The following is a 50851-nucleotide window of genomic DNA, read 5'->3' on the forward strand; positions in this document are numbered from 1 at the left end:
CATAGCTGAAGTTCAGGGTATAGGTGTTGGCCACCGCATTGCCCCACTTGTCGACCACTGAGTAGTGGGTGGTCTGTGGGCTCTCGTACCCTGCGAGCTTGCCCGGGCCAATTTCGCTGCTTGGGGTGACGCGGTTGATGGCGATCCCCTTGGCGCGCGACTTGGCGTACTCCTTACTGATGAGCGCTTTCACCGGCACCTCAACAAAATCGGGATCCCCCAGATATTCACTGCGATCGGCATAGGCGCGTTTCATCACCTCGGCCATTAAATGCAAGGTATCGGCCGTATTATGGCCTAACTTGGCGATAGGATAAGGCTCAAGCATGTTGAGCATCTCGATAATATGTATGCCGCCGGATGAGGGGGGCGGCATGGAGATCACCTGGTAGCCGCGATACTCGCCCTGAACGGGTTGACGCTCGACCACACGATAGCCTTTAAGATCATCTAAGGTCATGATGCCGCCGGCCTGGGTGACGCTGGCGACTATCTTCTCGGCGGTCTCGCCCTCATAGAATCCCTTGCTGCCTTGGGCTTTGATCAGCTTGAGTGAGTGGGCCAGCGCCTTTTGGCTGAGGGTGTCGCCTATCTCGAAGTTGCTGCCATCTGGGCGATAGAAGATCGCCTTAGAGCTCGGCCACTGGGCGATGCGGCGTTTCAGCCCGGCAAGGGAGCTGGCGAGATCCGGTGTGACTGTGATGCCTTGCTCGGCAAGCTTAATGGCGGGCTCGATCACCTGGGCCATGGTCATGGTGCCATATTTCTTAAGGGCTAACTCCATTCCCATGACGGTGCCGGGTACGCCGACGGCCAGGCCATGTTCGCGGCTGAGCTTGGCGACCGCATCACCCTGCTCGTTCAGGAAGATATCCTTGTGGGCGCGTTTGGGGGCAACCTCGCGATAATCGATGGCGACCGTCTTATTCCCCTCGGCCAGATGCACCAGCATGAAACCGCCACCGCCTATGTTGCCGGCCCTTGGCAGGGTGACCGCCAGGGCAAAGCCGACGCCGACCGCCGCATCGACCGCATTACCGCCTTGCTTGAGAATATCGACCCCCACTTGAGTGGCTACGGCCTCCTGGCTGGCCACCATGCCGTGCTTGGCCCAGACAGGCTGAACTGTGGCGCTGTGGCTATAGATGGAGGATTCGGTGGCCTGGGCAAACTGACCTGCAACGAGCGGCAGGCTGAGACTGATGGCAAAGAGTAAGGTTTTTATTGGACGCACATGGATTCCCTAATGTTTAAAGTTATTAAGAGTGTTTAAAGTAATAAAAGTATTGCAATGAATACGCGCGTTAAGAGTAAGAAGAGTGATAAGAATATTAAGCGTGTTAAGCTACTGAGTCAGTTCTCTTGGTTTCAATGTGCCGATTATCACTGCTGAAATCAAGCCATCTTTTTAAGGAGCAGGTCTTGGCGGCATCATATTCGATTCAGTGTGTTAGTCAAATCGCCACCCTGGGGGCGCCACTGTGGGATGCCCTGATGGCGGGCGCGAACAGGCAGGATCAGAACGGACCGGCTAACCCCTTTTGTTGTTATGAGTATCTACATGCCCTCGAGCTAAGTGGCTGCGTGGGTGAGCAGACGGGTTGGCGACCCATGCATCTTGTGGTCAGCGAGGTCGGGCAAGCTGGGGAAAATAATCAGGGCGATGAGAGTCAGCTTGATCCCAGTAAGGTGCTCGCCGTGATGCCCCTCTATCTTAAGGGGCACTCCTATGGCGAGTATGTGTTCGATTGGGCCTGGGCCCAGGCCTATGAGCGTCATGGGCTCGAGTATTATCCTAAGCTGGTCAATGCCATCCCCTTTACCCCGGTAACGGGCATTCGCATCGGCATTAGAGGCGATCTGTCAGAGGCGCAAAAAGCGGGGCTTATCGGTAAAATCGGTGAGCATCTGGACTTGCTGGCCAAGGCCTGCTCGGCATCGAGCTGGCACAGCCTGTTTCTGTTAGAGCATGAGCGGCTGCCTTTGGTGAGTCAGGGGTATCTTGAGCGCCTCGGCACTCAATTTCACTGGTTTAATCAAGGTTATCAAAGCTTCGATGATTTTCTCTCGAGGCTTACCAGTCGCAGACGCAAATCAATCCTCAAGGAGCGCCGGGCCATCGTAAACGCTGGGCTGAAATTTCGTTTCATCGACGGAGCCGATATCACTGAAGATGAACTCACCCATTTTGTGCGCTGCTATCAGCGCACCTATTACAAGCGCTCCGGCCATCAAGGCTATTTAAACGCCGCCTTCTTCAGCGCTGTCGTGAAAAACATGGCCGATAACGTGCGCCTCTTAGTGGTAGAGCGCCCGCAAGCTAACAAGCTAGAATCTCGGGCAGGGAGTGAGGCAAGGAGTGGAGTCGGGAGCAAGGCTGAGAAGGAGGCAGAGAGCGCGCAAGAAAGCGAGCCTATCGCGGCGGCGCTCTATTTCGTCGGTGGTGATTGCCTCTATGGCCGTTACTGGGGCGCCCTCGAAGAGATAGAGGGGCTGCATTTCGAGACCTGTTACTATCAGGGGATAGATTATGCCATCGCGCAGGGGCTGAAGAAGTTTGATGCCGGCGCCCAGGGAGAGCACAAGGTGCTCAGGGGCTTTGTGCCTATCTCCACCCATTCGGTGCATGAGATCTTACACAGTGATTTTCGCCGCGCCATTGCCGATTTTATCGAGCAGGAAGCGCAGGCGGTGAAAATCTACATGAGTGAGCTTGAGGCCACCTTGCCCTTTAAGCGAGAGGGCGACTAACTAAGTAAGCAAAGTAAGCAAAGAAAGCAAAGTAAGCAAAGAAAGCTAAATTAACTTAAGTTAAGCCTAGCCCAACGCCAGCCAGAAGCCGACCCCTATCATCAGGGAACCCGCGATGCGATTGAGCCACTTGATGTTATCGCCCTTCGCCAAAAACAACTTGAGCGACTTGCCGCCGCTGGCGTAGGCCAGCATGCTGACAAACTCTGTCATCATGATGATCATCAGTAACAGGCTCAGCTGCGGCGCCACGGCGCGCTCGACATCGATGAAGGGGGGCAGCAGAGAGATCATAAAGGCCCAACCCTTGGGGTTAGCGATGGCGGTGACAAAGCCCTGTGAGATCAAGGCCTGATTGCTGATCTGTGTGCTCTGATTGTCCAGGCTAGCCATCTTGCCCTTGGCGCGCCACATCTGTATGCCGATATAGCCAAGATAGGCGCCGCCGACCCACTTGAGCACCTCGAAGATCTGCGGATAATTTAGCATCATGGCGGCGACTCCCATCACGGCGGCAACCGCCACCAGGGCCACCCCGGCCAGCTCACCTATCATCATCCACAGGGTGCGGCGCACCCCTATGCTCATGCCGAGGGTCATCGCCAGCGTCATGCACATCCCGGGTGTGATGGAGACGAAGAAGAAGGTGGGCAGAAAAACGGCAATAAGAATATGATCTGACATCTTGTGGTGCGATGAATGAGTGGCTAGGCAGGCTAGTGTAGTGATTTATCGCCTCGCTGCAAAGCAAAAAAAACCAGCCGATGAGGCTGGTTTTTAGTATCACACTGCTCTATATGAGCCAGTGTTTAGAGTACGCCGCGACGCACCTGGTCACGCTCAATAGATTCGAACAGCGCCTTGAAGTTACCTTCGCCGAAGCCCAGGTTGTTCTTACGCTGGATGATCTCGATGAAGATAGGACCAAACAGGTTCTTGGTGAAGATCTGTAGCAGATAGCCGTCCTCGTCACCGTCCACCAGGATCTGGTGATGCTTGATGCGCTCTCTGTCTTCGGTTACCTGTGGCAGCTTGTCGAAGATGGTGTCGTAGTATTCAGGGATGATATCCAGGGTCTGAATCGAGCTACCTTCCATCGCATCCAGTGAGGCTACGATGTCGCGGCTACGGAACGCTAGATGCTGCACGCCTGGGCCGTCATATTCTCTCAGATATTCGTCGATCTGGTTTCTGTCATCGCCTTTACCTTCGTTGATTGGGATACAGAAGCTGCCATCGGGAGAGCGAAGGGCATAAGAGATCAGAGCCGTCTGCGAACCCTTGATGTCGAAGTAGCGCACCTCGGTAAAGCCGAAGATATCTTTGTAGAAGTTTGACCAATGCTCCATGGTGCCTTTGTAGACGTTGTTGGTCAGGTGGTCGACTTCGATAAAGCCTTTCTCTTGTACGATTTCTGGGTTTTCAAGATCGACAAAGTCGGTGGCGTAGATGTTGTTGTCCGCGCCGAAGGTGTCGATAAAGTAGATCAGGCTATCGCCGATGCCGTAGATGGCCGGGTAGGGCAGGTCTTTTACCTCGTCACTTGCAGGCTTGGCGCCACGGGCAACCGCACCCTCGAAGGCGAATTTGGCATCTTCTACGCGCCAGCCCATAGAGCTGATGGCAGCGCCGTGCTTCTTGGCAAACTCGGCAGAGAAGCCGCTCTTCTCGTTGTTTAGCAGAAAGTTGATGTCGTTTTGTTTGTAGTAAACGATATCTTTTTGCTTATGCTTCTTTAGCTTAGAGAAACCAAAGTCGATGAAGACCTTGTGCATAAAGTCGAGATCTGGGGTGCAAAACTCGGTAAATTCGATGCCCAGTAATCCCAGTGGATTTTGTTCGCTTGCCATGTGAGTATCCTCGTTCAATTTGTTACAACCACAGTCACTCTTTGGTGACTTGTCTGGCTATTCATTGTGATTCGGTGTGTACCGAACGGTATTAGTCTTCTAACCAAGAGCGGTTGTAGTCTTTACTCATGCAACCTTGTACATGTTGGGTTAGCTGCAGTGGGGCGAAGGTGTCGACCATCACTGCGTATTCATAGGTCTCTTTCTTGCCAACCGAAGCCTCGGTGCGGCCTGGTTGTGGTCCGTGTGGTACCCCTTTCTGATGCAGCGTCATGTAGCCGGCCTCGATGCCGGTGCGGCTCATGAAGTCGCCGTCCACATAGTAGAGCACTTCGTCGCTGTCGATATTGTTGTGGTAGTAAGGCGCCGGGATAGACTGCGGATGGAAGTCGTACGGGCGCGGCACAAAGTTACAGATAACGAAGTTGTGGGCGGTAAACACCAGATGATCCGACGGCGGCAGGTGGATCTGACCCACTTTAGGGGCGTAATCCTGAATGTTGAAAGCCCAAGGATAGACACAGCCGTCCCAGCCCACGAGATCGAAGGGATGCCACTCAAGCTGTGTCAGCTGATACTTGTCACCAAATTTACAGACCAGAGGGAAGGCGCCTTTCTCGACCACGGCTTCTTGCAGGCTAGGAACGCGGATGTCGCGCTCACAGTAAGGAGCAGACTCCAAAAGTTGTCCGTACTCGTTTCTAAAATGCTTAGGCACTTCAACCATTGAGAAGGCTTCGATAACAAATAGGCGAACCTGGCTGTAATCGTCAAACTTAAGCTGATAGGTGGTGCCGCGCGGGATAACCAGGTAGTCCCACTTTTTCACCTCTAGCACACCATATTCGCTGTAGAGCTTGCCCTGGCCTTCGTGGACGAAGATCACCTCGTCGGCGTAGGCGTTGCGGTAAAACTCTTCGGTCGCCTCGGTGACCTTGGCGCTATACATGGCCACGTCGTTATTAAAGAAGATCTTGTTGCGCGCCGAGTAGAAGTTACCCTCGCGGTCGGCCTGCTTAGCGTCCAACTTATAGTTCTGAATCAAGGTGTCTTGCCAGGTTTGGCCGTGATTGACCTCGAACGGGCTCACCTCTAATGCCTTGGTTGGCATGTTGTGGTGATACTTGTTGGAGTAGATGTTGGAGAAGCCATGGGTGGAGAAGAGTTCTTCCCGATAGAGTTCACCGTTCTCTTTCTTGAAGGTGATGTGGCGTTTATGGGGGATCTCCCCCTGTCTTACATAAAATGGCATGGCTTCTTTCCTTGGGTGCTTTAGCGGGCACACTTATGTTTATGTGATCTAAATAACAATTTAGTTGCTGGCATGAACAAAAAAAAGAATAATAAATAGCTTAACTCAATCTAAATTTTAGATGGTTGTCATTTGTTTACGCCGAGGAAGTGAGATGAAGATCGATGTGGAAGCCTTTAGGGTGTTGTCGATTCTGGTTGAAGAGGGCAGTTTCTCCAAGGCTGCCGAGCGATTGCACAAGGCGCAGTCGGCGGTGAGCTATCAGGTAAAGAAGCTGGAACAGCACCTGGGTGTAAAGCTTTTTTGTCGGGATCAGTATCGCGCCGAATTAACCCCAGAGGGTAAGGTGATCCTCGCCGAAGGCAAACGCTTGCTGCAATACCTTGGCAACATTGAACATTTAGCCAGCCGTTTCAGCGAAGGCTGGGAGCCTAAACTCGAACTTGTGGTGGACGGTTCCCTGCCCATGGAGCCCATCATGCGGGCGCTGAAGCGGGTGTCTGAGCATAAGATCCCTACCAAGATCCAGCTCAACATGGAGTTTCTCGGCGGGGTACAACACAGGTTCGAGCGGGATAATGCCGATCTCATGTTGGTGAAAGACTATCGTACCGGGCCCAACTATCGGCCGCAGCCACTACCCGACATCAACAGCATACTGGTGGTGAGTCGCTCACACCCCTTAGCTAAGGCGAAGGAACTCAGCCTGTTTGAGTTGCTGCAGCATGTGGAGCTGACCATCGAAGATTCTTCCCCCGGCAAGATCCACAGCGATGAGCTGCAATTTGGCGGTGACAAGGTGTTTTACCTGTCAGGCTTTATCATGAAGAAGAATGCCCTGCTGATGGGACTGGGCTTTGGCTGGATGCCTGACTTTTTGATTCAAGAAGAGCTGGCCAGCGGTGAGTTACAGGAACTGGATTTTCTCGGTGGCAGTCGTTACAGCTTTACCCCTCAGTTGGTATCGACCATGGAGCGCCCCTTAGGGCGCGCCGGCCGGCTCTTTACCAGCTTGATCCTGGAGGAGTTTAACCTCTACCAAGCACAGGCCAGTCGTTAAAGCCGATATTTTTATATTTAAAAAGCGAGCCGTTGAGCTCGCTTTTTTAAAATGACCAGTATTAGGTGAAAGCTAGTTCTTAATAATAGCTAGTCGTTAATAATGTCTAGGATACGACGTGTCTTGTCGTGCAGTTTAATAAAGGTGCCATCGATATCTATGGTGATGTTGCCGTCACGGTCGATAGGCACATGGATCTTGCCGCGATCATAATAGTCATCAGACAGGTAATCGCCCTTGTGAAGTTTCTTCTGCCAGCCCGGTGGTAGCGGCTCGCCGCGGGCTACCTTCTTCTGCAGTCCTGGTGGCAGGCTCTTTTCGTTATGGGCCTTGGCACCGTGTTCATGCTTATCGTTTTTGGCCAGGGTTAGCGGCGAAAAACCGATAGACAGTCCCAGTAGGATAAGGCTAACGCCTGTAGTGTATTTCTTCATCTGAATTCTCCAGCGCAATCATTGCGTTCTCAGCTAGCATATGGTCTCGCTCTGTTAATGTCTAGCCAGTCAGGACCTTAGCCATGTTCAGCTTGTATTCAGCATCTTCTCATTAACCTGGAGTTAAGTCATTGATAAAGCGCCGGGCGCACCAGGCTATTAGCCTCCTAGATAAGCTGTGGTACGGAGTATGCAAATTCTCTAGGCAAGAGGCTTAGCGAATGTCTTCTTATAAGACTCAGCAAGCGTTCTATTCGATGTGAAGTCAGGTAAACGCCGAAAAAGTAAGGCGAAAGGCGTTAGGGCAATGGGGGCCGCTAAGGGCAACCTGCCCTTGGGACTAAGGAGTGCGATATGAAAAGTGTAATATCTTTGCAGATAGCAAATCTCTATTCTCAATATGCCACGCAGTTTGCCCGTGGCGATCAGGCCAGCAGTCAGCTGACGATGCAGGGCTTTGTCGAGCAGCTTGCTCAGCAGGGATTGTTACTCGATACCCTCAACTGGCAGGAGTGGTACCAAAATGCCCATCTGGTCGATAAGCCAGATTATATCCGCGAGGCGAGCTTCTATCAGTGCCGCTTGCTGTTAACCGCCATGAGCCGCTTGGAGCGCTTCAGCCGCGGCGTATTGGAAAATATGCGCAGGCAAGGGGTGTTGCTGGCGATTCTGGAGCGGCTCAACGTGCTTACCCACAAGAGCAGCGGGCCTGAGCTCTTAGTGCTAGCCTAACTCTTTGTGCTGGCTTAACTCTTTGTGCTGGCTTAACTTTTTGTTGGCTTGCCACTCTTTATTGGCATAAGACGCCTTAGCGCCCAAGCCAACATTGGTGGGAAATAAGCCCTATTGGAGCATATAAGCCGCGTATTAGCGGCTGTAACGCCAATCGCGCACCTTGGCGTCTAGCCAGGCGGCGCTGCGGGTCATCTGTTTCTGGCTCTTCTTTAGCCAGCCTCTGGCCCAGTGGTACTCCAGGCTTAATACTGCAAGTCCTATGGGCAGCAGTAACCAGGCCGGGCCTGGCAAGATAACCAGTGCCAACCCGAGTAGGCAAAGTGCGCCGCCGATGACGGTGATCAAGGTTTTTCTCAGCATAAATACCTCATTTGACCTTCTCTCCTATACTTGTATTGCATCATCTTGTTTATCCATGCCAGTGAAAATGTGTAACAAAAGGACATTCATGACGCGATGGAGTGTGGCAAAACAGTGACTTGGGGGTAGGGTGTTGATTAGACCAGGCGGCTTTAACTTAAGCATAAATAACGCTAATAGGCAGGCCTTGCTCTCTACGCCGCTATTGCCAGCACCGCTAATGCCAGTAAAGCTATGGCCAGGGGCGCTACGACGCTTCCATTTTCTGCTTGTTTCCATCTTCATCGTTACCTTGTTGTGTGTTGCTTCGGCCCCGAAGGCCGAGACCCTCAAGCTGTCCTCATTAAATTGGCCACCCTATTCGGGGCCAACTCTCAAGGAGGGCGGCGCCTGTGTGGTGGTGGCCAGAGCCGCACTTGCCGCCATGGGTCATGAGCTTCAGGTGGACTATTTCCCCTGGAGTCGCACAGTGCGAGTGGTGACCCGGGACGATTCTGGCTATCAGGGCTATTTCCCCGAATATCATCACCCAACCGATAAATTCATCTTCTCCGACTCCATGGGACAGAGTCCTCTGGGGATCTTGGAGCAGAGCCAGCACCCCATTACCTGGTCGAGGGTGCAGGATCTCAATGCCTACACCTTGGGCGTGGTCAGAGACTATGTAAATACCCAGGCGCTCGATGAGATGATTGCCATTGGTGCTCAGCCGGTAGAGCTTGTGAGCTCAGATGAACACAATATCCGCAAGGTGGCTACCGGCCGGGTGCAGGGCGCCGTCATGGATCTCTATGTCTATCAGTTTCTCATCGAGCAGCCACACTTGACCGAACTCAAGAGCAGGCTGCAATTTAACAAGCAGTTGCTGGAGTCGAAACAGCTCTATATCGCCTTTAGAAACACCCCTGAGGGGCGCAGGTGGAGAGAGATCTATAACGCCGGCCTGGCCCGTATCCAAGTCGAGCAGATCCTCAAAGATTACCTGCAAAGCCTCTAGTTCGCCGTCCCGTAGTAATCCTGATTCGCTTCTGCTGTCGACGTTCGCGAACTCCCCTCCAGCCCCTAAATCAAGCCTTTAAGGCTCTTAAGCCTTGGCCGTGATCGTTTGACCTATAGGGGTCAGACTCAGCAGCGCCAGTTTCAGATGCTGAATACCAAAAGGGATCCCTATGATGGTGATGAAACAGGCCAGCGCGTGGGTGATATGGCCGATGGCGAGCCAGATCCCAAATAGCAGGAACCAGACTATGTTACCTACCATGCCGAGCGGGCCAGTACCGATATCATCGACCCCTTGCAGCGCGCGGCGATTGACGTTTTGCTGACCAAAGGGCCAGAAGGCCATCTCACCGATAACGAAACAGGCGCGGCCGAAGGGGATACCTATGATGCTGATGAAGCAGAGCAGGCCCGCGAGCCACCAGGCCAGCCCCATCACGAAGCCGCCTAAAATAAACCATGCAATATTAAAGAGTAAGCGCAGTAGTGCCATGAAGAGCTCCTTGTTGTAGTGCTTTTATCGTTGTTAAGACATAGGCCTTAAATTGGATCTACCAAGGGATAAGCGAAAACCATGCCATATTATATCTGTATGTTTTTATTGATTATTGTGTTGGTATGATTCTGGGGTGTTGACATAATATGCCAAAAGTCGGTCAAATTACGCATTTGCCGTTAAAGGGTGTACACTCTGGCGCGTCATTTCATTCAGGCTCGATAATATGAAGCTTAGCCACACGCCCGTAGAGAGCGTCTACCTTGGGGAGCACCAGGTCTATGTGAAGCGCGACGATCTGCTGCATCCTGAGTTTTCCGGTAATAAGGCGCGCAAGTTCGCCTATTTTCTCGAGAACGACTTTCCCTCTGTGAGGCAACTGATTGGCTATGGCTCGCCTCAGGCCAACTCCCTCTATTCGCTTTCGGCCCTGGCTAAGCTCAAGGGGTGGCAGCTGGATTTCTACGTGGACCATCTCCCCGGTTATCTGACGGAGCACCCCTGCGGCAACTACCTCGCCGCGTTAGACAACGGCGCCAACATCATAGATCTCTCAAGAAAGACGGATCGAGATGGATTGGATAGCGAAGCTTATATAAGGCAAAGGGTGTTGACGGGCAGCGATGAGCAGCTGTTTGTGCCAGAAGGGGGGCGCTGCGCCTTTGCCGAGCCAGGCGTGGCCCAGCTTGCCGAGGAGATTGTTAGTTGGAAAAGTGCAGAGCATATTAGTGAGCTAGTGGTGTTTCTGCCATCGGGCACAGGCACCACCGCACTCTATCTGCAAAAACAGTTCTTAACCCTAGATCCCAGCATTAACGTCATGACCTGCGCCGTGGTGGGGGGCGATGATTATCTTAGGACGCAATTTTTAGAGCTTGAGCAGGATGCAGCGCTGCATCCCCAGATTGTCCCGTCAGCCAAGCGTTATCACTTTGGCAAGCTGTATCCTGAGTTTTATCAGATGTGGCATGAACTCAAGTCGACGGGAATAGCGTTTGAGCTACTCTACGATCCTCTTGGCTGGCTCTGCCTCAAGCATCTCTGGCAACAGGGGTTAGATGTGCCCGTGCTCTATCTACACCAAGGGGGCCTGCTGGGTAATCAATCTATGCTGCCAAGGTATAGGCGAAAATTCGGTGAGCTAGAGAGATAAATGTCATTTGGCCAGGTCGGTACCTGTGAAAGGGGTACAACCTGAGCCAAATGTTACCTGCTGAGTCGTTGACGAATGGGGTCAATCCTACTTGTTGCCTGGGCAACCTTCGATACGTGTGAGAGGAGGTGTATCGAATAGCGTGGGGGTTATTTGTTGCTTGAGAGCAACCATTTCATAAATTGCAGGGCGTCGGTGCGCTTAGCAAATGTTTGTTTGTTTTTTCCAAGACTATCGGTAAAAGCGATAGATGATTTGTTGACTGAAATTGAGTCCACCGGGAAGTTTACCGTGATCTCATGACCGTTAACTTTGTACGACATAGGCCATACTCCTTATTACTGTGACTGCCTTGTGGCAGTAAAAATTTAACAAATAATAGATCCTTAGCTGTTGCGAAAGATGAATTAAATCCTTCCTGAGACTACCCAGCCTAATTTAAATAATCAAGTGATCTGCCTCGAGAAAGCCGTTACTTGGGCCCTAAATGGGGGCTTTTCACCGGATTGGACACAGTAAATCATTAATAAATGACAATAGTGTGACGAGATAACTGCGAGTTGTTGAAGCGATGACTATGTAATGACTTAGAGTCTAGCGATGCAAAACTTGTAGGCAGAAAAACTAACAGCAGGGTACTGCAGAAGGTAGGCATTATAAGCTTGGATGCGAACTTGTCAATATTTAATCAATTCTGTCGCTTTTAGCTCGCCCATGGCGATGAAAAGGCCCATTCCTGCTTAGCTTTCTACTGTGCAATTTAGGAATAAATGCTAATATTTCTAGGCGCTTGTTAACAATTAAGGGGACTGGGATGCGCTTTGTTGTTTGGCAGTTTATGTTGGTGATGAGCTTGTTTGTCGGCAGCGCCTGGAGCGCGGCGCCAAATAGTCTGGTAGGAGCCTTAAGTGATGCTACCGCCGATAGCAGCCAGAGCCAATTTGTGCGCTCGGTTGAGCACTATGATTACAAGGATATCCTGCAGCGTGATACCCCTAGGGGCACGGTAGAAGGCTTTATGGCGGCGGCTTATGAGCAGGATTATGAGAAGGCGGCAGAATATCTGGATCTGCGCTACCTGCCCGAGGGGATGTCGGCAAAGAAAGGAGCCGAATATGCCAAGCAGCTGCAGCTGATCATAGAGCGTAATCTCTGGCTCGACCTGGGACAGCTTAACGATACTCCACTTGGGCAGGATAACGATCAGCTTCCCGCCTATCGGGATCTCTTTGGTCGGGTAGCGCTGCAAAGCGATCAGATAGCCCTCTATCTACAGCGGGTGCCCAGTGAAGGCGGCACTATTTGGAAAGTCTCTAATGCCACCGTGGCCAAGGTGCCTCAGCTCTATCAAAATCTGGGCTATGGGCCTGTGGCAGAATGGTTTGTTAATCATATCCCCGACGGACGCTGGTTTAATGTCAACCTGTGGGAATGGAGCCTGCTGCTGGCGTATCTGATCACCGCATTTCTGGTGATGGTGCCCATTACCTGGATCATCAAGCGCGTGATCTTGCTAACCCAATATGAGCTTAAAGAGGAGCTGGCCTATATCGTCGCCGGGCCACTGCGTTTGCTGGCGGCCGTGCTATTGGTCAGAGCCTGGGTGTCTCACAGCAGCATCTCACCGGCGGCAATTGAGATGATAGATACCGGCTTTCTGTTGGTGTCGGCCATCATCTGGTTTGGCTGGAGCGCCATGGGGATCTTCCAGCAGGGCCTGAAGAAACGCTGGAAAGAGCAGGGTAAAGATCAGGCCGCCTCCCTGCTCAGGCCGCTGACTAATTTCCTGCGGGTGATCTTCGTGATCATGGCGGTGCTGTTATGGCTAGAACACCTGGGCTTTAACGCCAGCGCCATCATCGCCGGTATGGGCATAGGGGGCATCGCCATCGCGCTCGCCTCCAAGCAGTCGATTGAGAACTTTATCGGCACAATTACCCTCTATTCGGCGGCGCCGATTAAGGTAGGCAACCTATGTAAATTTGGTAGTATCAGCGGCACGGTCGAGGAGATTGGCCTGCGCTGCACTCAGATCCGCACCCTGGACAGGACGCTTATTCATGTGCCCAACGCCAAGTTAGTGGAGATGGAGATCGAAAACATCTCCCAGCGCGAGAAGATCCGTTTCAAGGCGGATATTCGCCTCGATTATGCAGTGACCACCTCGGAGCAGCTCAAGGCGATTGTCGCCGAGATTAAAGCCATGCTCGAAGAGCATGAGCTGGTGCTCAAAGAGCCCCTCAGGGTCACCTTTAAGGGCTTCGGTCTCCATGGTCTACAGGTTAATGTGCTGGCCTATATCGGCACTAAGAGTTTTCCCACCTTCCAGTTGGCATCGGAAGAGTTACATTTAAAAATCATGGATATAGTGGTGAAGAATGGCTCTCGCATCGTGCCGGTGGCACCCGTTGCCCTGAATAATGGCTAAATGTTAAAGCTGTGATCTCTGGGTCTTGATGTTGGCTCGAAATCCGGGGATCATGGCTATAATTAATGGCGTATCGCGTCCATCACATCATGACGTAGTGAGAATTGTATGGCTAAAGTGCTAGAGAGTGTCGATCAGCGTACCCAGTTGGTTGGCGAAAACCGTCTCGAGCTGCTGCTGTTTCGTATCAATGCGACGCAGCTTTTTGCGATCAATGTGTTTAAGGTCAAAGAGGTGGTCAAGCTGCCTAAACTGAGCGCCTTGCCCGGTAGCCATCCTAGCATAAAGGGGGTCGCCAACATTCGTGGCACCTCGATCCCCGTCATCGATCTTCGCGCCGCTATCGGCTTTCAGCCCATGAATAGCGATCAGGAAGCTAACCTTATCATCACCGAATATAACCGCAGCGTGCAGGGCTTTATGGTGGGCAAGGTCGACCATATCATCAATATGACCTGGAGCGACATCATGCCGCCGCCAAAGAGCACCGGCAGTCACAACTATCTGACCGCCATCACTAAGGTGGAGGTGGATGGTGCGACGCGCCTGGTCTCCATTATCGATGTGGAGAAGGTGCTGGCGGAAATCGTTCACTATGATATCGCCATATCAGATGGGGTGTTGGATGAGGCCTTGGTGGGCAAGATGATAGGGCGCAAGATCTTGATCGCCGATGACTCGGCCACGGCTCGCCGTCAGGTGAAAGACACGCTAGCGCCCCTGGGTATCGAGGTGATCGAGACCTCCGATGGCCTGCAGGCGCTTAAGCTGTTGAAGCGCTGGTGCGATGAGGGCCGCGATATCAACCAAGAGATACTCATGCTGATCACCGACGCCGAGATGCCCGAGATGGACGGCTATCGCCTCACCTATGAGGTGCGCAACGACAAGCGTATGGCCAATCTCTTTATTACCCTCAACACCTCACTGAGTGGCAGCTTTAACAATGCCATGGTGGAGAAGGTAGGATGCGATCGCTTTATCTCAAAATTCCAGCCGGATCTGCTGGTGGATGTGGTGCAGGAGCGTCTACGTACTCAGTTGCCCGAGCAGGTAAATTAAACGTAAGACTTTCAGTACTATTAGCCAACAATTAGCTAACGACTAGCTATTGTCTAACGAATCATGGTCGAGTGCCTGCTCGGCAAGGATATCTCGCAGTACCTGACGTTTGACCACGGCGGTGGAGACGATATTGATCCTGGCGATGCGCACCGCGTAACCGAAACGGTCGCGGCCGACGGCAGCCAGCAATTGATGCAGGAAGGCCTTATCCAACCCCAGCATCTTGGCGTAATGTTCGACTGCCTTGGCCACAGAGGAAAATTGCACGCCATCGAACTCAAAACCGCCGCCAAAACCTGCGACGTCGAGTGGGATCCCCTTGAGGCTGAGGGGCCAGGGCGCAACGCTCACCCGCGCTTTGGCGACTTGATACATAAACCAGGCGCTCTTCTTAAAGCCTTCGAACACCTTACAGCTAAAGTACGACTCTTCGAGCTCCTCTTGGGTCCAGTTTTCGCCTATGGCCAAGTGTTTAGCGTAGCGGCGCATTAACTCGTCTTTAACTGCGCTGTGGCAGTCCCAGATGGAGCTGAGCGGGGCCTTTTCGGCGATCTGCAGGCATTCTTTACAGGCGGGAACCGCTAACGAGGGGTGAGGGCAATGGCCCAAGGCGTGATAGTCAAACTGATGAGCACAGGGCTCGGCACAGAACCAGCAGGTGTGGCGTCTGTCGAAGGGGATGTCGACCAGGGGCAGGCTTGCAGACAAGGGCTATCCCCTGTCTGCTAACTGGCTTAAGCGCATATTACAGCGCAACCTCAGGGCTTACTCTTGCTCTATGTCGACCAGGCTCTTGGCCAGTGTGATAGGGTCGAGCTCCAGGCATTCCTGCTCGGCGACCCAGTCGATACCCACTAATACGCCGTCATCGTGCAGGTCTTGAATCCAATATTCCAGCAGCTCTTCCAGTGGAATGGGAGCTGGCTGATAATCCTGCCATTCTTCAGTGCAGTGTACCTTGGCCTGTGCTTCGCTAGACCATAGTGGCATCACATCCGTCTCTTCATATTCTGACGAGTCACACACGACCCAACCTTCGCCGGTTTCATCTTGCAGGCCCCAAACGGCTTGCTGCTCTTTTACGTTGTCGATAAAGCTTGCTAAAACGGGACTATTGTCTGTCATTTGAGTGTCTGTCATGTGAGTTCTCTTAGAGTGAGTAAAATCGAGCCCATTATACGCGATGTGGCTAACGAGCCAAGCGCTAGGTGAAGTGATTAGCCCACTATTTATTCGCTCATGGGACAAACTGGTCTTAGTTCGAATAATTAATCATAAATCATTTAGTATAAGTGCCTCGAGTCGTTATCATGTCTGGGGAAGGTCTGGTTTCTCACCGGCTGCAGATCATTAAGTTTCTTATTTTTTTAGCCGTTTTCTCTTGGAGTCTCTATTTTGAAAAAATTGCTCACCTTTGCATCCCTGATCCTGGCAACCGGCTTGCCAAGCCTTAGCGTGCTCGCCCAAGATTTCGATACCTGTGTCAGTGCACTCAAACAGAAGGCACTCGCCGCCGGAGTGTCGAGCAAGACGGTAGAAGAGGGTCTGGGTCAGGTGAAGTTTGTGACCAGGGTGATTGAGTTGGATAAGAAGCAGCCGGAATTTAGTCAGACCTTCGACAACTATTTCTCCAAGCGGGTTACCGACTGGCGGGTTCAGGAGGGGAGGCGTCTGCTTAAGCTGCATGGCCCGCTGCTGCATAAGTTGCAGCAAGAATATGGCATTCCGCCTCAGTATCTGGTGGCCTTCTGGGGACTTGAGACCAATTTCGGCTCCTATAAAGGCAAGATGCCGGTGATTGACTCGCTGACAACCCTTGCTTGCGATCCGAGACGTAGCGACTATTTTACCGGTGAATTGATTCAGGCATTGAAGCTCAAAGAGGCCTACCAATTTGATAATGCCCAGATGCAAGGCTCTTGGGCCGGCGCCATGGGGCACACTCAATTTATGCCCTCGGCCTATGCCAAGTATGCGGTGGACGCCGACGGTGACGGCAAGGCCGATCTGTTTAACAGCACTGAGGACGCCCTGTCGTCGGCGGCTAACTTCTTGAATAATCTGGGTTGGATGCGCAACGAGCGCTGGGGCCGCGAGGTCTCCCTGCCAAAGGATTATGATTTTCGCCACCTTGGCCGTAACGATAAACAAAGTTTAACCACCTGGGCCGGTTTGGGGATCACTCAGGCCAACGGCCACGCGCTGTCGACTCCCGACATGCAAGCCGCACTCTATCTTCCGGCTGGGCATACTGGGCCGGCATTCTTAGGTTATGGCAACTTCGATGTGATCATGCGCTGGAACCGCTCAGAGTTTTACGCCATCGCCGTCGGGCATCTGGCCGATCGCATCAATGGTGGGGCTCGCCTGCATGTGGCGCCGCCGAAACATGACAACATTAGCCGCGACAAGCTTAAGCAGTTGCAGGCCAAACTCAACGAGAAGGGCTATGAGGTGGGTAAGCCTGATGGCGTGCTTGGAGTCAACTCCCGCGCCGGCCTGCAGGCTTTTCAGCGCAGTGTTGGTCTGGTGGCCGACGGATTTCCAAGCGATGAGACCTTCAGTGCCCTGGGCATCAAATAGTGCTAACCATTATGATTGCATCTCGATAAAATTTACATTAGCTTAAGACGTTGGCCGGGCAATTTGCTCGGCCATTTCTTAATGACAGCATTTTATACCAATCGTAGTAAATAACTGGTCATGCTAGCTTGTTAAAACGTCCGATAACGGTGTTATTATTTTTGATTGTAGAATAACTACTTATCAAAAAATTCTGCCTTGTTCTCGGCTGTTTTTTCTGCGCTATTTCTGATCACTTACTTACCGTGATTGGTATGACGAGTGGCAATAAAAGGTAGTAATATGGATGCGATGGAGAGTTTGTCCTTTGCCCAGCGGCAACGTCTGGCGTTTATCGACTTTAGTTTGCAGTATTTTGGCCAGGTATCGCGCCAGGACTTGATCGCCAAATTCGCCACAGGCCTGGCGGCGGCGACCCGGGATTTCGCCAGCTATCGCGAGCTGGCGCCCCACAACTTGGAGTTGGTGCATCAGACCAAGCGTTACCATAGGCGCGCCGAGTTTACCCCCCTGTTTGACCATGATCCCGAGGCGATCCTCCATGGATTGGCCAATGGTTTCGGCGATGGGCTATCCCATCCGGTGACGCCAAGTAGTGTCTGTCTGGATGCGGTGCAGCTTATTCATCCCGATACCAATATTATCGCCGCCGTGATGCGCGCTATCGCCCATAAGCAGGCGATCGCCGTGACCTATGTGTCCGTGTCATCGGGGGAAACTCAAAGAGAGCTGGTGCCGCACACCCTGGTGAATAACGGACAGCGCTGGCATGTGCGCTGTTTCGATCGCACCCATCAGGTGTTTACCGACTTTGTGGTGACCCGTTTTAAGGCGGTAAGCCAGAGCGCCACCGAGCCTTTCGACCATGAGCTGCAAGATAAGGATGGCTACTGGCAGAAGTTGGTTTCTCTGGTGTTGATCCCCCATCCCAGCCTGAAGCATCCCGAGGCGATTGCGCTGGACTATCAGATGAGCGAGGGGGAATTGGTGCTCAGTTGCCGCGCCGCCTTAGCCGGTTATCTGCTGCGCCAGTGGAGCGTCGACTGCTCGGCTCAGCATCAGATCCGCAGCGGCGTCTGTCAGCTGGCGCTTAAGAATCACGCCATCTTAAGCGAGATAGAGCATCTGGCCATAGTGCCGGGCGCCAAGGCATAACAGGCGTAGCGCCTCGGAGGAAGTTTTGCTAAGCTTCGCCCACTTGATGAAAAGAGACTAACTAAGGACGCTTGATGAGCATTAAAGACGATATGGTCGTGCAGTTTAACTACACCTTACGCGATGAAGCAGGTGAAGTGCTCGAAACCAACGAAGGATTAGATCCTATTGCCTACTTACATGGGCATGACAACATGATGCCTGGCGTCGAGAAGGCGATGGAAGGTAAGGCTGTGGGTGAGAAGTTTTCTGTGACCCTGCCACCGGAAGAAACCTATGGCGTGCGTAACGAAAACGGCGAGCAGCGCGTGTCTATTAAGCATCTGCAAGGCGCAAAAGTGTGGAAGCCTGGTATGCGCGCCATCATCAGCACTGACCAGGGCCAGCGCCAGGTGACAGTACTCAAGGTGGGCAAGTTTATGGCGACCGTGGATATCAACCATCCACTGGCTGGCCGCGAGCTGACTTTCGATCTTGAGGTTGTCGACGCGCGCGAGGCGACTGCAGAAGAGATCGCCCACGGTCACGCCCATGGCGTCGGCGGTCACCACCACTAGAATGGTCACGACCACTAGACTAGTGGCGAGTACCTGAATAACCATAGAGACCCGGGCTTTCCTGGGTCTTTGCATATCTAACGGGGAAGTAAGCTGTGGTCATTGAATTTTCAGGGGGGCGGATAATCGTCTCGCCCCAAGAGGTGCTGGTAAAACTCACCAAAGGTGTCAGCCTCTTTGCCATGGCCGATGATCTACGCCTGCTCAGCGCGGGCAACATCATGGTGGCCGATGCGGGCGCGGTGCGTTGGCACCTTAGCTTAGACGATGCAAATCAGCTAGGTGATATCGCCGAGAGTCTCGGTATCGATATCGCCTAGGCAAGATTGATTTCTACTTCATCAGTTGCTGCCGATGCCGCCTGTTAACGGCCATAATTGTGGCGAATAAGCTAGTGGCGAATAAGCTAGTGGCGAATAAGCAAGTTGCGTCTAAGCAAGTCGGGTCTAAGCAAGTCGGGTCTAAGCAAGTCGGGTCTAAGCACGGCTAGTTTTGGCTAAGCTAGTCACGGCCGTGGGGCGAGTCGAGATCTAACCTGGGGCCCTTGGGAACCACGCGCGTCGGGTTGATCTGGCCATGGCTGAAGTAGTAGTGCTGCTTGATATGCTCAAAGTTGACCGTCTTGGCAACACCAGGGTGTTGGTATAACTCCTTCAGGTAGGCTTGGATTGCGGGCATGTCCGTGATGCGATTGCGATTGGTCTTGAAGTGCCCTACATAGACGGCGTCAAAGCGCACGAGTGTGGTAAACAAGCGCCAGTCGGCTTCGGTAATTTGGTCACCCACCAGATAGCGCTGCTGGCTAAGACGTGTCTCTAAGCTATCTAAGGCGTCAAACAGTTCATCGAAAGCCTGCTCATAGGCCGCCTGTGTGGTGGCAAAACCTGCTTTGTACACACCATTATTGATCTTGTTGTAGACCCAGTGATTGATCTCGTCTATCTCCTCACTATGGGCGGCGGGGTAGAAGTCGAGATAATTGCCGGTGATCTCGTTAAAGGCGCTATTAAACATGCGGATGATCTCCGCCGACTCGTTGCTGACTATGGTGCGGCGCTGCTTGTCCCACAGCACAGGTACAGTCACCCGACCGCTATAGTCTGGCTTGGCCAGTTGGTAGATCTGATAGAGATAATCTTTACCGTTGAGCCTGTCGATCTCACTGCCCTCTATATGCTGGGCGATCTCGCTCTGCTTGGGGCCACTAAACTCCCAGCCGTTGCTCAGCATATGGGGCTCAACGACGGTGACGCCGATATGGGCCTGCAACGATTTCAGCTCGCGAAAGATAAGGGTTCTGTGCGCCCAGGGACAGGCGAGAGAGACATAGAGATGGTAGCGACCCGACTCGGCTTTAAACTCGGGCTCAGGCTCATCTTCTGTCGGTGCCTTTATCCAGCGGCGAAAGGCAGCGTCTTCCCTTACAAACGTACCCTTGCTCTTGTCTGTGTCATACCATTTATCGACCCATTGGCCACCTTGAAGTAATCCCATCTGTGTCTGCCTCGCTTATCTAACTCATTAAGTGCAGTGTAACAGTCGACTAAGCGGATAAAAAACGCGAAAACTGGCATTTTTTATTCGACTTTATCGAATAGTTGGGCTGACTATAGTTGGGTGAACTTAGGCTTCCTGATATGATCGGCCGCACCTAAACAGCTAATGAAGAGTAATAAAGGAAACCCTATGTCTCAACAGCCGTTAGAGCGGATCACCATAGAACCTCAATCCCAGTGCCGCGCCTGCGTGATCTGGTTGCATGGCCTTGGCGATTCCGGCGCCGGTTTTGCCCCTGTGGTGCCACTTCTGGGTCTGCCCGATGACCTCGGCGTGCGTTTCATCTTTCCCCATGCGCCAAACATGCCGGTGACCATCAACCAGGGGTATGTGATGCCCGCCTGGTATGACATCAAGGGGATGGATGTAGACAATCGCGCCGACATGGCTGGCGTCTTGGCCTCAGAGCTGGCGATTAGCGCGTTGATCGAGGAGCAGATCGCCTCTGGCGTGCCGAGCAATAAGATAGTCTTGGCCGGTTTTAGCCAGGGGGGGGTGATGAGCCTGTTTACCGGTTTGCGATTTGCTCAGCGCCTGGCGGGGATCATGGCACTATCTTGCTATCTGCCGACGGGCCATGTCATGCCCGATAACCTAAACGAGGCGAATCGTAATACCCCGCTGCTGCAACAACATGGTGAGCAGGATGAGGTGGTTCCCTTGGCACTTGGCCGCGCGGCCTATGATCTGATTTCCAAGGCGGGCTATTCTAGCGAGTGGCATACCTATCCTATGGGTCATAGCGTGTTGCCAAATCAGCTTCAGGAGATAGGTCAGTGGCTTAAGGCGCGACTGAGCGAATAAGGAGTCTGTTCACCTGCCTGATTACCTACCTGATTTGGAACAGGATTATTAAAAAAAGCGAGGGGCGCCAGTTGGCGCCCCTTTTTTATGCTTTCAAGAGTGTGAAGGATATCACGTCAATCAATTGGCGGGCACTGCCTGGTCATTTTGTCGTAACCATAGGTTAACAATTGCCCATAAATGGCGACCTTTTCGACAAAAAAATCATCGATTTGTGCTGTATTACGTTTTACTGCTTTAGATGAAGTTGATCTAGTGTGAAATTTTTACCGGTTTTGTGATCTAGGTATGTTAGGGCTTGTTTTTTTAAAGGGAGTATCCTTATTTTTTAGAAAATAGGTGCAAGTTAATAAAATAGATGGGAAATCGATATCTATTGCCGTTTTAATTTATCGATAGGCCTCGCAATTCATTTTTACCTTGTTCTGCTGGTGAAACAATGAAAGGCGTAAAACGCTTTTAAAATAAACATTTGCCCTATGTTTGTTCATAAAAATGCCACATTTACTAGATATTGTTTGCTATTATATTTCGCGGCGAGATTATGACGTTCGCTATCAAAAATTATGATGGTTAATAAAAAAGATAATCTAGGGGTTGATGTAATGACAAATAAGCTTTTAAAAGGATTAGTCGCTACCGCTGTATTAGCAGCACTTGCTGGTTGTAACAGCAGCGATGACGACAAGGCGCCAACAACATGTGCTGAAGCTGGCACTGCTTGCACCAAATTTACCGTACTGCACACCAATGATAACCATGGCCGTTTCTGGGAAAACAAAGACGGCGAATATGGTATGGCGGCACGTAAGACGCTGATCGAAAAGATCCGCGCCGAAGTGGCGGCCAATGGCGGCGAAACTCTGCTACTTTCTGGTGGTGATATTAACACAGGTGTACCTGAGTCTGATCTGCAAGACGCACTGCCAGATTTCCTTGGCATGAACGATATCGGTTATGACGCTATGGCGGTCGGTAACCACGAATTTGATAATCCATTGGCGGTACTGGATTCACAGCGTTCTATCGCTAACTTCCCTATGCTGGCGGCTAACATCTACAACGAAGATGGCACTCGCTACTTCGAAGCCTACAAGGTATTCGATGTTAACGGCATCAAGATCGCTGTTATCGGTCTAACCACCGAAGACACGGCTAAGCTGGGTAACCCAGAATTTATCTCAGGTCTTAAGTTCACCGATCCTAAAGAAGAGATCGTTAAGGTGATCAAAGAGATCAAAGACGCTAAGGCAGCCGATCTTATCTTTGCAACGACTCACATGGGTCACTATGCGAACGGTGAACACGGCAGCAACGCGCCTGGCGACGTGGCTCTGGCTAAGGCACTAGAGCAAGGCCAACTTCAGGCTGTGATCGGTGGTCACTCACAAAATCCAGTTTGTATGGAAGGCGGCGAATATGCTGACTTCGCACCGGGCGACGAGTGTACACCTGATCAGCAAAACGGCACCTACATCATGCAAGCCCACGAGTGGGGTAAGTATGTTGGCCGCGCCGATTTCGAATACTTCAATGGTGAACTGCACCTGGCTAACTACAAGCTGGTTCCTGTTAACCTAGTGAAGAAAGTAAAAGATGAGCAAGGTAACGAGACTAAAGTTCTGGTAGGTGAAGCCATCGAGGCAGATGCTGCACTGAAAGAGATGCTTTCTTATTACCAAGAGCGTGGCCAAGGCCAACTGGACGAAGTGATTGCTTCTACCGATGGCTTGCTAGACGGTGAGCGTGCAAATGTACGTTTCATGCAGACTAACCTGGGTCGTCTGATCGCCGATGCGCAGCGTACCAAGGTTGCGGCCGATGTGGGCGTGATGAACTCTGGTGGTGTTCGTGCGTCAATCGCAGCGGGTGACATCTCTTACCGCGACGTACTGACCGTACAGCCTTTCGGTAACATGGTGACCCTAAGCACTATGACAGGTGAAGAGCTTAGTGCTTACCTGGGTGAAGTGGCCAGCCTACAGATTGGTGCAGGCGCTTACGCTCAGATCACTGGCGTTAAGATGACTGTTGACTGTGCGGCTAAGACAGTGGCTATCAGCGAAGTTAACGGTAAAGAGTACAGCGCGACTGGCTCTTACACCATGACAGTTCCTAGCTATAACGCGGCAGGTGGTGACGGCTATCCTAAGCTAAACCCAGTACAAACAGGTTATGTTGATGCCGAAGTACTGTACACCTTCTTCAAGGATGCAGGCACTATCGTAGCGGCCGACTACAACCCAGTAGGCGATATCGTTTACGAAAACTCTGAAAGTGTTGAAGGTTGTAAGATCACTGCTCAATAAGCAGAATTAAGCGACACAAAGGGCAGCCTCAGGGCTGCCTTTTTTATGCCCGAGATTTCACATTCATCTAAGTCGGATCTAGCTAGTTTACGAGGGGATTTAGCTGGCTCATTCTCTGGTTCAAATTCTGGGTCATCAATTTGTGTACAAGTCCATTCAAACGGCGCCGGAAAATTTTTTTAAATTTCTTCCTTGAAATCATAAATGGCTAGCCACATATAGTAAGTATGGGGCGCTCATCGAGGCCCCTGATGTTACCCAAGATATTGATTTTGTTATGGCAGTGCCTTTGGGCTGCCCGGTAATGTCACTAAAAGGTGCGGCGCAATTTATTCGAAACATATCGTGTGAATTATTGTCGGCCACTAACCACTATATTGCTTAATACAAGGATATACCTATGCGTAATTATGATTTGACCCCTCTATACCGTAGTGCCATTGGATTCGATCGTTTAGCCCAGCTTGCCGAGCATGCTGCATCGAACAAGGGTAACTCGGGTTATCCCCCATACAACATCGAGCTGCTGAGCGAGAATCGCTATCGCATCACCATGGCGGTGGCCGGCTTTGCGATGGAAGAATTAGATATCACCAGCGAAGGCGACAAGCTAGTGGTAAAAGGCACCAAGGCGGAGCAGGAGAGCGAGCGCAAATACCTGTATCAGGGTATTGCTGAGCGCGGTTTCGAGCGCACCTTCCAGCTGGCCGACTATGTGACTGTGATTGGAGCCGACCTCGAAAACGGCCTGCTCAATATCGATCTGCAGCGTGAGATCCCCGAGGCCCTAAAGCCGCGCAAGATTGAGATCTCAACTTCAAGGCTGCTAGACGCCTAAATGAATGGCTAAGTGCTGCGCTTTAGAGCACTGCATCGAATAAAAAAGGGAGCCTAGGCTCCCTTTTTTGATGGCTAACGTTCACCTTTTAGGTTTAGCGATTAAGCCCGGTCAGAATGGCTTCATTCAAGTATTGGCTAAAGTCATCGCCATGGTTGGTCAGCATCTTAGGGAACATAGATATCGGCGTCAGGCCCGGGAAGGTGTTGATCTCGTTGAGTAAGATCTCGCCCTCTGGCGTGAGGAAGAAATCGATGCGCGACAGATGTCTGAGCTTCATGCCATCGAATACCTTCACCGCATAGGCGCGGATCTGCTGTGCTATCTCATCGCTTACCTCGGCCACGACCCGAGTGGTGGCCTTACTGTCGGCGGCATATTTCTCGTCATAGGTATAGAAGGTGCCACCGGCGCAGATCACCTCGCCAGGCAGGGTGGCGACCGTCTCGCCGCGATATTGATAGACGGCGACTTCCAGCTCCCGCGCCTGAATGGTTTTCTCCACCACCACATAGGGCGAATAGCGAAACGCATCGGCCAGAATAGCCGGGATCTGCGCCGCGTCATCGACCCGGTAACAGCCGACAGATGAGCCTTGTGAGGCGGCCTTTACGAATACTGAGCCCCACTTGGCCAGGGCATCTGTGGTTTGGGCGATTGCCTGCTCGTCCAGTTGATTCAGGAAGAGGTAAGGGGTGTTCGGGATCCCCAGGGCGCTAAACCACATCTTGGCGGTGATCTTGTTGAAACAGTTGCGCGAGCCCTCGGCGTCACAGCCGAAATAGGGCAGGTTAATGAGTTCGAAATAGGACTGAATGTCGCCGGTCTCGCCAGGGTAGCCGTGAATACAGGGGATCACATAATCCACCGGCCAGGGCGCCAGGTTCTCATCTTCGAAACGGATCTCACGGCGATTGGTCAGCTCACAGCGCTCACCTGATTTGGTCTGATATTGCCCCTTGGCATCGAGTTCGACCCGCAGCACATTCAGGTGGGGAAGTTTCGCCAGCGAGGTCTCGAAGTAGTTGGCCGACAGCAGGGAGATGGCGTGTTCATCGCCGCCGCCACCGCATAAAAGTAAAAGGTTGATCGGATTCATCGGGTCTCCGTATTCGACTCTGTATCGTTTTCCATGCTCACTATGACGTGCTGATTTTTTTATGCAAGTCCTGGATGCAGCTTAAAGAAAGCTTAATGTCTGACCGGGCAATTTGTGGCCGAAATCATTATCTATAGCCGCCTTTACGCTCGGCCCAGGGCGCCTCATAGAGTGCCTCATAATCGGTTTGTGGCAGCACAGTCACGCCTACCGCCTCAAGAAACAGCGCTTGTCCCTGGGAAATAGGCTCACCGGCGTAAATATAGTAGGCCGCGCGCCTGCGCTCGGGAAAGGCCTTATACAGCTTGGCGCGCTCGATAAGCAACCAGCGCAGAAAGATCTCGTTACTCTCAAGGCCTAGTCCGATAAACACCAGTTCGTTATGCAGCAAGATATTGAGCCAGGTGCTGTTGCCGCGCCAATGCTCCTTTAGCGCATTTTTAAAGCCGCCACCCAGATGGCCCTGATGCAGAATATCCCTGGCTCTGTCTACCGCCCCCATGTAATGACTCAGTCCCAAGCGCACGCTGCGGGCATACCTCTGCATGCCGTTGATGTGCCAGATGGCAAACTCCTCTGTGGGCGAGGTGATGGGCGACTTGGCAAAGTAGCTGGACCAGGGGTAGAAGTCGGTAAAATGTTTGGCCTGCAGGTGATGTAGCTTAAGTTGGTGACTTTTCGCCAGGGTCTGTTCGAAGTTAGTGGTCAGCACTGGCGTGTTGTTCGCCGCTGCCCAGGCTATCAGTCGTTGGTGTTGACGCTGGGGTTGCCAGCTGGCCATCAGGCTACAGAACTCCTTTTGCAGCTGCTTGTTGGGCTTACTACTGATGAGATCCAGCGCATCATAAAACTCGGTGAGGGCGATGCCTACTGGGATGCTGGCCACCTCATCGCCCTGGTGGGCACGCCAAAGGCTGAGGAGCATCTCATCCCAGGCGTTGATGCTGGTTACTTGCTCGTCACGTTGACTGCTAGGGCGATAGCGATTGATGCCGTTACCCACCACTAACGCCCTCGGATGGGCACTCGGGCACTCGGGCGCTGGTTGAGCAGCTGGGACAAGGTTTGACTCATGCTGGCCACAACCTATGTGCCAGACCAGAGGCCCTAAGGGTTGCCTGACTGCATGCCGCTTCAAACACCGCCTGACTGCCAAGGCAGCTAAAGTGTCCCTTGGCGCGGGTGATGGCGGTGTAAACCAGCTCCTTGGTAAGCAATTGGCGCTGGGCAACGCTGGGCCTTGGCGGCAAGACGAAGGCGACCTGCTGAAACTCACTGCCTTGACTCTTATGCACCGTCATGGCGTAACAGGTCTCGTGGCTGGGCAGGCGAGCGGGCAGTACCTTGAGTAGGCTGCCATCGGCCTGAACGAAATAGGCCATCAGGCGGTGGCTGGGGCCGTGACCTGGCAAGATCACCCCGATATCGCCGTTAAACAGCCCAAGGTTATAGTCGTTACTCTGAATGATGATGGGACGTCCGGCGTAGAATTCGCTGGATGGCTGAATGAGATGGGCATCCTTCAGGGCTTGGGTGACCGCCGCGTTGATCCCCTCGACGCCATATTCGCCGGCGCGCATGGCGCAGAGGATACGGTAGTCGTTGAAGCGAGTGATGATCTGGTTGGCGATTTCGTCCAGATCCAGCTGTTGATCTGCTTCTGCAGCTAACTTTTCATCTAGCTGTCCATTGACCTCGCCAGCCGGCGCCTTATTGGCCAGGCGATTCACCAAGTCCAGATAAGGGCGATATTTGTCGACGCTCTGAGCCATCAAGGCCGTGAGGCCGGCGTTGCCCTGGGGCGTGAGTTGATGCTCAAGCCAGCTAAGTTCGTCGTATCCTTTCTGCCAGACACTTAATATGCCCGTCAGATCTCGGCGGTTGACGGCGCCAGCCAGTTGGCCGATGCCGGCATCGCCCTTAAATCTGTGGCTGTGCATTAGCATGGCCAGACTATCGCCCAGTGCCGGGCGAGTATCTATATAGGCACTGAGATCTTCATTGGTCAATTGACTGAGGAGTGCCGCCTTCTCTTTTGAGTAGCGCATGCGCCAGCCATTTGCTTGCTGATTCTCAATGTTTAGAGAGCCAATGCTCTGAGTTGCAATGTTTTGAGCTCCGATGTTCTGGGCTCCAATGTTCTGAGCCTCTGCTTGCTTGAGCCCGGCGCAGATATCAGCCAGCACGGCGCCAGCCTCCACCGAGGCGAGCTGGTCCTGATCGCCAAGCAGAATAAGCCTGGCGTGTTCGGGTAGCGCGGCCAGCAACTTGTGCATCATGGGCAGGTCTACCATGGAGGCCTCGTCGAGGATCAAGAGATCCAGTCTGAGAGGATTGTCCTTGTGGTGCCTGAATCTGTGGGAGCCGGGGATCACTCCCAGCAGACGGTGCAGGGTGGCCGCCTCTTCGGGCACCTGCTTAAGCTGCTCAAGATCCAACTCGTCACCATAGGGCGCCAACTCCTGCGCCAGCCTCGCCTTGGACGCCTTGATCGATTCGCTCAGGCGCGCGGCCGCCTTACCCGTTGGCGCCACCAACTTGATGGTGAGTTGCTGCTCCAGACAGAGTAGCAGTAACAGCTTAGTCACAGTGGTTGTCTTACCCGTGCCAGGTCCGCCGGTGATCACCGCCAGCTTCTGACTAAAGGCGGTGGCGGTGGCTACCCTCTGCCAATCGGGCTTCTCGGCCTGACCGGCAAACAGAATATTCAGTATGCTGGCTACCTTGTCCGGCGCGGCAACTGTGATGGGCTGATTGAGGCGCGTAAGACGCTCGGCTACCTGAGTCTCAAACTGGTAGTAACGCTGCAGATAGAGCCTGTCGCCATCGAGGATCAAGGGGGTGTTTAGCTCACCATTGGCCGGGCTAACGGCTTGATATTGCGTCAACTGCTCGGCCAGCGCCTGTGGGGTCAGCTCAAGTTGACATTGGGGCAGCTGTTCATGCAGCGGGTTATTCCTGTCTATCTGAGTCAGGGGCAGACAGGTGTGTTGCTGGGATAGCTGACGGCTGAGCAGGGCGCAGATCAGGGTAAAGAGATCGTCGCCATCGCTGTGCAGGGCTTGCATGTGCAGGGCAAAGTGGCGATCCAATGGGGTCAGCAGTCCCTCTTGCTGCCAGTGCTTAAGCAGCTGGCTAAGTGGCTGTGCTAGCTGGATCATAGGTCTAGCTCTCCTTGTGCTGGGCCTGATTGCATGTCAGATTGCCTGTCTGTTGGCGAGTGCGACTCAGGCTCAGCTTGAGACTCAGCTTGAGATTCACTGGCCTCAGCCTCGCTAAGCAGGGTGTCCAGGGCCTGGATCAGCGCCAGGGGGGGCTTGTCGTAATAGACGCCGGTACTCGGTGAGTCGGCCGACATGCCCCTAAGAAAGAGGTAGTAGCAGCCGCCCACATGCTGCTCATACTGATAGCCGGGCAGGCGCAGCGTGAGGTAGCGATGTAGCGCCAGGCTATAGATGATGTACTGCAGGTCATAGTGATGACCGGCGATGGCCCGTTGCATGGCGGGCTTTTCATAATGGCTCAGATGATCTCCCAGATGGTTGGACTTGTAGTCGGCGATATAGAACTTGCCCTGATATTCGAAGGTTAAGTCGATAAAGCCCTTGAGCATCCCCTCTAGGGTCTCGAAGGCCAGGGCGGCGCTATAGCCATACTGACTCAGCAGCTGATTAAGCCTAGGTGCATCGAGCTTGCCTATAGGCATATAAAACTCCATCTCCACCAGTTTCTGCGCTTGGCTTAGGCTCGCAAGACACAGCCCATCACCATCGAGCGGCACGTGCAGCAGATCCAGATACCAGGCATGCAGCATCTCTTGCCACTCGCTATCGATGCCGAAGCGCTCCATCGCCTTGGGTAGCTCGTCGCCTAGGCTGGTATTGGCCTGGGTAAAGTCAATCTGCTCCAGCACCCAGTGGAGGAAACTCCCCGCGTTGGCGCCGCGCTCGAAGCTGAATCGTGACAGCTGCTCGCTGTCGGGAGCTAACTGCTCAAGCTCGGGGAAGGCCTCATCGCCCATGCCTGGGCTGACCTGTTCGTGAGCCGAATGTTTCACTAGGCCTGAATAGCTGCCCACCCGCCAGGGGACCTCGCGCCTGCGGCTAAGTGGCCGCGGCGCCAGCTTGACGGCATCGGCAGTGTCGATAGGGTCAAAGTCTAACTTGGGCGCATCGCTTACCACCAAATCGACCGAGATCGCCTCGCTCGCCAGCGCCTGTGCGGCGGCCTGAATGTCGGCAAACTCACAGGCCTTGGTCTCTATGCCCAAAAGGTAGCCAATGGCGGTCTCGAACAACTGGCTGCTGATGCCGTCACGCTTGGTGAAGCGCGAATGGTTGGCGACATAGCAGTAGCAGGCGAGCACGGGACGAGTTAGCGCCACATAGAGCAGGCGCAGATCTTCGGCGAGATTTTCCGCCTTGTATTTAGCCCAGCCCTCGTCGCTCTGGTCGATATCCCACACCAGGGCATCTTGCTCGTGGTAGAGCATAGGTGCAGGCTTGCGGCGATTGTCTCTGGCCAGGCTGACGAAGGGCAGGAAACAGATGGGATATTCCAGACCCTTACTCTTGTGTATGGTGACTATCTGTACCAGATTCTGCTCGCTCTCCAGCCTGAGCTGGGCCTCTTCCGTGCTACTCACCTCGATCAGCGTCTGCTGATACCAGTTGAGCAGGGCGCTGATGCCGTCGAGCTCCATCGCTTTTTGTTGCAGCAGTTCGCCCAGGTGCCTAAAATCGGTCAGGCGGCGCTGCCCCTCATCTGCAGTCAACAGACGCTCGATGAGGTGGGTATCGGCCGCCAAGGCCATCATACAGGGCATGATCCCGCGCTTGAGCCAGGTTTGATGCAGGTTGTCGAAGGCCTCGAGCTGCTGCTGACGCACATCTTCATCCAGATTAAAGGCATGGATCGCCTGGGCATCATAGCCCAGCAGGGCGGTGGCCATGGCGCTGCGCAGCGCGCGCTCATCTTTGGGATTGGCGATGGCCAGTAGCACCAGGGCGAGTTCCTTGGCCACCAGGGTATCGAATACGCTGTCGCGGCTGAGAAAGACGGCGCCTATCCCCCGGCTACTCAGTGCCGATTTGATGTAGGCGGCCTCGTTGCGATCCCTGACAAGCACCGCGATATCTTTTGCCTTGAGCGGTTTATTCTGCTTCAAGCACTCGCCGCGCTGGGCTTCGTTGAGCAGCCTGGCTATCTCGTTGGCGGCATCTTCGGCCAACTGGCTGCGGGCGCTGGCCTTATTGAGTCCGGCGTTAGGGTCTTCGCTGAGCAGCTTAAGCCGCAGCGCGCTCGTTTTAGGTGCCTTCTCGACCAGGCTTTTCTCTGCCGCCATGGGGGAGGGCTTGATGAGCTCAAAGGGGATCGCCTCGCTGATGAAGGGATCGTCGCTCCTCGAGAACAGCTGATTGACCGCCTCGACCATGGCCTGGCTGGAGCGGTAGTTGGTGTCCAGGCTGTAGTGGTTTTCCGTCTGGCCCCTGGCATGGATATAGGTGTGGATATCGGCGCCGCGAAAGGCGTAGATCGCCTGTTTGGGGTCACCAATCATCAAGAGGCCGAGGTCGCTGTCTGTTGAGACCTGCTGGTCTTGATAGATGCGGCTGAAGATCTGATATTGCAGCGGATCCGTATCCTGAAACTCATCGATTAGCGCGATGGGGAAACGCTTGGCGATGGCCCGTGCCAGGGCCTGCTCCTGGTCTGTCTCCTCGCTCAGGGCATCGGCCAAGGCGATCAGCAGATCGTCCGGTGTGCGCAGATTCTTAAGCTGTTTCTGCGCCGCAAAACGGGCCTTTATCCCATCGCGGGCGCCGTAGAGGAAGCTGGGCACTAAGGTGTCTATGGTTTCTGTGACGCGCTCGATATGGGCAAGTAGCGGCGCCTGCTCCGGCGTTGGGATCTCGCCGCCCTTGTTGAGCTTTAAGCCGCCTAAGGCCAGCGCCCCCAGCACCTTGCTGTCGGGCAGGGAGAGCGGCTGAGCCGCCCAGTTATCCATGGCGGCGAACAGGGTCTCGAGCTTGGGATAGCCCTGATCCTTCTTGCCAAAGCGGGTGCCGTTGAGCGGCAGCGCCTTGAGCAGCTCAAGGGTGGTATCGCGCTCGCGCGGCCAGATAAGCTTGAGTCTCGAAAGGCTCTGACTCAGGCGCTCCGCCACCTGACTGAAGGCTTCGGGTGTCGGCGAGACGCTGGCCTGATTGGCGCCGAGTAGCGGCCGTAGCTGCTTGGTCAGGCCGTCTGGATCGCTAAACTTATTGCTGATGATCTGCGCCAGATAACCGGGCAGCGGATAGCAGGCCTCACGCCAGAAGTCGCGCACCGCATGGTGCAGGTACTGGCTGTCATCCAGAGTAAATTCTGACTCAAACAGCAGGGATGATTCGAACGCCATGTCCGACAAAATACGCTGACAGAAACCATGTATGGTAAAAATAGCTGCCTCATCCAGCGACTTGAGGGCGAGATCCAGCCGCTTCAGCGCCTGGCTACGCGCCTCTGGCTCCGCCTCTGAATAGAGTGTGTTGATCAGGGGATCGTCCACTTCCATGCCGAGAAAGGCGCGGTAGGCCAGCTGGATCTTCTTGCGGATACGATCCCTAAGCTCCTGAGTGGCGGCGTTGGTAAAAGTCACCACCAGGATCTGCTCGCAGCTTAGCGGCGCGCGCTGGCTATCGCCCAATAATAAGCGCACATAGAGGCCGGCTATGGTGTAGGTCTTGCCGGTACCCGCGCTGGCCTCGATGAGGCGAGTGCCCGACAGCGGCAGGCTTAAGGGATCCAGTGTCTGTGTCGCCATCTTATTGGCCCTCCACGAAATCGGCCAACTCGCTCAGCGGCGCCTTGTGATAAAGACTCAGCATGGGTGAGAGCAGCGTGCTGGCTATGGTGCCAAAGCCTGCCTCGCTAAAATCATCAGGGAAAGTAAATAACCGCTGATAGTGAGCCTCCTGGCCTTCACCCAGGTTAGATTGTTCATCGAGCCATTGTGGCTGGGCGGCGATCAGCTTCTCAATATGATCTCCCTCGGCTTCGACATAGGCAAAGGCGGTTCTTGGCATGAAGGGCAGGGGCTGGCTCTGCCCCTGATGATAGCGCTCGGCCCAGAGTGAGAGCTGATTGAGCGCCTGCTCTGGCGTTATCGGCGCAAAGGCGTGGAAATGGCCGATATCGAGCAGATAGCTGTGGCGCTGCCAGGGGGTGCCCTCATGGATTTCCATGTCGCTATTTTCGCTGACGCTGGCGTTAAGACTAGCGTTAAGGCACAGGTGACGCAGATAAACGCGGATCAGATCCCGCGCGTTCGCCGTCCCCGGACGGTAGTTGACCAGCCCCTTGGCGCTGACGCCGTCGATTCGCCCCACTAAAGCCGTGGCGGCGCTATCGCCCAGGAGAAGATTGATATCCTGGGTATGGCAGCTCTCACCCTGCAGATAGAGGGTGCGACCGACCAGGGCGCGAATATCGTGCTGATACTGTTTAAGCAGGAGATCGTCAAATGGGGCAAGGGGCAGTTGACCCGAGAGCCGCAAGCGCTCTAGTAGCTCACTCGATGGCCGCTCATCGCCTGACTTGACCGCATCTTCTATCAGGGTCGATTGCAGCTGATAGCGAGACAGGGGATTGAGGGCGAAGGGCTCATCGTTTTCATCCGCTTGTATGCTGAGATTAAGATCCAGCTTGAGGGTGCGATTGAAAAAATACTGCGCCGGATTACGGTAGAAACGGATCAGCGCCGAGAGCTCAAGCGGCTCGCCCTTATCTTCATCGGCGACCAGAGTCAGCGGCGCCTCGATGAAATGACTAGCACTTGCTGGCTTGGCACCCTGCTCCCCGTCGTGCTGCTTATCCTGCTCAGCAAGGGCGCTAGGGCACCACTGCTCGCTATAGCTCTGGCGAAGACGTCTTGGCTCACTCTTTGCGCCTTCACACTCTGCGCCTTCAGACTCGTCTGCCAGATAGAGGCGTTCATCGAAAGGCTGCAGCGGCATGGTGATGATTAGCTGGTCTAAGATGGCCTGCTCGATTTTGGCAATATCTACCGTGCTTGTGTCATCTTCACTAGCCCCGTTCAGCAGGTGAGCGCAGGCTTCTGGCAAATAGCAGAGCTGGCAGTATTCGATAAGCTCCGACACTAACATAGAGGGGATGCGCTCACTGTTATCCCGCTCGCTATGGCCGATATAGCTGATGTAGAGCTGCTTTCTGGCAGAGAGCAGCGCCTCAAGGAACAGGTATCTGTCATCCAGCCTGCGGGAACGGTCTCCCTTACGTGGCCCTTCCTGCGCTACCAGGTCGAAGCCTACCGGGTGCTGTACCCTGGGGTAAACACCATCGTTCATGCCCAGCAGACAGACCAGCTTAAAGGGGATGGAGCGCATCGGCATCAGGGTACAGAAGTTGACGCTACCGGCCAGGTAGCGCTGTCCCACCCGGGACTCGGTGAGGTGACGGGTAAACCAGTTCTGCATCACTTCGAGTTCGAGTTCGCTCTGATACTGTGTAGCAGTGAGCTCTTCACTCAGACGGGTGATCGCCTGTAAAAGCTCCTGTTTCTGACTCAGCTCCTCATCGACGCAGTCGTAGAAGGTCTCTACCAGGGTCTGCAGTTGAGTAATGCGCACGCTTAAGGGGCAATGCTCGCCAAGCGCTAGATTAAACTCGTCGATCGCCTCGATAAAGTTGAGCAGCTTACCCAGTGCCTGGGCCGATTGCCCTTCGACGCCTGGGAGCGCCAGGCTGTTATGATAGATAGGTGCCTCATCGCTGAAGCTATAGCCCAAGATCAGCCGCTTGATGCCAAAGGCCCAGGAGTTGTGTTCGAAGGCGGGCAACTGCTGCGCCTGACGGCTGTGCTGATCCCGTCCCCAGCGCACGCCCGCCTGTTCAAGCCAGCGGCGGATAAGCAGGAGATCATCATCGTCCAGATCGAAGCGGCGCATCACGGCGGGCACCTCGAGTATGCCTAAGATGTCCGTCAGGGCGAAGCGGCTCTTGTTGAGATCTAGCAGGTGCAGGAAGCTGTTGATCAGAGGTGATTCCTGTGCCGCGCCGCGATCGGCGATAGCGTAAGGGATAAAATGATCGCCGCGTTTGGAGGCAAATACCGCATCTATGTAGGGTGCGTAGGCCGCCACATCTGGCATCATCACTACGATATCTTTGGGGGCGAGACCATCCGATTGCGACAACTGCTCCAGCAGATGATCGTGCAGTGTCTCGAGCTCTCGCAGCGGGCTGTGACAGCTCCTGAGGGTCAGGGAATCATCGTCATTCTTAAGTACTCGTCTGCCTTTGGTGGTGAGATAGAGTTCGGCGTCCGGTCCTAGGGTTTCGCCGCGGGTGCAAAGCTCTAGGATATCTTGCTGCACGCCGTGGAGCAGGGTGTTTGAGCCCGGATCTTGATAGCACTCGAAGTTGAAGTTGGTGTCGTTTTCCGGCAATTCTAGGATAAGGTCTAACAGCTCGCGGCCCATCTTGCCGTTGTTGGCCAGCAGGGGATTGCCCACCTCGAGCTTACTCTCCCAATCGATGGCGAGTTGCTGCTTGTCGCCATATTGCAGCGCCATTCGCGCCCTGAGCTTAGGATCTACTATGTCGCCCCAATAGTGTTGGCAGGGGCTTAAGTTGAGCATCACCACGTCGATCCGTTTGGCCAAAAAGTAGAGCACTTCTAGTGTCTGCGGCGCCATGGAGGAAATGCCAAAGACAAACAGGCGCGGCGGCAACTTGCTAAGATCGCACAGGGGATCGCTTAAGGCATCAAACAGCGCCTGGTGCAGGTTCGCCCTGTGAGAGCGGCTCTGGTTCAGCGTGTGATGATTGTAGTGAATAAGTTCGCGCCAGAGCAGGCTTTGCCACTGCTGGTTGGCCGCTAGCGGGCGCTCCTTGGGGGGCAGTCGATCCTCACCCTGTTCCCAAGCCAAGATCCAGTCGGGGCGATAGACCAGGTATTGGTCGAAGATGTCGGCTATCTGGCTGCAAAGCTGAAACAGTTTTAATGAGTGCGGCGCCGCGCTGTCCGTGAGTATGGCATCGTCTTTCAGATAGTTTGCCAGCGGGGCGAACACCTCCAGAGACAAGAGGTCTGGCAGCAGCTCCATCAGCTTCCAGGTCATGGCCGGTTTGGTAAAGGCGTTCTCCTTGGGGACATCCGGTAGCAGCTGGTGGCAGAGTTGCCAGATAAAGCTCGACGGCAAGGGGAACTCCAGCGCCGCCGCGACCTGGTTTTGTTTGGCGATGGCGAGCCTGAGCCAGGTGGACATGCCGGGACTCTGGACCAAGATCTGCTCATTGCTTAGCGGCGACTGACCCGGCAGGGGCGTCTGTAGCTCGTTGGCGAGCAGCTCTGCCAAAGCCTCCATTCGATTCGATTGCACCAAATACAGCATGAGATCACTTATCCATTTCGTTGTTCTGTGGCCATTCTAGGGCATCTGGGTTTTCCGGCCAATGCTCGCCGTACAATATCGGCGTAATTCGATATGTTAGCTCAGTTTATGCTTGTTTTTCATACATTTTCAATGGCTTTGCTTGAGGATTAGCCTGCATCAACAATGCTTGAATGAGTATCCTGACGCTATCGATCTAATTTGTATTCATGTGGCCACTAATCTGTGGTTTCGCTGGTATCCAAGCGGCCTTTGAGCCTGAGGATAGCGAGGCGAAGGCGGCGCAGATCCTGTTTCAGCTGGCGCTTAAGCTGTTTGCTGGCCTTTGGTGAGGGGGCGCGATATTTAAGGGTCATATAACTTGTGGTGTAGCGCGTCATTGGCTCGCTAAGCTCGGGCGCGGCAGCGAGTACCCGTGTTTGATAGGCATCGACCGACTCACCCTGAGCACGGGGCAGGCCGCGTTTGGCCAGCATGGCGCCTATCTGCTCAAATCCCGCAACGACAGGATCTGGGTGGCGAGAAAAGCGCAGCAGGCCGACGCTGTAGGCGATAAACAGGGCGATGACGCTGAAGGAGGCGATGATGAAGATCGCCAGCTTGGTGGCGTTGATCTCGCCAAGTAGTTCCTTGAGCAGCTGGCTTTGTCTCTCTTCATCGAAGCCCAGTACCCACTTGCTCCAGTAGTAATCTATGCTGGCCAGGGACATGCGCAAATTATTGAGCAGGGGATACTGACGCAGCCTCAGGCTGCTAAAGGGGTTGTTGATCAGATAGCTCTGCTCGGGGGAGAACATGGCATCGAAGCCTGCCTCGACCCGCTCGGGGGCGATCATGGCGGTAGGGTCGTAGCGGGTCCAGCCCTTACCATCGAGCCAGACCTCGACCCAGGCGTGGGCCATATATTGATAGACGCTGAGGTACCCGCCGGCCTGATTCCACTCGCCGCCCTGGTATCCCGTGACCATGCGGGCTGGCAGGCCTGACTGGCGGGCGAGGAACACCATGGCACTGGCGTAGTGGGCGCAGAAACCGGCGCGATTCTCAAACAGAAAGTCATCGATCTGTTGTGGGCCCACCCTAGGCGGCTCCAGGGTATAGAAATAGGGCGACTTATTAAACAGCGTCATGATGGCGTTAAGGCGCCGCTCGGGTTCCGGGTAGTCGCGTTTCAACTCAAGCCCTAGTGCCCGGGATCTTGGATTGGAATCTTGCGGTACCTGTAGGTTGCGGCGTCTAAGCTGAGGTGACAGACGAGGATCCAGTTTCGCCTGCGGATAGGAGGAGACCCGATACTGGTATTTCTGACTCAGGGGCGTCTTGGCGTAGAGGCGGCCATCGGGCAGCTCTAGGATCTCTCGGGTATTGGTGTAGGCGAGATCCAGGCCGAAGAGCCAGTTTTGGTAACTGGGCTCTGCGATCACCTCATAGTTTATCGAGGTACCTTCGGGGCTTGGGCGAGCGTTTGTCACCATGCGCTGGCGCTGCAGCGTCTTGATGCCGGGGTCTTGGGTCCAGGTCTTGCCATCATAGTGATCTAGCACCAGAGCGCGCCAATAGAGCTGATTGTTGGCAGGACGGCTGTTATCGAAGGTGACGCGATAGGCCAGGGCGCTTGAGCGGGTCAGCTTGCCGATATCGCCGAAGGAGAGCTCGTCGCTGAGCCCTGTGGTGGCATTCTTGGGATTTGGCACCAGCCAGAGTGGTGGCAGTCTTGGCAGCACCATAAACAATACAATCGCCAATGGCAGGCTTTGCAGCATTATCTTGGCGCCAAGCTTGGCAGTGCGTCGAATTGAGCTGGCATTAAGATAGAGGCTGACCAGCACACAGATGTTAATGGTGGCGACCAGGGTCAGTTGCAGCGTAAACCAGAGGCTCTGCTTCTCGATTAGCGTGACTGCGATGAGAAAGAAGCCCACCAGCACCACGGCGCGTACGTCGCGTCTGTCACGCATCTCGATATATTTGAGGGCATAGCCCAAGATCAGCAAATTGATCAAACCGTTAAGCAGACCAATCTGCGCCGTGACTAAGGCGAGAGTGACGGCAGAGGCGATCGCCAGTGTGGTGACCAGGTATCTCGGCGGCTTGGCGACTTTACCGGCAAAGATCCCCACCCGCCAGAGGAGACAGATGGCGCAGATGGCCATGCTCCAGGGGGTCATCTTGTCGTAGAGGGGCGCCAGTACGCTGAGGTTGATCAGTAGCAACCATAGCAGGCTTTGACGGCCGATGTTTTCGCTCTTGCTATCGGCCATGGGGACTCTCCAGATGCTCAGGATAGACGGCGACAGGATAGACGGCGAGAGTGGCGAGCACTAAACGTCTGTGTTGCTCGCCGCTGGCGGGTGCTAAGGTTTTGTTTGGCAGCTTGAGGCCGAAGACCTGTCCCTTGGCAGCAAGCCTATCTGCCGCCCAGGTTAGCAGGCTAAGTTGCTCCTCTAACGGCGCGTTTGTGTCTAAGGTCAGCCATTGTGGTGCACTCTGGGGCTGCTCAAACTCTTTGGTGAGCATGCCGCGGCCCTGGGCCAGCTGTTTCCAGGCGATCTGATTGAGCGATTCGCCGGTCACGAAGGGCTTGAGGCCGCGAAACTCCTCGACGCCGATAACGCTCTTCCCCATATCTTTTGCCTGATGATCGTCGCCTTGCTGCTCGGCGTTAAGCTCATACTGGCCTGCCTTGGGCTGCGCAAAGGCGATCTGCGCATTGGCGAGATCCACATGGGACCAGGCCCGGCAAAGCCCCAGCGGATAGCGGCTTTCTACCTTGAGGCGGCCGGGATCGATCCAGCCTCGCTGGTTGTTGCTCAGGGGGATCAGCGCTTCTTGGGGCTTTTCATCTACCCTGTCTATGGTCTGTACCTGGGTCTTGTCATAGCTGAGTTCCACCTGATGTTGCACCTGTTTGGCATGGAGGGAGATGCCATAGAGCAGGGTCTCGCCAGCATAGACCTCGGGCCCGGTTTTCGCCTCTAATGTCATGCCCGCCAGATTACGATAGCTGTAGATGATGCAGGTGTTGAACAGGCTAAGCAGCAAGATAGAAAGCCCGATCACCAAATTATTCTGATAGTTGGTGCCAAAAAGAAACAGCAAGACCACAAACAGCAGCCAGAAGAGGCCAAATCCAGTCGGCAGGATAAAGATGCTGCGGTGCGCCAGGGTCACCTTGTTGCTGGCGGGCAGGCGTCTGGCGATCCAGGCCTGCCACCATGCTGTTAATCTACTGCTCTTCGTCTTCATCCTGGCCATGGGCTTAATAAGTGAGGCTTATAATATGGGATTGGTGCTGGCGAGCAGGCGCTGGGAGAGGGCCTCGCCCTGTTGCTGGCTGGTGTGTCTTAGCCTGTGTTCGGCCACGGCGGCAAACACCGCCTGCACATCGTCGGGCACCAGATAGCTGCGTCCCTGAATGAAGGCCCAGGCCTTGGCGGCATTGAGCAGCGCCTTGCTGGCCCTGGGCGATAGCCCGTAACCTTCGTTGAGCTGCCGCGAGCCTTTTATCAGGGCGAGAATATAGTTGAGCAGCGCCTCAGAGGCCTTAACCTTAGTCACCTGAGACTGCAGCTCAATCAGGGTGAGCGGATCGATACAGGCGGGCAGGTGTTGCAGTTGCGGCGAGATATCTTCCCCCTTCAGCATGGCCAACTCGGCGGTTTCGTCGGGATAGCCGATGGAAATCCGCATCATGAAGCGGTCGAGCTGGGATTCCGGCAGGGGAAAGGTACCGGACTGCTCGCTGGGGTTCTGGGTGGCGATCACGAAAAAAGGGCTGGGCAGGGCGTGGGTAACGCCGTCGACCGTGATCTGCTGCTCGGCCATGGCCTCGAGCAGCGCGCTCTGGGTCTTGGGGCTGGCACGATTGATCTCATCGGCCAGGATCATCTGCTTGAAGATGGGACCTGGATGGAACACAAACTGGGACTGTTCCTTGTCGAAGATGGAGACGCCGAGAATATCCGCCGGCAGCATATCGCTGGTAAATTGAATGCGTTGGTGGCTCAGCCCCAGACTCTGAGCCATCCCCTGGGAGAGGCTGGTCTTGCCCATGCCGGGCAGATCTTCGATCAATAGGTGTCCCTTGGCGAGGATACAGGTGAGGGCTAATTTAATCTGATGGGGTTTACCCAACAGCACGCGTTGCAGCTGGTTTAAGATCGCCGTGATACTTGTATGAGACATGGAACTCCTTAATGGCGAGCAGGTATTAATCAAAGATATAGTCAAAAACCATCATGATGATGACACTTAACTATGAGGTAGAAGTCTATGATTGGCCAGCTTTTTTCATCTTTTTCTTAAGAGATATATTGCTCGGAATGTTGCCAGAATTTTGACATGTCCTCGGGTTTATTACGGGGGGATTGTGGAGGCTGGTTGCGAGTGGCGAGGTGAGGTAAAGGTGTCATAAAAGCGTCAGCCTCTTGACGGCCAGTTGACGCAATCAAGAGGCTAACTAAGCTGTTAACTAAGCAGCGAATAAAGCGGTTATTGCAGGCGTTAATATTTAAACGCTAGCTCCTCGGCGGAGAAGAGGGCGACCGGCTTTTGTTGTCTTGCCTGGTAGATGGCGCGATAACTTAATACCGCCTGTACATACTCGCGGGTCTCGGTGAAGGGGATAGACTCGATAAAGGCATACACATCTAGCTTGCCCTGGCTCTGCTCCAGCCAGCGGGTCACCCTGTGGGGGCCTGCATTATAGGCGGCGGTAGCCAACACGCGGTTACCGTCGAACTTGTCCAGTAGCGACTTGTAGTAGCGGCTCCCCAGAGCAGTGTTGAGGGAGACATCGTAGAGGCTCTTGCTGCCGCTGTATTTCATACCGTGTTTGCGGGCGGTTTCTTTTGCCGTAGCCGGCATCAGCTGCATCAAGCCGCGTGCGCCCACGCCAGAGGTGGCGTAGGGATAGAAGGCGGACTCTCTGCGGGCGATGGCGCGGATCTCATCGATATCGACTTTGGCACTCTTGCTGGCGGCCTTGAAGGCCTCGTCGGCGGCGTAGGGAAAGCGCAGCGTCATGTCGTTCCACAGCTGGCCCTGAATACTGGCCTGTACGGTCAGATCGTGCCACTGGTTGCGTTGAGCCAGCAGGGCATACTGCGCCTGTTTGTTCTGTGGATGGCGGCCAAGCAGCAACACCCATTCGGCGCGGGCATCGATTTTTTTATCCAGCGCCAACAGCTCTTCGACGCGGGCAAGGCCTGGGTCTTGGGCGAGCTGTGGCGTCAGGCTCTCGTCGAGCTTTGTGTCTATCTGTGCAAGGTTTATCGAGGTCGATACCAGATCGGCCGCGGTAAAGCCGTAGAAGTTGCGTTGTTTACTTAAGCTCGGCAGCGCGGTCTCGGCCAGCTTTGCACCTGTCTCCATCTGACGCCTGGCTATCCAATACTGCCAGCGGGCCTTCTCTCGCTTAGCCTCGCTTAGCAGGGGCAGGTAGTTGTCGAGAGTCAGATTGTCAGCCTCTCGAATCGCCCAGCGCAGGCGCAGCACCTTAAGATCGTCGCTGTCCGTCTTGGGCAGGCGGCTATCGACGAAGGCTTTGAGCTCTGTCTCCTGGGAAACTAGGGCGCGTTTCATCAGGTAGCGCGCCAGTTTCTGCCCCTGATAGTCGCTGAAGCGATGGGCCTTTTCATACTTAGTAAACAGGCTGACCGCCTTAACAAGATCTTTTCGCGCCAGACGTCTGAGGCCGGCATCGACGATATCGCCATAGATGGCGGCCTTAACCTTGAAGCGTTTGGTGTGTCTTAGGCTGCGGGGATCTTGATAGACGGCCAGGAGTTGCTTGGCCTCTTTCTGGTGGGCGGTAACCTTACTGGCAAGATACTTGAGCAGGCCATACTCGCCACCGTTGAAGGCCAGTAACATGCGCGACCACAGCAGAGATTGGCTACGATGTCCGGCCTTTTCCCAGGCGTTAAACAGGGGATCACACTCCTTGGGGCGCGAATGGCCGTGGAGCCAGAGCTTCTCGGCGCCGTCGAAGGCTGCGGCCTTGTCGCCCTGGCTTAGCTGGGCGCGGTAGTAATAGCACTGTAAGTTGATGCTGCGGGGCAGCTCAGGGCTCATGGCGAGAAAATCGTGCCAATGTTTTTGCTTACCGGCATTTTCCAGATAGCGGTGACGGGCGCTGTTATAAAGAGGTGTGCCATCGAAGCGCGCCATAGCCTCCAGCGCCTTAGCACCCGGCGCGTCGAGAATGTTATCTATCTCGGCGTGGTAGTCGAGATATGGGGTGAGGGGATAGCCATTGAGCTGTTTTCTCAGTGTCTGATAGCTGTCTAACAGGCCCTTATCCAGGGCCTCTCTGGCATCCAGGTAGCGCTGCTGGGTTGGGGTTAAGCCGGCGGCCGACAGTGTCATAGGGATGAGCGCCCCTAAGCCTAAGAGGAGATAACGTTTTGCCTGAAAAAGTGTGCCTAACCGCTTTGGCATTGTCTTCCTATCCTTGTTTTCCTGCTGTGCTCGATTCGTCCAATGACGCAATTTAACCGTTTATTTACCCATTTACTTGCCCATCTATAGTGTAACGCCGGATCAATTCAGTTTTATGTCATGCTCCAGGTGGTCACTGAGGGCCTTATCGAGCAACTGGTTATCCAGCTGCTTGTTGGTGGTGACGCCCATCTGCTGCATCTGGTGGGCCTGGCGGATCAAGTTGCCCTTACCCGTGCTCAGCTTGCCCATGGCCGCCTGGTAGTGCTTGTCCAGCGACTCCACCGCGCGGCCAATCTTTTCCATGTCTTCGAGATAGCCGCATAACTTGTCGTAAATCTTACCCGCCTGCTTGGCAATCAGCTGGGCGTTTTGGTTCTGATATTCATAGCGCCAGATGTTGTTGATGGTACGCAGCGCCACCAGCAAGTTTGTTGGACTCACCAGCATGATGTTGTTCTCCAGCGCATAGTTGATCAGGCTGGGCTCATGCTCGAGTGCCAACAGGAACGCGGGCTCCAATGGAATAAACATTAGCACATAATCCAGACTTGTTAAGCCGTGAAGCGCTTGATAATCCTTTTGACTGAGGCCCTTTATGTGGTTGCGGATCGACAGGCAGTGCTCCTTGATGGCGGCCGCCTTGACGGTCTCATCTTCGCTGTTGAAGTAACGCTCGTAGGCCACCAGCGACATCTTGGCATCGATCACCACATCTTTGTTTTCCGGCAGATGTACGATCACGTCCGGCTTGAAGCGTTTACCGTTGTCGTGTTTGAGATCCTGCTGGGTCTCATACTCGTGACCCTCTCTGAGGCCGCTCTCTTGCAGTACGCGCTCGAGGATCACTTCCCCCCAATTGCCTTGCTGCTTGTTGTCTCCCTTAAGCGCCTTGGTGAGGTTGATGGCATCCTGACTCATCTGCAGGTTTAGCGCCTTGAGCGATTCCAGCTGATGCTTGAGGGCGCTACGTTCATTCTGCTCAACCGTGTAAGATTCCTGAACCTGCTTTCTAAAACCTTCAAGCTGCTGTTTAAAGGGAGACAGGACGTTAGAGAGCTGTTGTTCGCTCTCATGTTGTAAACGCTGTGCCTTGGCATCAAAAATTTTGTTGGCGAGATTTTCAAATTGTTGGGTCAGGCGGGTCTCAGATTCATGCAGGTGCTTAATCTTGTCTTCCAGTGCCTGCTGCTCTGTCTCAAACTTTACCGTCAGGGTCTGTTGAATAGCATTAGACTTGGACAGGGCCAGTTGCGTCTCCATCTGTTTACGTTGGCTTTGCTGGAGCTGCTGCTCGAGATCGTCTGCGCGCTGGGCTTGGGCCTGGCTCATACCGAGTAGATTAATCTGGTGTTCAAGCTTCTGGTTGAGCTGGGCGATATCGCTGCGCTTCTCTTCCAGTGAGGCTTCCAGCAGCGCGATGGCTGTGGTGTGCTCCTGGACGAGTTCCTCTCTGACCCTCAGCCATTTACTGCGGGTGAGTCGCTGGTTGAGTAGGGCACCGATCAGCAGTGCTAACATGGCCACCGCGCCTAAGACGATGATTTGTGGGAGAGATAAAGGAAGTTCTGTCAACATAGTCGATACCCGTTATAAGCTTGGCGTTAAGCCTCTCATGAGGCCAGTGCAGGTTCAAGGGGAGATAGGGCAAATGACGAACACTTGTTCGTTAAATATTATTTAGGTGAAATTTTTTAAGGGTTTTGACTATCTAATTAAGCATGGGCTGAAACGCAATGGATAAAAGGTGGTAACAGATATGGCGAAGGGCATCAGGGCAACAGGAAGAAAGGCTTGGCAAGAGAAGAGTGCGCATGTCACGCCAGAGGCGGTATTTAACGATAGACGCAACATCATCAAGGCACTTGGCCTCGGCGCGCTGGGGGCAAGCATACCCGGCCAGGTGCAGGCAGGGCTGTTTGATCTGTTCGGTAAGTCTGAGCCCCATGCCCCCTTTGTGACGCATCCGTTAGCCTTTAGCGGCAACAAGGCTTACGGCCAACAGGAGAGCCTCACCCCCGAGAAGAAGGTGACCACCCATAATAACTACTACGAGTTTGGTACCAGCAAGACAGATCCCTTCGAGAATGCTCAAGGCTTTAAGGTGGATCCCTGGACGCTGAGGGTAGAGGGCATGGTAGACAACCCGCTGACACTGGATCTGGATGACCTGACCAAGTTGCTGCCACTGGAAGAGCGCATCTATCGCCTGCGCTGCGTCGAGGCCTGGTCTATGGTGATCCCTTGGGTGGGCTTTCCCCTGAAGGCGCTGCTGGCTAAGGCCGGGGTCAAGGCGGGGGCGACCCATGTTGCCTTTGAGACCCTGTTCGATCCCGACCAGATGCCGGGGCAGAAGAGTCGCCTGATGGGCGGCGGTATACATTACCCCTATGTCGAAGGGCTAAGGCTGGATGAGGCTACCAATGAGCTGGCCTTCATGGCAGTCGGTCTCTATGGCAAGACGCTACCACCGCAAAACGGTGCGCCTATTCGACTGGTGGTGCCATGGAAATATGGTTTCAAGAGCATCAAGTCTGTGGTGCGGCTCCGCGTGATGGACAAGCAGCCTCCCACCAGCTGGAATCAGTTGGCGCCTCACGAATATGGCTTCTTTGCTAATGTAAACCCCGAGGTGGATCATCCAAGGTGGTCTCAGGCAACGGAGCGTCGCATAGGCGAGGGCGGGATATTCTCGGCCCAGCGTATCGCGACCTTGCCCTTTAATGGTTATGGCGAGCAAGTAGCCCATCTCTATAAGGGGATGAACCTGCGCCAATACTATTAAGCCTCCATATATTAAAGTGACCCAGTAAGGAGAAGCCTTTGTTTCGATTGCAAGCCAGGCATCTGTTGCCCTTAAAGATAGCATTTCATCTCATCGCGCTGGTGCCCTTGGTGGTGCTGGTGTGGCGCGTATTAAATGACCAGCTTGGGGGCGATCCCGTCCAGTACATCATCCACTATACCGGAATGGGGGCGATCAATTCGCTGATCGCCGTACTGCTCATTTCGCCGGTGGCGAAATACTTTAAGCTAGGGCTCTTGATGCAAACTCGCCGTTTAGTGGGCCTGTATGTGTTTGCCTATGCTAGCTTGCATATCTTGGCCTTCTTAAGCCTGGATCTGCTGTTCGCCTGGCAACTGCTGCTGAGTGAGATTGTTAAGCGGCCCTATATTCTGGTAGGCGCCACCGCCTATCTCATCTTGTTGCTGCTGGCGATCACCTCCTTTGCCAGGGTCAAACGCGCCATGGGGCGTCGCTGGCAACAGCTGCATAACTGGGTCTATCTGGTGGCCTTACTGGCGCCTATCCATTTTTATTGGTCGGTGAAATCTGAGGTGATTGAGCCGAGTCTCTATCTTATCGGCTTGATTTGCTTGCTACTTATTCGGGTTAACTTCAAGCAGTTGCAGCGGCGTCTGTCACTGCGGGCTAGTTAGCCCACCTGGCTTTCATCTGTCTGGCTTTCGCCTACCAGCTTTTTGTCAACCTGGCGGGCTATCTGTTCGGTAAAGCGGTGGCTGTTACCCTTCACCTGTTTGGCCTGGTACATGTTGTCGTCGGCGATTTTTATCAGGCTGAGGCGGGTGAGTTCGTCCCGCGGATACATGGCTACGCCTATGCTGACGGTGAGTGAAACCGTGGTGCGGCCACAGACGATAGGCGGTGAGATCTGACGTATGATCTTATCGATCACTATGGTCACCTCTTCGATGTCGTTGATGGGCTCGAGCCAGACCACGAATTCATCTCCCCCCAGACGGCCGCAGATGTCTGAGCTGCGCACCGCACTCTGGATACGCCTCGCCGCCGTCGATAGCACCTTGTCGCCATTATCATGGCCCAGGCTGTCATTAACCTGTTTAAATTTGTCCAGATCGATGAATAACATGGCGGCGTGCATCTGGGTGCGTTGACAGCGGGCGATGGCGGTATCTATCTGGCGCTCGAAGGCGCTACGGGAATAGAGGCCGGTGAGGTCGTCGTGTTCCGCCACATACTTGAGCTTTTGAGTCTGGCGCTTGAGCTGTTTAGTCTGCGCCGCCACTTCGCCCTGGAGCGCTTCCTTGCGTATGGTTGTCTCCTTGAGCTTGTGGGTCATGGCGTTAAATTTCTGCGCCAGTATCGCCAGCTCATTCTGGTGCACTATCTCGATGTGACTGTCCAGATCCCCTTGACTGAGCTTGCTGATCCCCATCTTCATACGGTACAGGCTCTCTCTGAACGCCTTGAGGGTCGAGATAGTGACCAGTAGCGAGATGATGGAACCCGCCAATAGGAACAGAATCGTGGTCGAGAGGATCTGTGATTGCTGCTCGGCCAGACTGTCGATCACCAGGCGTTGCAGACTGGTGAGATCTTCACTCATCGACTGTATCGTGATGTTAAACCGGGTGGTTAACATGCCGCGGGCGGAGATGATGCCCCGCTGCGGCGGTGAGCTCATATGCTGCTGGGTGAGTTTGAGCAGTGCGGCCAAGCTGTCAGCCTGACGATTTAAATTGGTGGTTAATACTTTAGTCGCGGGGGCTAAGAACTGCGCCTCGGCAAGTTTGGTTTTGAGCTGTTGATGGGCGTTGAGGGTCTGGGTCAATACCTCCTCATCCTGAAACTCCTGCAGGGCCCAGAGCCGGCTCCTGAGCACGTCTATGCTGCTTTCCAGCTGCATGATATGGGAAAGCTGCTGCAGGTTTTCCTGCTGTATGTGTCTCAGCCCGGCAAAGGTTAACAGTATGGTAGTTGTCAGAAAAAGGCTGATAAAGAGCAACAATTTCAACCGGGTATTGATCATCATTTGCTGTTAACGTCCTAGTTATCGAGCGCCTGCTTGAGTGCTGAATCATCCAGAAGCAGCCTAAAATCCGGGGGTACTTTTGCATCGATGGCGCCGCTGGCTATCGCCCAGCGTGCCTGTGCATGCAAATTTGAGATCAGTGAGTTATTTAAAGATAGCCGAAATACGTAATCATTCCACGCCCACTCCAGCTCGGACAGTGAGATATCCAGATAGTCACTGATGATCTGTTTGGCACTTTGAGGGTGCTGATTAATAAAGTGTTGCGCACTCTTTAACGCCCGCAGAATATCGGCGTGTTGTTTTTCATGCAGCCTGGCGTTGGCAGCCGAGGTGACCAGATTGAAGGAAAGGTTATAGATCCCTTTACCCGGATATTGATAGATGGCATCGCCATGTTCTTCGATCAGCTTGTAGCCAAAGGGTTCCCATACCGAAATGGCGTCGACGTCACCGGCCAGCAGCGCTGGCCCTAACGCCTGGGGGGACATGAATACCTTCTCAAAATCCTGCTGTTGATGACCACTGATGATCAGGAAAGCATCGGCAAAGAATTCGCTTGAGCTGGCTTTGACCATGCCTATCTTCTTATCGCTGAGCTGGATGATGCTCTTGGGTTGTTCATCATTGAGGGTGAGTAGCTTGAGATCGTTATCCGACTCGACGAAGCTTGCCAGCAGACGAAAGTCGCTGCGCTCAAAGCCGTTGAACATGATCACGCTTTCCGAGCTGGTCGCCAGATCCGCTACGCCCTGGATCATCGCCTGAAAACAGAGGTGACCACCGCGCAGGGGGATAAGTTCGATATCCAAATTGTAGGGCTTAAACAGCTCTAATTCTCTGGCGATGATCAGGGGCGCACTCAGTGGCGTGGTAGAGGTTGCAATTCTTAACTTTACAGGTGGCTCGGTAGCGGGCGCCTTGCCACCCCACCAGTTGATCGATAAGAGCCCCATAACGACTATGACCAGAAGCACTATTCCCTTAGCTTTCATCGTGAAAGATTACCCTTATAAAAAGTACTGACACTTTAGTTTAGTTGTTATCGGCCGACACAGACGAATAATTAACCAATAGGTATTATATCCTGCTTTCGACCCCTGTTTAGTCCACTAAAGTATGCATTTATAGGTAGTTAGCGGCTTTGACAAAAGGATTTGAATAGGCGAGATTTAAAGGGATGTCCTAATTATTTCTGTCACTTGCCTGAAGGTGATCGCCATGAACGCCATTTATGCCCTGTTTCGCAAGTTTAAAATTGCCCATCGTTTGCTTTTTATGCTACTGCTTGCCATCGTCGCGACTGGCATCATGTTTGTATTTGCGCTGGCTAATATCGAAGAGGTCTTGGTTAAGGAGAAGCAGGCCAAGTTATCGGCGCTATCGGATGTTGGCGAGAAGGTGATCAGCCAGTTTTATGAGGCGTCACAAGCCGGCACCATGAGTGAGGAAGAGGCCAGGCGCAACGCCATCGCCGCTCTGGATGCCCTTAGGTATGAGGGTAACGAATATTTCTGGACCATAGATAGGCAAGGGATCATGGTGCAGCATGCCTTTGCCAAGAAGCTGGTGGGCACCAATGTGTTGGGGATGAAAGATCCCAATGGTGTCAGGCTATTCGAGAAGATGGTGACAGGTACGGCAAACAGCGATTATGCGCTGATCGAATATATGTGGAATCGCCCCAATGCCTCGGCGCCGAGCCCTAAGATGAGTGTGGTCAAACGTTTCGTCCCTTGGGGATGGATAGTCGGGACCGGCATCTATGTGGATGATATCCAAGAGGAGATGCAGGCCTTCATCTACAAGTATCTGCTGATCTGCATTGCGGTGTGGCTGCCTGTGATTCTGATCTTAGGGGCCATCTCCCGCAGTATCTCGGCGCCTATGGCCGACACCATAGCCGCCTTTGAAAATATCGCGCGAGGCGAGGGCGACCTTACCCTGAGGCTCGAAGAGTCGGGCCGGGATGAACTCAAACAGGTGGCGGCGAGCTTTAATGAGTTCGTTGCCAAGATACAGGCGCTGGTCAATTCGGTGAGCGCTTCTGTGACCCACAGTCGCGAACTGGCCGAAGGGCTGGCGGATATCTCGGCCCAGGCCAGTATGGTAACGGCCAACATGCAGGCGGAGACCCAAAGCGTCGCCACCGCCATCAACGAGATGTCTATGGCTTCCTCTGAGGTGGCGTCTAATGCCCAGCTTGCCGCCGATAGCGCCGGTAGTGCCGATGGTGAAGCCGATGATACCGTGGCCGTTGTCGATGGCGCCGTGGCTAAGATTAAAGGCCTGTCTAATGAGTTAGAGGTGACTGCCGATGAGGCTCAGGCGCTGCAGATAAGCTCGGGCAAGATAGGCCAGATATTAGATGTGATCGTCGGCATTGCCGAACAGACTAACCTGCTGGCGCTTAATGCGGCCATCGAGGCGGCGAGGGCCGGTGAGGCGGGACGCGGCTTTGCCGTGGTGGCCGATGAGGTGCGCACCCTGGCCAGTCGAACCCAGGAATCGACCCAGGAGATCAATGCCATCATAGAGGCGATCCGCGCCTCGGTAGACAGTGTCAACGCCTCGGTGGCCAGGGCTAAGGCGCAGTCGGAGCAGACGGTAGGTGAAACCAGTCAGGTGGTGGAGGCGCTACAGACCATCAAGTCCTCCATCAGACAGATCTCCGACATGAATATCCAGATCGCCACGGCGACCGAGGAGCAGAGCGCGGTGATCGCCGAGCTGAATATGAATGTGACCCGGATTAACGATATTTCGCTGGAAAATCAGCAGAAGAGTGAGGAGATTGGCAGTACCAGTGAGCAGATAAAATCGGGCTCGGCGGATCTAGAATCCCTAATTTCGACCTTTAAGCTGTAATGGAAAATAACCTGCTATCTGGCAGGTTATTTGGTTTACTTAACTCCTTGCTGCATGATCTCTAACACGCGGTCGTAAGAGATGCCATATTCGCGGGACAGGTTAATCACCTTGGTCTTATAGGTCTGAATGTTTTCCTGGCGGGCCAGATTGGCCTGCTCTTCGTCGACCAGCTTGCCAACGACCTCTTGCAAAATCAGCAATCTGCGCAGATTGAAGCCTAACGATCTAAGATATTTATCCATCTGCGCATGGGTGCGGGCCTGACTCAGTTCGCTGCTGTGTTTTTGCTCATAGCCATATTCATCGAGCGCAGCCATTGCATCATGTAAATTGAGATGATCTGTCATGTGATTCCATTATCGCTTGGTCGATATTGGTCAATATCGACGGGTCTATTAGTCAGGGTCTAGTATTTATTATCTTGATGATTTAATCGCCAATCTATATTAGCGAAGGCACATTCTAAAACCGATCGAATTTAAATTCATCTAATTTTCATTTTATATACGCCTTGTTATAGTAACTTAACTTTTCTTAGTTCTGCAGGGATGTAGCGCGCCGCTTGATTTTGAAAATGGGAACGGTTGGTTTTGAATACGGTCGCGGGTCGCAGGGTTTTGAAAATCTAAGTTCGGAAGGTTTTGAACCACCTTTAAACCTCCCTTAACACTCGTTGAAAATCGCGCAACCTAGATACCCCTGCTACTTGTATCGAACTCAAACTTCTGATTTAATCAATTTCATTGATGTTGGCTCAAGTCCTGATGTCAATATTCCTCGCATCCATTGATGCTAAAATATTTCAGAAATACCCTTAATTTTTAACTGCTTGGCCGCATCCATTGATGCTTAAATATCACG

At 53.7% G+C, this 50851-nt stretch carries 41 protein-coding genes (1 of these 41 cut by a window edge); 17 read left to right on the top strand and 24 right to left on the bottom strand.

The window, feature by feature from the left end; genetic code table 11:
• Positions 1 to 1234, bottom strand: the 5' portion of a protein-coding gene (gene ggt / locus AYI87_RS14075) for a gamma-glutamyltransferase (protein ID WP_144203118.1). Its footprint begins 497 nt before the window's first position; only the first 1234 of its 1731 coding nucleotides appear in the window; it begins with the start codon at positions 1232 to 1234; its stop codon lies off the left edge, out of view.
• Between the two features lie 137 nt (positions 1235 to 1371).
• Here ggt and AYI87_RS14080 point away from each other — a divergent pair, with 137 nt between their 5' ends.
• Entirely contained in the window at positions 1372 to 2751 is a 1380-nt protein-coding gene (locus AYI87_RS14080; protein WP_144203120.1) for a GNAT family N-acetyltransferase, read from the top strand.
• 66 nt (positions 2752 to 2817) lie between these two features.
• Here AYI87_RS14080 and AYI87_RS14085 read toward each other — a convergent pair whose 3' ends face one another.
• From AYI87_RS14085 to AYI87_RS14095, 3 genes are all read right to left on the bottom strand, one after another.
• A complete protein-coding gene (locus AYI87_RS14085) occupies positions 2818 to 3435 on the bottom strand; it encodes a LysE family translocator (RefSeq protein WP_011865954.1) in 618 nt (205 codons plus the stop codon).
• Positions 3436 to 3560: 125 nt separating this feature from the next.
• The gene (gene hppD, locus AYI87_RS14090) at positions 3561 to 4601 is read right to left on the bottom strand and encodes a 4-hydroxyphenylpyruvate dioxygenase (RefSeq protein WP_144203123.1); all 1041 of its coding nucleotides are present in this window, start codon (positions 4599 to 4601) and stop codon (positions 3561 to 3563) included.
• A 91-nt stretch (positions 4602 to 4692) separates the two neighbouring features.
• On the bottom strand, positions 4693 to 5853 hold the full coding sequence (locus tag AYI87_RS14095) for a homogentisate 1,2-dioxygenase (RefSeq protein ID WP_144203126.1): 1161 nt from the start codon (positions 5851 to 5853) through the stop codon (positions 4693 to 4695).
• A 154-nt stretch (positions 5854 to 6007) separates the two neighbouring features.
• Here AYI87_RS14095 and AYI87_RS14100 point away from each other — a divergent pair, with 154 nt between their 5' ends.
• A complete protein-coding gene (locus tag AYI87_RS14100; protein ID WP_011865951.1) occupies positions 6008 to 6913 on the top strand; it encodes a LysR family transcriptional regulator in 906 nt (301 codons plus the stop codon).
• Positions 6914 to 7002: 89 nt separating this feature from the next.
• Here AYI87_RS14100 and AYI87_RS14105 read toward each other — a convergent pair whose 3' ends face one another.
• Positions 7003 to 7347 carry a hypothetical protein gene (locus tag AYI87_RS14105; RefSeq protein ID WP_144203128.1) on the bottom strand — a complete coding sequence of 115 codons (345 nt, stop codon included), beginning with the start codon at positions 7345 to 7347 and terminating at the stop codon, positions 7003 to 7005.
• A 354-nt stretch (positions 7348 to 7701) separates the two neighbouring features.
• Here AYI87_RS14105 and AYI87_RS14110 point away from each other — a divergent pair, with 354 nt between their 5' ends.
• Positions 7702 to 8079 carry a DUF6508 domain-containing protein gene (locus tag AYI87_RS14110; RefSeq protein ID WP_144203131.1) on the top strand — a complete coding sequence of 126 codons (378 nt, stop codon included), beginning with the start codon at positions 7702 to 7704 and terminating at the stop codon, positions 8077 to 8079.
• A gap of 135 nt (positions 8080 to 8214) precedes the next feature.
• Here AYI87_RS14110 and AYI87_RS14115 read toward each other — a convergent pair whose 3' ends face one another.
• Complete coding sequence (locus tag AYI87_RS14115) at positions 8215 to 8442, bottom strand: PGPGW domain-containing protein (RefSeq protein WP_011865948.1); 228 nt, start codon at positions 8440 to 8442, stop codon at positions 8215 to 8217.
• A 220-nt stretch (positions 8443 to 8662) separates the two neighbouring features.
• Between AYI87_RS14115 and AYI87_RS14120 the strand changes: the two genes are divergently transcribed.
• Complete coding sequence (locus AYI87_RS14120) at positions 8663 to 9439, top strand: substrate-binding periplasmic protein (protein ID WP_313955034.1); 777 nt, start codon at positions 8663 to 8665, stop codon at positions 9437 to 9439.
• Positions 9440 to 9526: 87 nt separating this feature from the next.
• On the opposite strand, the gene AYI87_RS14125 is transcribed toward AYI87_RS14120, so the two are convergent.
• Positions 9527 to 9934 carry a YccF domain-containing protein gene (locus tag AYI87_RS14125; protein ID WP_144203134.1) on the bottom strand — a complete coding sequence of 136 codons (408 nt, stop codon included), beginning with the start codon at positions 9932 to 9934 and terminating at the stop codon, positions 9527 to 9529.
• A 229-nt stretch (positions 9935 to 10163) separates the two neighbouring features.
• Here AYI87_RS14125 and AYI87_RS14130 point away from each other — a divergent pair, with 229 nt between their 5' ends.
• A complete protein-coding gene (locus tag AYI87_RS14130; RefSeq protein WP_144203137.1) occupies positions 10164 to 11090 on the top strand; it encodes a 1-aminocyclopropane-1-carboxylate deaminase/D-cysteine desulfhydrase in 927 nt (308 codons plus the stop codon).
• A 149-nt stretch (positions 11091 to 11239) separates the two neighbouring features.
• On the opposite strand, the gene AYI87_RS14135 is transcribed toward AYI87_RS14130, so the two are convergent.
• Positions 11240 to 11413: a hypothetical protein gene (locus tag AYI87_RS14135; protein ID WP_011865944.1), complete on the bottom strand. Its 174-nt coding sequence runs from the start codon at positions 11411 to 11413 to the stop codon at positions 11240 to 11242.
• Between the two features lie 491 nt (positions 11414 to 11904).
• Here AYI87_RS14135 and AYI87_RS14140 point away from each other — a divergent pair, with 491 nt between their 5' ends.
• Both AYI87_RS14140 and AYI87_RS14145 read left to right on the top strand, forming a co-directional pair.
• Positions 11905 to 13518 (top strand): mechanosensitive ion channel family protein, encoded by a 1614-nt coding sequence (locus AYI87_RS14140; RefSeq protein WP_144203140.1) that lies wholly within the window; start codon positions 11905 to 11907, stop codon positions 13516 to 13518.
• Between the two features lie 108 nt (positions 13519 to 13626).
• Entirely contained in the window at positions 13627 to 14580 is a 954-nt protein-coding gene (locus AYI87_RS14145; RefSeq protein WP_144203142.1) for a chemotaxis protein CheV, read from the top strand.
• A 42-nt stretch (positions 14581 to 14622) separates the two neighbouring features.
• Here AYI87_RS14145 and AYI87_RS14150 read toward each other — a convergent pair whose 3' ends face one another.
• Both AYI87_RS14150 and AYI87_RS14155 read right to left on the bottom strand, forming a co-directional pair.
• A complete protein-coding gene (locus AYI87_RS14150; RefSeq protein ID WP_144203145.1) occupies positions 14623 to 15291 on the bottom strand; it encodes a hypothetical protein in 669 nt (222 codons plus the stop codon).
• Positions 15292 to 15348: 57 nt separating this feature from the next.
• A complete protein-coding gene (locus tag AYI87_RS14155; protein WP_409928975.1) occupies positions 15349 to 15723 on the bottom strand; it encodes a DUF2750 domain-containing protein in 375 nt (124 codons plus the stop codon).
• Positions 15724 to 15978: 255 nt separating this feature from the next.
• Here AYI87_RS14155 and AYI87_RS14160 point away from each other — a divergent pair, with 255 nt between their 5' ends.
• The 4 genes from AYI87_RS14160 to AYI87_RS14175 all read left to right on the top strand — a co-directional run bounded on the left by AYI87_RS14160 (position 15979) and on the right by AYI87_RS14175 (position 19198).
• Positions 15979 to 17166, top strand: coding sequence for a lytic murein transglycosylase (locus tag AYI87_RS14160; RefSeq protein WP_144203148.1), 1188 nt, complete (start codon positions 15979 to 15981; stop codon positions 17164 to 17166).
• Between the two features lie 282 nt (positions 17167 to 17448).
• Positions 17449 to 18321 carry a WYL domain-containing protein gene (locus AYI87_RS14165; protein ID WP_144203150.1) on the top strand — a complete coding sequence of 291 codons (873 nt, stop codon included), beginning with the start codon at positions 17449 to 17451 and terminating at the stop codon, positions 18319 to 18321.
• Positions 18322 to 18395: 74 nt separating this feature from the next.
• On the top strand, positions 18396 to 18878 hold the full coding sequence (locus tag AYI87_RS14170; protein ID WP_144203153.1) for a peptidylprolyl isomerase: 483 nt from the start codon (positions 18396 to 18398) through the stop codon (positions 18876 to 18878).
• Between the two features lie 95 nt (positions 18879 to 18973).
• Positions 18974 to 19198 carry a DUF3389 family protein gene (locus AYI87_RS14175; RefSeq protein ID WP_144203156.1) on the top strand — a complete coding sequence of 75 codons (225 nt, stop codon included), beginning with the start codon at positions 18974 to 18976 and terminating at the stop codon, positions 19196 to 19198.
• Positions 19199 to 19379: 181 nt separating this feature from the next.
• Here the strand turns inward: AYI87_RS14175 and AYI87_RS14180 are convergent, their stop codons facing one another.
• Positions 19380 to 20372, bottom strand: coding sequence for a glutathione S-transferase family protein (locus AYI87_RS14180; protein ID WP_144203159.1), 993 nt, complete (start codon positions 20370 to 20372; stop codon positions 19380 to 19382).
• Positions 20373 to 20564: 192 nt separating this feature from the next.
• Between AYI87_RS14180 and AYI87_RS14185 the strand changes: the two genes are divergently transcribed.
• The 3 genes from AYI87_RS14185 to AYI87_RS14195 all read left to right on the top strand — a co-directional run bounded on the left by AYI87_RS14185 (position 20565) and on the right by AYI87_RS14195 (position 24386).
• A complete protein-coding gene (locus tag AYI87_RS14185) occupies positions 20565 to 21239 on the top strand; it encodes an alpha/beta hydrolase (protein ID WP_144203162.1) in 675 nt (224 codons plus the stop codon).
• Positions 21240 to 21844: 605 nt separating this feature from the next.
• Positions 21845 to 23548: a bifunctional UDP-sugar hydrolase/5'-nucleotidase UshA gene (gene ushA / locus AYI87_RS14190; protein ID WP_144203165.1), complete on the top strand. Its 1704-nt coding sequence runs from the start codon at positions 21845 to 21847 to the stop codon at positions 23546 to 23548.
• Positions 23549 to 23948: 400 nt separating this feature from the next.
• Complete coding sequence (locus AYI87_RS14195) at positions 23949 to 24386, top strand: Hsp20 family protein (protein WP_011865932.1); 438 nt, start codon at positions 23949 to 23951, stop codon at positions 24384 to 24386.
• 94 nt (positions 24387 to 24480) lie between these two features.
• Here the strand turns inward: AYI87_RS14195 and AYI87_RS14200 are convergent, their stop codons facing one another.
• The 10 genes from AYI87_RS14200 to rmuC form a co-directional block, all read right to left on the bottom strand.
• Positions 24481 to 25485 carry a D-alanine--D-alanine ligase gene (locus tag AYI87_RS14200; protein ID WP_144203167.1) on the bottom strand — a complete coding sequence of 335 codons (1005 nt, stop codon included), beginning with the start codon at positions 25483 to 25485 and terminating at the stop codon, positions 24481 to 24483.
• Positions 25486 to 25612: 127 nt separating this feature from the next.
• Positions 25613 to 26623 carry a hypothetical protein gene (locus AYI87_RS14205; protein WP_186300634.1) on the bottom strand — a complete coding sequence of 337 codons (1011 nt, stop codon included), beginning with the start codon at positions 26621 to 26623 and terminating at the stop codon, positions 25613 to 25615.
• Positions 26556 to 28646 (bottom strand): exodeoxyribonuclease V subunit alpha, encoded by a 2091-nt coding sequence (recD, locus tag AYI87_RS14210; protein WP_144203170.1) that lies wholly within the window; start codon positions 28644 to 28646, stop codon positions 26556 to 26558. Before recD ends, AYI87_RS14205 begins: the two co-directional genes overlap by 68 nt.
• Positions 28643 to 32290 (bottom strand): exodeoxyribonuclease V subunit beta, encoded by a 3648-nt coding sequence (gene recB / locus AYI87_RS14215; RefSeq protein WP_144203172.1) that lies wholly within the window; start codon positions 32288 to 32290, stop codon positions 28643 to 28645. The genes recD and recB overlap by 4 nt, the downstream gene beginning before the upstream one ends.
• Before the next feature lies 1 nt (position 32291).
• Positions 32292 to 35882, bottom strand: coding sequence for an exodeoxyribonuclease V subunit gamma (gene recC / locus AYI87_RS14220; protein WP_144203175.1), 3591 nt, complete (start codon positions 35880 to 35882; stop codon positions 32292 to 32294).
• 218 nt (positions 35883 to 36100) lie between these two features.
• Positions 36101 to 38143 carry a DUF3488 and DUF4129 domain-containing transglutaminase family protein gene (locus AYI87_RS14225; protein ID WP_144203178.1) on the bottom strand — a complete coding sequence of 681 codons (2043 nt, stop codon included), beginning with the start codon at positions 38141 to 38143 and terminating at the stop codon, positions 36101 to 36103.
• The gene (locus AYI87_RS14230; RefSeq protein ID WP_260865146.1) at positions 38133 to 39128 is read right to left on the bottom strand and encodes a DUF58 domain-containing protein; all 996 of its coding nucleotides are present in this window, start codon (positions 39126 to 39128) and stop codon (positions 38133 to 38135) included. Before AYI87_RS14230 ends, AYI87_RS14225 begins: the two co-directional genes overlap by 11 nt.
• A 27-nt stretch (positions 39129 to 39155) precedes the next feature.
• Positions 39156 to 40067: an AAA family ATPase gene (locus AYI87_RS14235; RefSeq protein ID WP_144203184.1), complete on the bottom strand. Its 912-nt coding sequence runs from the start codon at positions 40065 to 40067 to the stop codon at positions 39156 to 39158.
• Positions 40068 to 40385: 318 nt separating this feature from the next.
• Positions 40386 to 42323: a transglycosylase SLT domain-containing protein gene (locus AYI87_RS14240; RefSeq protein WP_144203187.1), complete on the bottom strand. Its 1938-nt coding sequence runs from the start codon at positions 42321 to 42323 to the stop codon at positions 40386 to 40388.
• A gap of 102 nt (positions 42324 to 42425) precedes the next feature.
• Positions 42426 to 43901 carry a DNA recombination protein RmuC gene (gene rmuC / locus AYI87_RS14245; RefSeq protein WP_144203189.1) on the bottom strand — a complete coding sequence of 492 codons (1476 nt, stop codon included), beginning with the start codon at positions 43899 to 43901 and terminating at the stop codon, positions 42426 to 42428.
• Between the two features lie 181 nt (positions 43902 to 44082).
• Between rmuC and msrP the strand changes: the two genes are divergently transcribed.
• On the top strand, positions 44083 to 45108 hold the full coding sequence (gene msrP, locus AYI87_RS14250) for a protein-methionine-sulfoxide reductase catalytic subunit MsrP (RefSeq protein ID WP_144203192.1): 1026 nt from the start codon (positions 44083 to 44085) through the stop codon (positions 45106 to 45108).
• A 38-nt stretch (positions 45109 to 45146) separates the two neighbouring features.
• A complete protein-coding gene (gene msrQ / locus AYI87_RS14255) occupies positions 45147 to 45764 on the top strand; it encodes a protein-methionine-sulfoxide reductase heme-binding subunit MsrQ (RefSeq protein ID WP_144203195.1) in 618 nt (205 codons plus the stop codon).
• Here the strand turns inward: msrQ and AYI87_RS14260 are convergent.
• Both AYI87_RS14260 and AYI87_RS14265 read right to left on the bottom strand, forming a co-directional pair.
• Positions 45761 to 47119, bottom strand: a complete 1359-nt coding sequence (locus AYI87_RS14260) for a GGDEF domain-containing protein (protein ID WP_144203198.1) — start codon at positions 47117 to 47119, stop codon at positions 45761 to 45763. The two genes, msrQ and AYI87_RS14260, sit on opposite strands and share 4 nt — an antisense overlap.
• 14 nt (positions 47120 to 47133) lie before the next feature.
• Positions 47134 to 48114, bottom strand: a complete 981-nt coding sequence (locus tag AYI87_RS14265; RefSeq protein WP_144203201.1) for an ABC transporter substrate-binding protein — start codon at positions 48112 to 48114, stop codon at positions 47134 to 47136.
• A gap of 226 nt (positions 48115 to 48340) precedes the next feature.
• Here AYI87_RS14265 and AYI87_RS14270 point away from each other — a divergent pair, with 226 nt between their 5' ends.
• Positions 48341 to 49987 carry a methyl-accepting chemotaxis protein gene (locus AYI87_RS14270; RefSeq protein ID WP_144203204.1) on the top strand — a complete coding sequence of 549 codons (1647 nt, stop codon included), beginning with the start codon at positions 48341 to 48343 and terminating at the stop codon, positions 49985 to 49987.
• A 35-nt stretch (positions 49988 to 50022) separates the two neighbouring features.
• On the opposite strand, the gene AYI87_RS14275 is transcribed toward AYI87_RS14270, so the two are convergent.
• Positions 50023 to 50337, bottom strand: a complete 315-nt coding sequence (locus AYI87_RS14275) for a hypothetical protein (RefSeq protein ID WP_144203206.1) — start codon at positions 50335 to 50337, stop codon at positions 50023 to 50025.
• Positions 50338 to 50851: the final 514 nt, after the last annotated feature.

The sequence above is a fragment of the Shewanella sp. KCT genome (assembly GCF_007636505.1).
Taxonomy (GTDB): Bacteria; Pseudomonadota; Gammaproteobacteria; order Enterobacterales; family Shewanellaceae; genus Shewanella; species Shewanella halotolerans.

Coding starts and splice junctions, on each gene's coding strand:
- AYI87_RS14240 (WP_144203187.1), bottom strand. CDS start 42,323: ATGCCAAAGCGGTTAGGCACACTTTTTCAGGCAAAACGTTATCTCCTC.
- AYI87_RS14105 (WP_144203128.1), bottom strand. CDS start 7,347: ATGAAGAAATACACTACAGGCGTTAGCCTTATCCTACTGGGACTGTCT.
- AYI87_RS14080 (WP_144203120.1), top strand. CDS start 1,372: ATGTGCCGATTATCACTGCTGAAATCAAGCCATCTTTTTAAGGAGCAG.
- AYI87_RS14230 (WP_260865146.1), bottom strand. CDS start 39,128: ATGAAGACGAAGAGCAGTAGATTAACAGCATGGTGGCAGGCCTGGATC.
- AYI87_RS14120 (WP_313955034.1), top strand. CDS start 8,663: ATGCCAGTAAAGCTATGGCCAGGGGCGCTACGACGCTTCCATTTTCTG.
- recD (WP_144203170.1), bottom strand. CDS start 28,646: ATGATCCAGCTAGCACAGCCACTTAGCCAGCTGCTTAAGCACTGGCAG.
- AYI87_RS14225 (WP_144203178.1), bottom strand. CDS start 38,143: ATGGCCGATAGCAAGAGCGAAAACATCGGCCGTCAAAGCCTGCTATGG.
- recC (WP_144203175.1), bottom strand. CDS start 35,882: ATGCTGTATTTGGTGCAATCGAATCGAATGGAGGCTTTGGCAGAGCTG.
- AYI87_RS14275 (WP_144203206.1), bottom strand. CDS start 50,337: ATGACAGATCATCTCAATTTACATGATGCAATGGCTGCGCTCGATGAA.
- AYI87_RS14115 (WP_011865948.1), bottom strand. CDS start 8,442: ATGCTGAGAAAAACCTTGATCACCGTCATCGGCGGCGCACTTTGCCTA.
- AYI87_RS14155 (WP_409928975.1), bottom strand. CDS start 15,723: ATGACAGACACTCAAATGACAGACAATAGTCCCGTTTTAGCAAGCTTT.
- hppD (WP_144203123.1), bottom strand. CDS start 4,601: ATGGCAAGCGAACAAAATCCACTGGGATTACTGGGCATCGAATTTACC.
- AYI87_RS14100 (WP_011865951.1), top strand. CDS start 6,008: ATGAAGATCGATGTGGAAGCCTTTAGGGTGTTGTCGATTCTGGTTGAA.
- AYI87_RS14165 (WP_144203150.1), top strand. CDS start 17,449: ATGGATGCGATGGAGAGTTTGTCCTTTGCCCAGCGGCAACGTCTGGCG.
- AYI87_RS14200 (WP_144203167.1), bottom strand. CDS start 25,485: ATGAATCCGATCAACCTTTTACTTTTATGCGGTGGCGGCGGCGATGAA.
- AYI87_RS14135 (WP_011865944.1), bottom strand. CDS start 11,413: ATGTCGTACAAAGTTAACGGTCATGAGATCACGGTAAACTTCCCGGTG.
- AYI87_RS14270 (WP_144203204.1), top strand. CDS start 48,341: ATGAACGCCATTTATGCCCTGTTTCGCAAGTTTAAAATTGCCCATCGT.
- msrP (WP_144203192.1), top strand. CDS start 44,083: ATGGCGAAGGGCATCAGGGCAACAGGAAGAAAGGCTTGGCAAGAGAAG.
- AYI87_RS14140 (WP_144203140.1), top strand. CDS start 11,905: ATGCGCTTTGTTGTTTGGCAGTTTATGTTGGTGATGAGCTTGTTTGTC.
- recB (WP_144203172.1), bottom strand. CDS start 32,290: ATGGCGACACAGACACTGGATCCCTTAAGCCTGCCGCTGTCGGGCACT.
- AYI87_RS14130 (WP_144203137.1), top strand. CDS start 10,164: ATGAAGCTTAGCCACACGCCCGTAGAGAGCGTCTACCTTGGGGAGCAC.
- AYI87_RS14110 (WP_144203131.1), top strand. CDS start 7,702: ATGAAAAGTGTAATATCTTTGCAGATAGCAAATCTCTATTCTCAATAT.
- AYI87_RS14265 (WP_144203201.1), bottom strand. CDS start 48,114: ATGAAAGCTAAGGGAATAGTGCTTCTGGTCATAGTCGTTATGGGGCTC.
- AYI87_RS14185 (WP_144203162.1), top strand. CDS start 20,565: ATGTCTCAACAGCCGTTAGAGCGGATCACCATAGAACCTCAATCCCAG.
- AYI87_RS14145 (WP_144203142.1), top strand. CDS start 13,627: ATGGCTAAAGTGCTAGAGAGTGTCGATCAGCGTACCCAGTTGGTTGGC.
- AYI87_RS14170 (WP_144203153.1), top strand. CDS start 18,396: ATGAGCATTAAAGACGATATGGTCGTGCAGTTTAACTACACCTTACGC.
- AYI87_RS14235 (WP_144203184.1), bottom strand. CDS start 40,067: ATGTCTCATACAAGTATCACGGCGATCTTAAACCAGCTGCAACGCGTG.
- ushA (WP_144203165.1), top strand. CDS start 21,845: ATGACAAATAAGCTTTTAAAAGGATTAGTCGCTACCGCTGTATTAGCA.
- AYI87_RS14260 (WP_144203198.1), bottom strand. CDS start 47,119: ATGATGATCAATACCCGGTTGAAATTGTTGCTCTTTATCAGCCTTTTT.
- rmuC (WP_144203189.1), bottom strand. CDS start 43,901: ATGTTGACAGAACTTCCTTTATCTCTCCCACAAATCATCGTCTTAGGC.
- AYI87_RS14095 (WP_144203126.1), bottom strand. CDS start 5,853: ATGCCATTTTATGTAAGACAGGGGGAGATCCCCCATAAACGCCACATC.
- AYI87_RS14180 (WP_144203159.1), bottom strand. CDS start 20,372: ATGGGATTACTTCAAGGTGGCCAATGGGTCGATAAATGGTATGACACA.
- AYI87_RS14125 (WP_144203134.1), bottom strand. CDS start 9,934: ATGGCACTACTGCGCTTACTCTTTAATATTGCATGGTTTATTTTAGGC.
- AYI87_RS14085 (WP_011865954.1), bottom strand. CDS start 3,435: ATGTCAGATCATATTCTTATTGCCGTTTTTCTGCCCACCTTCTTCTTC.
- AYI87_RS14195 (WP_011865932.1), top strand. CDS start 23,949: ATGCGTAATTATGATTTGACCCCTCTATACCGTAGTGCCATTGGATTC.